This window comes from Betaproteobacteria bacterium (assembly GCA_016720925.1).
In the GTDB taxonomy this organism is placed as follows: domain Bacteria; phylum Pseudomonadota; class Gammaproteobacteria; order Burkholderiales; family Usitatibacteraceae; genus UKL13-2.
The window spans coordinates 1-57,671 of sequence record JADKJR010000023.1 but is presented as its reverse complement, the minus strand read 5'-3'; the positions used below and the strand labels follow the sequence as shown (position 1 = coordinate 57,671).

The 57,671-nt window shown below is 54.9% G+C and carries 41 protein-coding genes, 2 tRNA genes, 3 rRNA genes, 1 other RNA gene and 7 pseudogenes (1 of these 54 running past the window's edge); 34 read left to right on the top strand and 20 right to left on the bottom strand.

Annotated features, from left to right (window positions below; translation table 11 throughout):
- Window positions 1-291: the 3' portion of a TlpA family protein disulfide reductase gene (locus tag IPP88_20945; GenBank protein ID MBL0125062.1), read on the top strand. The gene continues 252 nt to the left of window position 1, outside the view; only the last 291 of its 543 coding nucleotides appear in the window; its start codon lies beyond the left edge, outside the window; it ends in the stop codon at window positions 289-291.
- The gene (gene egtD, locus IPP88_20940; GenBank protein ID MBL0125061.1) at window positions 288-1,235 is read left to right on the top strand and encodes an L-histidine N(alpha)-methyltransferase; all 948 of its coding nucleotides are present in this window, start codon (window positions 288-290) and stop codon (window positions 1,233-1,235) included. The genes IPP88_20945 and egtD overlap by 4 nt, the downstream gene beginning before the upstream one ends.
- Here the strand turns inward: egtD and IPP88_20935 are convergent.
- The 4 genes from IPP88_20935 to IPP88_20920 all read right to left on the bottom strand — a co-directional run bounded on the left by IPP88_20935 (window position 1,232) and on the right by IPP88_20920 (window position 5,555).
- Window positions 1,232-1,852, bottom strand: a complete 621-nt coding sequence (locus IPP88_20935; GenBank protein MBL0125060.1) for a methyltransferase domain-containing protein — start codon at window positions 1,850-1,852, stop codon at window positions 1,232-1,234. The genes egtD and IPP88_20935 overlap by 4 nt on opposite strands.
- Complete coding sequence (locus IPP88_20930; protein MBL0125059.1) at window positions 1,849-3,168, bottom strand: ergothioneine biosynthesis protein EgtB; 1,320 nt, start codon at window positions 3,166-3,168, stop codon at window positions 1,849-1,851. The genes IPP88_20935 and IPP88_20930 overlap by 4 nt, the downstream gene beginning before the upstream one ends.
- Before the next feature lie 261 nt (window positions 3,169-3,429).
- Window positions 3,430-4,494, bottom strand: coding sequence for a selenide, water dikinase SelD (gene selD / locus IPP88_20925; protein ID MBL0125058.1), 1,065 nt, complete (start codon window positions 4,492-4,494; stop codon window positions 3,430-3,432).
- A 77-nt stretch (window positions 4,495-4,571) separates the two neighbouring features.
- The gene (locus tag IPP88_20920) at window positions 4,572-5,555 is read right to left on the bottom strand and encodes a TIGR04348 family glycosyltransferase (GenBank protein ID MBL0125057.1); all 984 of its coding nucleotides are present in this window, start codon (window positions 5,553-5,555) and stop codon (window positions 4,572-4,574) included.
- Between the two features lie 2 nt (window positions 5,556-5,557).
- On the opposite strand from IPP88_20920, the gene IPP88_20915 reads away from it, so the two are divergent.
- The 5 genes and pseudogenes from IPP88_20915 (at window position 5,558) to recR (ending at window position 9,661) form a co-directional block, all read left to right on the top strand.
- Window positions 5,558-6,718 carry an SUMF1/EgtB/PvdO family nonheme iron enzyme gene (locus IPP88_20915; GenBank protein MBL0125056.1) on the top strand — a complete coding sequence of 387 codons (1,161 nt, stop codon included), beginning with the start codon at window positions 5,558-5,560 and terminating at the stop codon, window positions 6,716-6,718.
- 31 nt (window positions 6,719-6,749) lie between these two features.
- Window positions 6,750-6,848: signal recognition particle sRNA small type (gene ffs, locus IPP88_20910), an RNA gene on the top strand.
- Between the two features lie 134 nt (window positions 6,849-6,982).
- Window positions 6,983-8,671, top strand: a complete 1,689-nt coding sequence (dnaX, locus tag IPP88_20905; protein ID MBL0125055.1) for a DNA polymerase III subunit gamma/tau — start codon at window positions 6,983-6,985, stop codon at window positions 8,669-8,671.
- 27 nt (window positions 8,672-8,698) lie between these two features.
- Window positions 8,699-9,021: pseudogene (locus tag IPP88_20900) on the top strand (YbaB/EbfC family nucleoid-associated protein).
- Between the two features lie 43 nt (window positions 9,022-9,064).
- Window positions 9,065-9,661, top strand: a complete 597-nt coding sequence (recR, locus tag IPP88_20895; protein ID MBL0125054.1) for a recombination protein RecR — start codon at window positions 9,065-9,067, stop codon at window positions 9,659-9,661.
- On the opposite strand, the gene IPP88_20890 is transcribed toward recR, so the two are convergent.
- Complete coding sequence (locus IPP88_20890) at window positions 9,658-10,284, bottom strand: DUF4126 domain-containing protein (GenBank protein MBL0125053.1); 627 nt, start codon at window positions 10,282-10,284, stop codon at window positions 9,658-9,660. The genes recR and IPP88_20890 overlap by 4 nt on opposite strands.
- A 189-nt stretch (window positions 10,285-10,473) precedes the next feature.
- Here IPP88_20890 and IPP88_20885 point away from each other — a divergent pair.
- The 5 genes from IPP88_20885 to rrf all read left to right on the top strand — a co-directional run bounded on the left by IPP88_20885 (window position 10,474) and on the right by rrf (window position 16,438).
- Window positions 10,474-10,550, top strand: a tRNA-Met gene (locus tag IPP88_20885).
- 278 nt (window positions 10,551-10,828) lie between these two features.
- A 16S ribosomal RNA gene (locus IPP88_20880) occupies window positions 10,829-12,360 on the top strand.
- 243 nt (window positions 12,361-12,603) lie between these two features.
- Window positions 12,604-12,680 (top strand) — tRNA-Ile (locus IPP88_20875).
- 331 nt (window positions 12,681-13,011) lie between these two features.
- A 23S ribosomal RNA gene (locus IPP88_20870) occupies window positions 13,012-16,197 on the top strand.
- Window positions 16,198-16,323: 126 nt separating this feature from the next.
- Window positions 16,324-16,438, top strand: a 5S ribosomal RNA gene (rrf, locus tag IPP88_20865).
- Together the 16S, 23S and 5S rRNA genes with 2 tRNA genes alongside form the textbook arrangement of a ribosomal RNA operon.
- 78 nt (window positions 16,439-16,516) lie before the next feature.
- Here the strand turns inward: rrf and asnB (IPP88_20860) are convergent.
- Complete coding sequence (asnB, locus tag IPP88_20860) at window positions 16,517-18,391, bottom strand: asparagine synthase (glutamine-hydrolyzing) (protein MBL0125052.1); 1,875 nt, start codon at window positions 18,389-18,391, stop codon at window positions 16,517-16,519.
- Window positions 18,392-19,145: 754 nt separating this feature from the next.
- Between asnB (IPP88_20860) and IPP88_20855 the strand changes: the two genes are divergently transcribed.
- The 9 genes from IPP88_20855 (at window position 19,146) to IPP88_20815 (ending at window position 32,106) form a co-directional block, all read left to right on the top strand.
- Complete coding sequence (locus tag IPP88_20855) at window positions 19,146-20,528, top strand: TIGR03013 family PEP-CTERM/XrtA system glycosyltransferase (GenBank protein ID MBL0125051.1); 1,383 nt, start codon at window positions 19,146-19,148, stop codon at window positions 20,526-20,528.
- A 311-nt stretch (window positions 20,529-20,839) separates the two neighbouring features.
- Window positions 20,840-24,115 (top strand): hypothetical protein, encoded by a 3,276-nt coding sequence (locus IPP88_20850; GenBank protein ID MBL0125050.1) that lies wholly within the window; start codon window positions 20,840-20,842, stop codon window positions 24,113-24,115.
- Window positions 24,116-24,381: 266 nt separating this feature from the next.
- Entirely contained in the window at window positions 24,382-25,263 is an 882-nt protein-coding gene (locus tag IPP88_20845; protein ID MBL0125049.1) for a hypothetical protein, read from the top strand.
- 307 nt (window positions 25,264-25,570) lie between these two features.
- Window positions 25,571-26,014 (top strand): hypothetical protein, encoded by a 444-nt coding sequence (locus IPP88_20840; protein MBL0125048.1) that lies wholly within the window; start codon window positions 25,571-25,573, stop codon window positions 26,012-26,014.
- 115 nt (window positions 26,015-26,129) lie between these two features.
- Window positions 26,130-27,368, top strand: a complete 1,239-nt coding sequence (locus tag IPP88_20835) for a sulfatase-like hydrolase/transferase (protein ID MBL0125047.1) — start codon at window positions 26,130-26,132, stop codon at window positions 27,366-27,368.
- Window positions 27,365-27,835 carry a hypothetical protein gene (locus tag IPP88_20830; GenBank protein ID MBL0125046.1) on the top strand — a complete coding sequence of 157 codons (471 nt, stop codon included), beginning with the start codon at window positions 27,365-27,367 and terminating at the stop codon, window positions 27,833-27,835. Before IPP88_20835 ends, IPP88_20830 begins: the two co-directional genes overlap by 4 nt.
- Before the next feature lie 358 nt (window positions 27,836-28,193).
- A complete protein-coding gene (locus IPP88_20825; GenBank protein MBL0125045.1) occupies window positions 28,194-28,691 on the top strand; it encodes a polysaccharide deacetylase family protein in 498 nt (165 codons plus the stop codon).
- 303 nt (window positions 28,692-28,994) lie between these two features.
- Entirely contained in the window at window positions 28,995-30,857 is a 1,863-nt protein-coding gene (gene asnB, locus IPP88_20820; protein MBL0125044.1) for an asparagine synthase (glutamine-hydrolyzing), read from the top strand.
- A 259-nt stretch (window positions 30,858-31,116) separates the two neighbouring features.
- Window positions 31,117-32,106, top strand: a complete 990-nt coding sequence (locus IPP88_20815; protein MBL0125043.1) for a glycosyltransferase — start codon at window positions 31,117-31,119, stop codon at window positions 32,104-32,106.
- 239 nt (window positions 32,107-32,345) lie between these two features.
- On the opposite strand, the gene IPP88_20810 is transcribed toward IPP88_20815, so the two are convergent.
- The 5 genes from IPP88_20810 to IPP88_20790 form a co-directional block, all read right to left on the bottom strand.
- Window positions 32,346-33,602 (bottom strand): O-antigen ligase family protein, encoded by a 1,257-nt coding sequence (locus IPP88_20810; protein MBL0125042.1) that lies wholly within the window; start codon window positions 33,600-33,602, stop codon window positions 32,346-32,348.
- Window positions 33,603-33,793: 191 nt separating this feature from the next.
- Window positions 33,794-34,489, bottom strand: a complete 696-nt coding sequence (locus IPP88_20805; GenBank protein MBL0125041.1) for a hypothetical protein — start codon at window positions 34,487-34,489, stop codon at window positions 33,794-33,796.
- A gap of 8 nt (window positions 34,490-34,497) precedes the next feature.
- Complete coding sequence (locus IPP88_20800; protein MBL0125040.1) at window positions 34,498-35,283, bottom strand: hypothetical protein; 786 nt, start codon at window positions 35,281-35,283, stop codon at window positions 34,498-34,500.
- A gap of 252 nt (window positions 35,284-35,535) precedes the next feature.
- Window positions 35,536-36,444 (bottom strand): hypothetical protein, encoded by a 909-nt coding sequence (locus IPP88_20795; protein ID MBL0125039.1) that lies wholly within the window; start codon window positions 36,442-36,444, stop codon window positions 35,536-35,538.
- A gap of 10 nt (window positions 36,445-36,454) precedes the next feature.
- The gene (locus tag IPP88_20790) at window positions 36,455-37,804 is read right to left on the bottom strand and encodes an MBOAT family protein (GenBank protein MBL0125038.1); all 1,350 of its coding nucleotides are present in this window, start codon (window positions 37,802-37,804) and stop codon (window positions 36,455-36,457) included.
- A gap of 545 nt (window positions 37,805-38,349) precedes the next feature.
- On the opposite strand from IPP88_20790, the pseudogene IPP88_20785 reads away from it, so the two are divergent.
- The 13 genes and pseudogenes from IPP88_20785 (at window position 38,350) to IPP88_20725 (ending at window position 49,581) form a co-directional block, all read left to right on the top strand.
- Window positions 38,350-39,004, top strand: a pseudogene (locus IPP88_20785) (PIG-L family deacetylase).
- 189 nt (window positions 39,005-39,193) lie between these two features.
- Window positions 39,194-40,164 (top strand): annotated as a pseudogene (gene rfbG / locus IPP88_20780) (CDP-glucose 4,6-dehydratase).
- A gap of 191 nt (window positions 40,165-40,355) precedes the next feature.
- Window positions 40,356-40,903: pseudogene (locus IPP88_20775) on the top strand (dTDP-4-dehydrorhamnose 3,5-epimerase family protein).
- Window positions 40,900-42,190 (top strand): annotated as a pseudogene (locus IPP88_20770) (Gfo/Idh/MocA family oxidoreductase). Before IPP88_20775 ends, IPP88_20770 begins: the two co-directional pseudogenes overlap by 4 nt.
- Window positions 42,191-42,225: 35 nt before the next feature.
- A pseudogene (locus IPP88_20765) lies at window positions 42,226-43,519 on the top strand (glutamate-1-semialdehyde 2,1-aminomutase).
- 86 nt (window positions 43,520-43,605) lie between these two features.
- Window positions 43,606-44,028, top strand: a complete 423-nt coding sequence (locus tag IPP88_20760; GenBank protein MBL0125037.1) for a hypothetical protein — start codon at window positions 43,606-43,608, stop codon at window positions 44,026-44,028.
- 58 nt (window positions 44,029-44,086) lie between these two features.
- Window positions 44,087-44,848, top strand: a complete 762-nt coding sequence (locus IPP88_20755; protein MBL0125036.1) for a polysaccharide pyruvyl transferase family protein — start codon at window positions 44,087-44,089, stop codon at window positions 44,846-44,848.
- Between the two features lie 81 nt (window positions 44,849-44,929).
- Window positions 44,930-45,702, top strand: a pseudogene (locus IPP88_20750) (glucose-1-phosphate cytidylyltransferase).
- A gap of 46 nt (window positions 45,703-45,748) precedes the next feature.
- Window positions 45,749-45,943: a glycosyltransferase gene (locus IPP88_20745; GenBank protein ID MBL0125035.1), complete on the top strand. Its 195-nt coding sequence runs from the start codon at window positions 45,749-45,751 to the stop codon at window positions 45,941-45,943.
- Window positions 45,936-46,637: a glycosyltransferase gene (locus IPP88_20740; GenBank protein ID MBL0125034.1), complete on the top strand. Its 702-nt coding sequence runs from the start codon at window positions 45,936-45,938 to the stop codon at window positions 46,635-46,637. The genes IPP88_20745 and IPP88_20740 overlap by 8 nt, the downstream gene beginning before the upstream one ends.
- 22 nt (window positions 46,638-46,659) lie before the next feature.
- The gene (locus IPP88_20735; GenBank protein MBL0125033.1) at window positions 46,660-47,988 is read left to right on the top strand and encodes a DUF4038 domain-containing protein; all 1,329 of its coding nucleotides are present in this window, start codon (window positions 46,660-46,662) and stop codon (window positions 47,986-47,988) included.
- 421 nt (window positions 47,989-48,409) lie between these two features.
- Window positions 48,410-49,117, top strand: a complete 708-nt coding sequence (locus IPP88_20730; protein MBL0125032.1) for an oligosaccharide flippase family protein — start codon at window positions 48,410-48,412, stop codon at window positions 49,115-49,117.
- On the top strand, window positions 49,018-49,581 hold the full coding sequence (locus IPP88_20725) for an oligosaccharide flippase family protein (GenBank protein ID MBL0125031.1): 564 nt from the start codon (window positions 49,018-49,020) through the stop codon (window positions 49,579-49,581). The genes IPP88_20730 and IPP88_20725 overlap by 100 nt, the downstream gene beginning before the upstream one ends.
- Window positions 49,582-50,290: 709 nt before the next feature.
- Here IPP88_20725 and IPP88_20720 read toward each other — a convergent pair.
- From IPP88_20720 to IPP88_20680, 9 genes are all read right to left on the bottom strand, one after another.
- Entirely contained in the window at window positions 50,291-50,770 is a 480-nt protein-coding gene (locus IPP88_20720; GenBank protein MBL0125030.1) for a hypothetical protein, read from the bottom strand.
- Window positions 50,771-51,473: 703 nt separating this feature from the next.
- Window positions 51,474-52,211 carry a glycosyltransferase family 2 protein gene (locus tag IPP88_20715; GenBank protein MBL0125029.1) on the bottom strand — a complete coding sequence of 246 codons (738 nt, stop codon included), beginning with the start codon at window positions 52,209-52,211 and terminating at the stop codon, window positions 51,474-51,476.
- A 138-nt stretch (window positions 52,212-52,349) separates the two neighbouring features.
- A complete protein-coding gene (locus IPP88_20710) occupies window positions 52,350-53,330 on the bottom strand; it encodes a glycosyltransferase family 2 protein (protein MBL0125028.1) in 981 nt (326 codons plus the stop codon).
- A gap of 253 nt (window positions 53,331-53,583) precedes the next feature.
- Complete coding sequence (locus IPP88_20705; protein MBL0125027.1) at window positions 53,584-54,786, bottom strand: glycosyltransferase; 1,203 nt, start codon at window positions 54,784-54,786, stop codon at window positions 53,584-53,586.
- On the bottom strand, window positions 54,783-55,304 hold the full coding sequence (locus IPP88_20700) for a glycosyltransferase (GenBank protein ID MBL0125026.1): 522 nt from the start codon (window positions 55,302-55,304) through the stop codon (window positions 54,783-54,785). Before IPP88_20700 ends, IPP88_20705 begins: the two co-directional genes overlap by 4 nt.
- Complete coding sequence (locus IPP88_20695) at window positions 55,280-55,789, bottom strand: glycosyltransferase (GenBank protein MBL0125025.1); 510 nt, start codon at window positions 55,787-55,789, stop codon at window positions 55,280-55,282. The genes IPP88_20700 and IPP88_20695 overlap by 25 nt, the downstream gene beginning before the upstream one ends.
- A 1-nt stretch (window position 55,790) precedes the next feature.
- Window positions 55,791-57,002 (bottom strand): hypothetical protein, encoded by a 1,212-nt coding sequence (locus IPP88_20690; protein ID MBL0125024.1) that lies wholly within the window; start codon window positions 57,000-57,002, stop codon window positions 55,791-55,793.
- Window positions 56,999-57,274, bottom strand: coding sequence for a hypothetical protein (locus IPP88_20685; protein ID MBL0125023.1), 276 nt, complete (start codon window positions 57,272-57,274; stop codon window positions 56,999-57,001). Before IPP88_20685 ends, IPP88_20690 begins: the two co-directional genes overlap by 4 nt.
- A partial coding sequence (locus tag IPP88_20680; protein ID MBL0125022.1) for a hypothetical protein occupies window positions 57,271-57,671 on the bottom strand: 401 nt, incomplete at its 5' end. The genes IPP88_20685 and IPP88_20680, both read right to left, overlap by 4 nt.

The window sequence follows — 57,671 nt, the reverse complement described above, 5'->3', positions numbered from 1 at the left end:
GATCGCTTTGCCGGAGAAAAAGTTGCGGTGATCGGTGTGAACCTGGGTGAAGGAGAAGCGCGCATCCAGTCATTCATGGATAAAACCGGTACCACATTTCCCATCCTGCTCGACCGCGACGGGATTGCGAAAAAGAGCTGGAAAGTGAATGGCGTGCCGGCTACATTCGTGCTGGATGCCAAGGGCCGCATTCGTTACACGTATATCGGGGTGCTGGATTTTTCAGACGAAGTCATCACACGCCAGATCCTGCGTTTGCTGCCACGCAAAATGGACAGGAAAAAGGCATGAGCAACTACCGCATCATCAATCGACTGCATGTCGATCAAGCCGTTGAACTTGGTAGGCTCAAGGACGGGCTTCGCGCCCGGTCGGCGCACATCGAGCCCAAGTATTTCTACGACGAACTTGGTTGTGCGCTTTACGCGGCGATTTGCCAGCTCGATGAGTACTATCCGACGCGAACCGAGCGCGGGATCTTTCAGCAGTACCGGCAGGAAATCGCCGACGCGCTTGGCGAGGTCGGTACGTTCGTCGATTTGGGCGCGGGTGATTGTTGCAAGGCACTTGGCTGGCTGCCATTCATTGCGCCGCAGCGCTATCTCGCCGTGGATATCGCCGGCCCCATACTCGAGACATCGCTGTCCAAATTGGTGGCCGAATTTCCGGAAACCGAAATGATTGGCCTGGTCACCGATTTTGCGCAATCGTTGGAAATTCCCGGTGAGTTGTTGACCGGGCGCGTGACGATGTTCTACCCCGGGTCCAGCATTGGCAATTTCACGCCGGACGCGGCGACGCGATTCCTCGGGGATATGCGCCGCATGGTGCGTGGTGGCGGGTTGCTGATCGGCGTGGACGCAAAAAAAGATAAATCCCGCTTGGACGCGGCGTATGCGGACGAGCTCGGCGTGACGGCCGCATTCAACCTGAATGCGCTGCGCCATATCAATCGTCTCATCGGCAGTGACTTCCAGGAACAGCACTGGCGTCATGTGGGCATGTATAACGAATCGCTTGGCCGCGTGGAGATGTATCTGGAAGCGGCGGCAGAACAAACCGTCACAATCGACGGTATGCCGCGCGTTTTTGACGCGGGCGAGCGCATCCATTCGGAGAATTCGTACAAATATGGCAGCGAAGAATTTGTAGCAATGCTGAAAGCCGCGGGCTTTGACGACGTGCAGGTCTGGACAAGCGACGACCGTGCCTTCTGGGTGATGTACGCCAGCTAACCGATTATTCCGCTAAAAATATAGCGGCTGCCGGGGATTGTGACTTTCACGCTGTGTTGTTTGCAGAATTGCGCTAGCACCGTCCAGGGCCGGTCAAACCCGTCGAAGTTGGTAATGGTGGCGCGGTGCGTATATCGCAGGTACCAGTTACCCATGAAAAACCAAGCAGGAAATAATTTGGTGCTGGCGGCGACCACGCGCGTGCCGGGCCGTGCAAGGCTGAAAATATGTTCAAGCGCGGAACGCGAACGAATGAGATCGTGTGTATAGCTGAACAGAATTGCGTCGGGCGCCGCATGCAGCATCACGCTGTTGCCGCTGGCGTGCAGCAATTGCGTATTGCCCAGCCGTTGTTGCATCGCCCGTGATTCGGCAAAGGCCAACATGTCGGCCGACGGCTCGAAGCCAATCACCTTGCCGCTCTGCCCGACTCGTTCCGCCAGCAAAGGAAGACACCAGCCGGTTCCACACCCCGCGTCCAGAACGGTTTCACCCGGCTGCAGGTTGAGCGCATCGATGGCCTGCTTGCGAATGCCGGTGATGTAGCGGGTTTCATTGTCATAGTTGGGCGCCAGCGCCGCGTACAAGCGCTGCGCGGCCTCAACCTGATTGTTCAAGTCACCTCCCGCGCCAGGCGCAGGCCTGAGAACTGCCAACGCGCATCGGGTGGAAAGAAGTTCCGGTACGTTGCGCGAATGTGCTCGCGCGGGGTTACGCAGGAGCCGCCGCGCAGTACGAACTGGTTGCACATGAACTTGCCGTTGTATTCGCCCACCGCGCCTTCCGCAACCTTGAACCCGGGGTAGGGCAGATAGGCGCTCTGCGTCCATTCCCAGACATCGCCGAACATCTGCGCGGGGACATCCACGGCGGTCTCTTCGCGCAATGCCAGCGGATGCAGTGCATGGCTGTCGAGAAAATTGCCGGATGCGGGAAGGGGCGCCGCGGCGAATTCCCATTCCGTCTCTCGCGGCAGGCGTGCGCCTGCCCAACGTGCGTAGGCGTCCGCCTCAAAATAACTGACGTGGCAGATTGGCGTATGCGAATCGATTTCCATCATGCCGCGCAAGGTAAAGGTACTCCAGATGTCTCCATTGCGTTGCCAGTAAAGCGGTGCCACGATGCGCTGCGTTTGCACCCAATCCCAGCCGAGCGACAACCACAACTCGGGCCGGCGGTAGCCGCCATCTGCAATGAACGCCGCAAAATCGCCGTGTGTCACCGGATGGGAGGCAAGTTCGAACGGTTGCAGGAATACCCGGTGCCGCGGCGACTCATTGTCGAACGCAAAACCATCGCCGTCATGACCGATTTCGATCACGCCGCCTGAATAGCGGATCCAACGTGGTTGCCGTGCCTCGATCGCAGTGAGCGGCCAGCGCTTTTCATAGGCAGGCCTGAGCGGGTTCTTTGACAAAAGGTGTTTCAGGTCTGTGAGGATCAATTCCTGGTGCTGTTCCTCATGATGGCATCCCAGCCACATCAGCGTGGCGAACTCCGCGTGCGTGGACATGCGCGGCAGAAGTACGTTGATCTGCTCGGTTACGTGATGGCGATAGTTCAGCAGGGTGGCGAGGCTTGGCCGTGAAATCAATCCACGTTCAGCTCGAGGGTGTTTGTCACCGACGCCGTTGTAGTAAGAGTTGAACAGCACCCTAAACGCAGGGTCGAACGCCTTGAAATCGGGCGCAAATTTTTCAAGCAGGAAGGTTTCAAAAAACCAGCTTGTGTGCGCAAGGTGCCACTTGGTCGGGCTCGCGTCGGGCATGGATTGCAGCGCGCAGTCTTCCGAAGACAGGGGTGCGGCGAGGCTCTCGGTGACACGTCGCACGCGCAGGAAACGATCGCGCAGGGCGTCCGCGCCGGCGGTATTTGGCGTATGCGATTCCGGCTTGGCGCCAAGTGATACAAGTGGTGAGGGGTGGGAAATCATGTCTTCTCCTCTCGACAGGGTATTTTCATACTTGGCATGGATTCGTCGCGCAGCTTGTTCAATCCTGACAATCGCTTGACTCCGCTGCCGATGGAGTGGGGCGAAAAAATATCTAAACTCTAGCATCCATGCGGTGTTCCGGGCATTTTGTGCTGAAAGCGCTCGCCAGTGCTTGAGGTTGATGGTGAATATCCCGCAGCCCGCATGCTCGTGAAACGGCTGCCGGATGCAGCGGGCATTCCGAATCGCTTGTTTAAGTGGTTAGTTGACTTTGACTGTGGACGCACCCGCCGTCATTTCGCCAATGACCGCTGCATCGTCAAATCCCTCTGCCTTGAATATGGCCAGTACCTCATCGACCGCGGACGGATCGCACGCGACCAGCAAGCCGCCTGAAGTTTGCGGATCAGTCAGCAGGTTGCGTGCAACATCGCCGTGTCGCGCGGAGAGAATGATATCTTCTCCATATCCGGACCAGTTTCGACCCGATGCGCCGGTGACATGGCCTTGCATGGCCATGTCAATGACACCAGGGATAAACGGCAGCTTCGCGAATTCGATCGACGAACCCAAGCCCGAACCGCGGCAGAGTTCCAGCAGATGGCCGCCGAGACCAAATCCGGTGACATCGGTCAACGCGTGGACGCCGGACAGTTGTCCAAGCTTGATGCCGGGCGTATTCAGTTTGGTGGTAGTGGCGATCATGGCGGCGTATCCGATCGCATCGAGCTTTTCCTTTTTCAGTGCCGCGGAAAGAATACCGATGCCCAACGGCTTGCTCAGTACGAGCTTGTCGCCCGCTTTCGCGCCCGCATTGCGCTTCAGGTTTTTCGGATTAACCAAACCGATAGCGACGAGGCCATATATCGGTTCGACTGAATCGATGGTGTGCCCGCCGGCGATTGGAATGCCGGCCTCTTTGCATACTGATTCGCCGCCATCGAGAATTTTTCGGATCGTATCAAGCGGCAGCGTGTTGATTGGCATGCCGACCAGTGCAAGCGCAAAAAGCGGTGTCCCGCCCATGGCGTAAACATCCGAAATGGCGTTGGTCGCCGCGATGCGGCCAAAGTCATACGGGTCATCGACGATCGGCATGAAAAAATCGGTGGTGGCGACGATTGCCTGGGTCTCGTTGATCTGATACACGGCGGCATCGTCGGATGTTTCTACACCGACCAGTAGCGCCTTGGGAAGGAACGGGTTGCCCGATTTGGAAATGATCTGCTGCAAAATGGCGGGCGCAATCTTGCATCCGCAGCCCCCGCCATGGGAAAGCGAGGTCAGGCGCGGATAAATGCTCTTGGCTTGGCCCGGTGCGTTCATTTAGTGTTCCGTGGTTGGTACGTTGCGGGATTCTACGCTGCCCAGTCATGCGTGGATTCACGCCGAATGACGGGAAATCAACTCGACCCGGCAATCAGCTTATCAATCATCTGACACAGGCTGGCCCGTTCGGTTTCCGGCGAGAACAACTTTGCCCGTGCCGCACATGCGGTGTTGAGCCGTGAAAGCAGATTGCTGTCGCTGACGCATCGGGATAATAGTGACCATAGTGCTTCGGCATCGCCGACCGGAAAATAGCCGGGATAGTCATGTCCGAGCATGCCGACATTGCCCGACACGCGCGACGCGATGACCGGCGTTCCGGATGATATCGCTTCGACAATCACGTTTGCGCCGCCTTCCATGATTGAGGGATGAATCAGCACATGGGCACGTTTGATGGCGGCGCGCGTGAGTCCATGCGGTAGCGCGCCAGCCCAGTGGTAGTGGCGATTGCACGCGGAAAGTTCACGGGCGCGTGACGCGAATTTTTCGTCAAGTGGCGCGCCAATATGCAGGATGCGCAATGGGCAATCATCCGGAATCAACTCGGCCAGGCGGAAAATTGTCTCCGGATCTTTCTCGCCTCTCAGATGCCCGACCACAATACAATCCAGTCTGCCCTTGGCCTTTTTTTTCGCGGGTCGCAACGCCTTGGCGGATTGGTAGATCACGTGCGTTTTATGCCGGTACTCGCGCGGAATGTGTGAAATGGCGTCGTCCTGAAGGACAACGAGCGCGTTCGCCGTCGCGATGCTGGCTTGTGCATCGGCGTTTGCGTGCAGGTCGCGATAGAGGTCGGTGCCGGTAAGCGTGACGATAAGCGGCTTGTCCGGATACTGCGTACGAAATTGCCGGATCGCGTCGGCGCCGCGGCGGGCATGCAATGCGATCATCGCATCGACCTCCTGGGGCGGCTTTAGCGGCCACGCATTCTGTACAATTGTCTTGAAATTGTCCTGAAGCAAAGTCTGCCAACGATGCGCCGTGCGCCAGTTGCCGTTATTGGCATCAGCCAGGTAGGGCGTAACAATTGCGATAACCGGTAAGGAGTGGGACATTGATGTCGGCTGTGGCTGAGTCGGGAGTAGGACAGGAAGATGACGTGGACTTCGCGCAAGGCATTCCGGCGTTGCGCGAGACGCTGATCCGCCAGCGAAAGTATACGCTTGCGCTCTACGCTGAACTGCCCCCGGCGTACTGGCAGCCGGCACAATTTCCTTATTTGCCGATCGTCAATCCGCCGCTTTGGGAGCTTGCGCATATCGCGTGGTTCGCGGAATTCTTTTGCCTGCGTTGGCGCTGCGACGACATCCTGGGACTCAACACGCCGTCCGTTCTTGCGGTGGCAGACAGTCTGTTCAACTCGAAGACCGTCCCGCACGGCGCGCGCTGGAGCAGTAGTTATCCAGACCGGCAGGTTTGTCTTGATTATATGCAGCGATCGCTTGATGCGGTTCTCGCTTCACTGGATGCGAGTGCCCCGGACGATCGCGACAGATTTCGCCTCGCGATTGCTCATGAGGATATGCACGCCGAGGCGCTGACCATGACGCTCGTGACGCTTGGGCTGCCGTTGCCCGTCGGCGTGCCGGCTCGGTGCATGGCAGTCTATGCGTGTCGCGATCTGGGTTTTGATGGCGGATCCATTGAGCTTGGTGCCAGCGCAAGGCGGCTTCGCTTCGACAATGAAGCGCCCGCCTGGCAGCAGGAGGTGGCGCCATTCTCGATTGCGTCTCGACCAGTTTCTGCATTGGAGTTCGCGGCTTTTGTTGAGTCGCCTGATTACGTTGACGACCGGATTTGGTCTGCGCCGGGCAGGCAATGGCGGCTTTCCAGGCAACAATTGCGTGATCGCCCAGGTGAGCCCTTGGGATTTGCGGCGATGCACGTCAATTATTTCGAAGCGGAAGCGTGGTGCCGCTGGGCGTCACGCCGGTTGCCAACGGAAGCGGAATGGGAATTTGCAGCGAGTCGTTCGCCGGAATTGCGCGCATCCACCGGCCAGGTCTGGGAGTGGACGTCATCGATCTTTGCGCCTTATCCTGGATTTTCACCCGGCCGCTATCGCGACTATTCCGAGCCCTGGTTCCATACGCATCAGGTGCTGAAGGGCGGATCATTCGCGACGCACCCGCGATTGAAGTATCCGCAATACCGCAATTTCTATACGCCGGAGCGAAGCGACATGTTCTGCGGTTTCCGCACCTGCGCCATTGCGTAATTGCGGTCTGAACTGGGATAAAATTCGTCTTGGCGGGTCTCCCCGCATTCAATCTTTGTGAATCTGGTCAGGTCGGGAACGAAGCAGCCACAGCGAAGTAATTGAAGTGCCGGGGGTCGGGCTCGCCAAGATTACAGGCAGTTGAGCGACGCAGTCGGTCAACTCACGCACCTCTCACCTCTCCTCTCCCTTGGGAGGGGAAGACGGCGGTGAGAAGATTGGGCTGACTATTCAGCAGCACACCTCGCATCATTTTCCGGATCCATGGCCCACCAAGTCCTAGCCCGCAAATGGCGCCCGCGTAATTTTGCTGATGTGATCGGACAAGATCACGTTGTGCGCGCGTTGACGAATGCACTCGACACGGGTCGTATTCACCACGCGTACCTTTTCACCGGTACCCGAGGCGTCGGCAAGACTACCCTGGCGCGGATACTCGCGAAGGCACTCAATTGCGAGACGGGTGTCACGTCCAAACCTTGCGGCGTATGCACGGCCTGTATGGATATCGACGCTGGCCGTTTTGTCGATTTGATGGAAGTTGATGCGGCCACCAATACCAAGGTTGACGAGATGCGCGAACTGCTGGAAACAGCCCAGTACGCGCCGGTGTCGGGTCGCTACAAGGTTTACATTATCGATGAAGTTCACATGCTGTCGAAATCGGCTTTCAATGCGATGCTGAAAACGCTGGAAGAGCCGCCAGGACATGTGGAATTCATACTCGCCACGACCGATCCGCAAAAGCTGCCTATTACGGTGCTTTCGCGCTGCCTGCAGTTCAATCTCAAGAATCTGTCACCGCCGCTGATTGTTGAACACCTGTCAAAGATTCTCGGCGCGGAAAAAATCAGCTTCGAGAAGCCTGCGCTGGAAATGCTGAGCCGTGCGGCAGAAGGCAGTGTGCGGGACTCTCTGTCATTGCTCGATCAGGCAATTGCTTATGGTGCGGGCGAAGTCAAGGCCGATCACGTTGCCGCCATGCTTGGCGCGCTGGATCAGACATATCTGTTTTCAATGCTCGATTGCCTGGTCAACCGCGATGCAAAGGGACTGGTGGCAGAAATCGAACAGCTCGCCGCGCGCAGTGTTTCATTTGACATCACGCTGAAGGACCTCGGCAGTTTGTTGTCGCGGGTCGCGTTGGTGCAAAGCGTTGGCGACGGGGCGGACGATGGGCCGGATGCCACGAATATTCAACGGCTCGCCACGGCCTTGAAGCCGGACAAGGTGCAGCTTTTTTATCAGATTGCGTTGCTTGGTCGCCGTGATTTGTCGTTGGCACCTGACGAACAGTCTGGCTTTACGATGACGCTGCTACGCATGCTGGCGTTTGCCGGTGGTGCCGCGGACGCGGTGACGACTGGCGGCGATACAGCGCCGGACACCGAGCGCTCCTCCGAGCGTAAAGTGGCTGCCTCCGGCGAGGCGAAATACGGTGTTGAAAGGCAAAACACCAGTGCTGGCGCGCTTTCCAGGGCAAAAGTGTCCCAAGAGCCAGTATCCACGAGGACTTTGTCTGAGAAATATGTAAACGTCGAAGCGCCAGAGGTAGGCAAGGCGAAGCCCTCAATCGGTGATTGGCCGACATTCGTGGCGGGACTGAATTTGAGCGGCCTGGCAGGCATGCTGGCGAAGCAATGCGAATTCAAATCGTTTGTGGATGGTGTGTTGGAGCTGATACTGCCTGGCGCGCAAAAGCACTTGGCGGACAAGGCGTATCAGGAAAAGCTCAAGTCCGAGCTGCTGCCGCATTTGGGGGCCAATTTACGGCTCAATATTCGCGTCGGTGATGTGTCGGGAGTCAGCCTCGCCGCGCATGAAGATCGCGAGCGTGCGCAGCAGCAGAAGGCCGCCGAAATCGCCATCGACGAAGATCCATTTATCAAGCATCTGAAGCAGGATTTCGGCGCGGACGTGGTCCGCTCGTCGATTCGTCCGGCAAATTCATAATTACTTTATAGAGTTGAGGTAAAGAGCATGATGAAAGGTGGTTTGGGCGGCCTCATGAAGCAGGCCCAGCAGATGCAGGAAAACATGAAGCGCATGCAGGAGCAGCTGGCGACGGTGGAAGTCGAGGGCCAATCCGGCGGCGGGATGGTGAAAGTGGTAATAACCTGCCGTAACGACGTAAAAGAATTTTGATCGATCCCAGCGTGATGGATGACAAAGAGATGCTGGAAGATCTGATAGCGGCGGCCGTGAACGATGCTGTGCGCAAGGCCGAATCCACTACACAGGAAAGGATGGGCGGGTTTACCGCGGGACTCAATCTGCCGCCCGGAATGAAATTGCCATTTTGAGTTCACCGGCTGCACACCAACATTGGTCTTGTCGAGCGGTTGAATGAACGCTCCTTCTTCGCTCGATGCACTGATACAGGCTCTCCGCTGTCTGCCCGGCGTCGGGCCGAAATCCGCGCAACGCATGGCCTATCACCTGTTGCAGCGTGATCAACAGGGCGCGGCGCGTTTGGCTGACGCCATGAAGCGGGCAATCGAGCGTATCCGGCATTGCGCTATGTGCAATACCTTTGCTGAAGCGGAAACATGCGAGATCTGTTCCTCCTCCAAGCGCGACAAATCTTTGCTTTGTGTCGTCGAGACGCCGGGTGATTTGCTGATGATGGAACAGACCCAAACCTATCGCGGACTCTATTTTGTTTTGATGGGTCGGCTATCGCCGCTTGATGGCATTGGCCCGCGCGAGATTCACCTCGATCGGTTGCAGCGAAGGGCTGCCGATGGCCTCGTGAAAGAAGTCATTCTCGCCACAAATTTCACGGTGGAAGGTGAAGCCACCGCGCACTATGTGGGTGAGATGCTGGGTGAAATTGGCTTGAAAGTGACGCGCATTGCGCGAGGCTTGCCGGTCGGCGGTGAGCTTGAGCATGTCGATAGCGGTACCCTCGCGCAGGCGCTCATCGAACGGCGCTCCGTCTAACTGGCGGGGGCGGAGCTATTCTGCGTGACCCAGCCTGCAATGCGCCGCAGCATCATTCGCAGGAACCGGAATAGTTTGGGTAGCAGCCAGATCATCACCAGAACGAATAGTGCCAGCAACATGAGGAAAACCGCCGGGTGCTGAAACGCGACCCACAGGCCTCCTAGCACGGCCGCTTCTTCAGAGAACGAAGCCAGCCAATTGCTGACAGGTTCAGGCGACGTATTGATCGCAAGGCGTCCGCCCGCTTTCGTAAAGTGCGTGCCCGCAGTGATGGTTCCACCGATCAATCCGGCCGCGAGCGCCCATGCCTGACCGTCCTCGGCGCCAATGACTCCGGCGGCCAATAACGCTCCAGCGGGAATGCGAATGAAAGTGTGTGCGGCATCCCAGATTGAATCGAGGCCAGGGATCTTGTCAGCAAAGAACTCCACAAACAGCAGCAGGCCATTCGCCCCCAACACAATCGGGTGCGAAAGAATCGCGAGACTTTGCGGACCTTGCCATCCAAACCAGTGAAACTGTCCGGCGAGGCCAACGAGAAACAGCACCGCATAGAGTCGAATGCCGCTTGCCCAGGCGAGTGCCAGCGCAATGGCGATGGTGGTGAGTTGATGATCCAATCGAGCCTCTTGATAGTCGCGAAAGTAATTTGATGCTAACGCAGCCAAGCCGACTTTGCTGACATCGCGCTTGAAGGAAAAAGTTTGATTGATGTTGACCGGGTCGGTGGAATATGGCTATAATTGCGGTTCTTCGGAATTCATACGAAGCGGACACGAAAGTGGCGCCAAGCAACATGCAGTATCGGGCGCGGGGTGGAGCAGTCTGGCAGCTCGTCGGGCTCATAACCCGAAGGTCGCAGGTTCAAATCCTGCCCCCGCAACCAAAATGAATTCTCGAAATTGTTCTTTAAAAATTTGACAACCGATAAAGGTGGGCACGGGATGTGGAGGTGCCCTGGGTTGACGGGTGGTTACCTGAAAGGGTGATTGCGGAAGGCTGGATTGATAATCTGGCTGGAGGTTGATTTAGGGTTTGAACTCAACATATCGAAGTGCTCACAAGAAGTAAATATTGATAGGTAAATGGAAACATATACCTGTTGATGACTTTGAGTGATTAGGCGTTTGGCCTCAGGGCTAAACGTTGAAACAAACAGGTATTAAACTGAAGAGTTTGATCCTGGCTCAGATTGAACGCTGGCGGAATGCTTTACACATGCAAGTCGAGCGGCAGCGCGGGGCAACCTGGCGGCGAGCGGCGAACGGGTGAGTAACATATCGGAACGTATCCATAAGTGGGGGACAACCTAGCGAAAGTTAGGCTAATACCGCATACGCAGGAGACTGGAAAGTGGGGGATCGCAAGACCTCACGCTTTAGGAGCGGCCGATATCAGATTAGCTAGATGGTGAGGTAAAGGCTTACCATGGCGACGATCTGTAGCTGGTCTGAGAGGATGATCAGCCACACTGGGACTGAGACACGGCCCAGACTCCTACGGGAGGCAGCAGTGGGGAATTTTGGACAATGGGGGCAACCCTGATCCAGCCATTCCGCGTGAGTGAAGAAGGCCTTCGGGTTGTAAAGCTCTTTTGTTCGGGACGAAACGGTTTCACCTAATACGTGAGACTACTGACGGTACCGGAAGAATAAGCACCGGCTAACTACGTGCCAGCAGCCGCGGTAATACGTAGGGTGCGAGCGTTAATCGGAATTACTGGGCGTAAAGCGTGCGCAGGCGGTTTTATAAGCCAGATGTGAAAGCCCCGGGCTCAACCTGGGAATGGCATTTGGGACTGTAAGGCTGGAGTATGGCAGAGGAGACTAGAATTCCTGGTGTAGCAGTGAAATGCGTAGATATCAGGAGGAATACCGATGGCGAAGGCAGGTCTCTGGGTCAATACTGACGCTCATGCACGAAAGCGTGGGGAGCAAACAGGATTAGATACCCTGGTAGTCCACGCCCTAAACGATGTCAACTGGTTGTTGGGGTTTTTTAACCTTGGTAACGAAGCTAACGCGTGAAGTAGACCGCCTGGGAGTACGGTCGCAAGATTAAAACTCAAAGGAATTGACGGGGGCCCGCACAAGCGGTGGATGATGTGGATTAATTCGATGCAACGCGAAAAACCTTACCTACGCTTGACATGTCCGAGATCCCGAAGAGATTTGGGAGTGCTCGAAAGAGAATCGGAACACAGGTGCTGCATGGCTGTCGTCAGCTCGTGTCGTGAGATGTTGGGTTAAGTCCCGCAACGAGCGCAACCCTTGTCATTAGTTGCTACATTTAGTTGGGCACTCTAATGAGACTGCCGGTGACAAACCGGAGGAAGGTGGGGATGACGTCAAGTCCTCATGGCCCTTATGCGTAGGGCTTCACACGTCATACAATGGTCGGTACAGAGGGTCGCCAACCCGCGAGGGGGAGCCAATCTCAGAAAGCCGATCGTAGTCCGGATCGTAGTCTGCAACTCGACTACGTGAAGTCGGAATCGCTAGTAATCGCGGATCAGCATGTCGCGGTGAATACGTTCCCGGGCCTTGTACACACCGCCCGTCACACCATGGGAGCGGGTTTTACCAGAAGTAGCTAGGCTAACCGCAAGGGGGCCGGTTACCACGGTAGGATTCGTGACTGGGGTGAAGTCGTAACAAGGTAGCCGTATCGGAAGGTGCGGCTGGATCACCTCCTTTCTAGAGTGAACTGAAGCGTTTGGTGTCCACCTTTATCGGTTGTTAATGAGTAGAAACCGGAAACAAGGTCTGCACGGTTGCGCGACGCTGGTTTGTCATGACAAAATCCCCCGGCTCTGCCAGTGATTTTTAACGCCCAACAAAAGTAGGGTACTGTTTGGGACGGGGATTAGCTCAGCTGGGAGAGCACCTGCTTTGCAAGCAGGGGGTCGTCGGTTCGATCCCGTCATCCTCCACCAGATTGGGTCTGTAGCTCAGTTGGTTAGAGCACCGTCTTGATAAGGCGGGGGTCGTTGGTTCGAGACCAACCAGACCCACCATCACCACCTGCGGTGGGGCATCACAAGCACCTGCGGTGAGGCGGATTGAAAACCCCTGGAGTATTTAGCAGTGGATGTTCAACGGACAGATGTTGAATGTTTAGTGCTCAATGCTTATAGCGTTGAAGGTTTCTTGTTCTTTAAAAAAGTGGAGAAGTAAAGAAAACGCATTAGGCATGCACGGTCGAGTTGGGCTTGTGGATGAAAAATGCGGGGTTAGATTGTATCGACCGTCATCCTTTAAAGAAGTGAGTTCTCGAGGGGTGGGGGTAACAAGCGCGATTGTATGGCGTGGTTCTTCAGGTAATGTCAGGAGAGCTTAACGTTATAGAGTCAAGTGAATAAGTGCATGTGGTGGATGCCTTGGCGATTACAGGCGATGAAAGACGCGATAGCCTGCGAAAAGCTTCGGGGAGCTGGCAAATGAGCTTTGATCCGAAGATGTCTGAATGGGGAAACCCAGCCCGCAAGGGTACCTGGACCTGAATACATAGGGTCCAAGGAGCGAACGTGGTGAACTGGAAACATCTAAGTAGCCATAGGAATAGAAATCAACCGAGATTCCCAGAGTAGTGGCGAGCGAAATGGGACCAGCCTGCAACCTTTAACTTCAGATTTAGCGGAACGGTTTGGAAAAGCCGGCCATAGTGGGTGATAGCCCCGTACGTAAAAAATCAGGAGCAGAACTAGGATTGAGATAAGTAGGGCGGGACACGTGAAATCCTGTCTGAAGATGGGGGGACCATCCTCCAAGGCTAAATACTCGTAATCGACCGATAGTGAACCAGTACCGTGAGGGAAAGGCGAAAAGAACCCCGGGGAGGGGAGTGAAATAGATCCTGAAACCGCATGCATACAAACAGTCGGAGCCCTGCTTTATTAGTCTTTACCTAGGGGTTCTTTGTCGTCCGAGCGCGTAGCGCGAGACACGACAAAAGATTTATGAGGGGAGTGAAATGTGTTCGAACGAAGACAATTTCTTTGTTTGGATGCATAACTCGATCGAGTTAGTTGAGTGGTGACGGCATTGCGCGTGGCGCCTGTTGATTAGCCCGCAGGGCTAATCAAGCAGGGTGACGGCGTACCTTTTGTATAATGGGTCAGCGACTTACGTTTTGTAGCGAGCTTAACCGCATAGGGAAGGCGTAGCGAAAGCGAGTCTGATAAGGGCGACTAGTTGCAAAGCGTAGACCCGAAACCGGATGATCTATCCATGGCCAGGATGAAGGTGCCGTAACAGGTACTGGAGGTCCGAACCCACTAACGTTGAAAAGTTAGGGGATGAGCTGTGGATAGGGGTGAAAGGCTAAACAAATCCGGAAATAGCTGGTTCTCTCCGAAAACTATTGAGGTAGTGCCTCAAGTATCACCATCGGGGTAGAGCGCTGTTTTGGCTAGGGGGGCCGTTTAGGTCTACCAAACCAAGGCAAACTCCGAATACCGATGAGTGCGAGCTAGGGAGACAGACGCCGGGTGCTAACGTCCGACGTCAAGAGGGAAACAACCCAGACCACCAGCTAAGGTCCCCAAACACAGTTAAGTGGAAAACGAAGTGGGAAGGCTAAAACAGTCAGGATGTTGGCTTAGAAGCAGCCATCATTTAAAGAAAGCGTAATAGCTCACTGATCGAGTCGTCCTGCGCGGAAGATGTAACGGGGCTAAACTGTACCGAAGCTGTGGATTTGTACACTCCACTTTAGTTTATTGGCACAAGCTGTCGGCGGATCGCGAAGCGATTCACCCGACAAAGCGCGCAACACTGATCGAAATGGTGTTCAAAGCGAGACTAGTGAATTAAAGGGAGTGTACAGATGGTAGGAGAGCGTTCCGTAGGTCTGTGAAGATGCATCGAGAGGTGTGTTGGAGATATCGGAAGTGCGAATGCTGACATGAGTAGCGATAAAGGGTGTGAAAAGCACCCTCGCCGAAAGCCCGAGGTTTCCTGCGCAACGTTCATCGGCGCAGGGTGAGTCGGCCCCTAAGGAGAGGGCGAAAGCCGTATCTGATGGGAAGCTGGTTAATATTCCAGCACCACTGTTCAATGCGATGTGGGGACGGAGAAGGTTATGCAAGCCGGGTGTTGGACGTCCCGGTTCAAGCGTGTAGTCGTGCTGCTTAGGCAAATCCGGCGGCTTAGATGAGGCGTGATAACGAGTTCTCTTAGAGAGCGAAGTTGCAGATACCAAGCTTCCAGGAAAAGCCACTAAGCTTCAGTTGAACAGGACCGTACCGCAAACCGACACAGGTGGGCAGGATGAAAATTCTAAGGCGCTTGAGAGAACTCAGGAGAAGGAACTCGGCAAATTAACACCGTAACTTCGGAAGAAGGTGTGCCTCGATAAGGTGAAGTCCCTCGCGGATGGAGCCATAAGAGGTTGCAGAGAATCGGTGGCTGCGACTGTTTAACAAAACACAGCACTCTGCTAAGACGATGAGTCGACGTATAGGGTGTGACGCCTGCCCGGTGCCGGAAGGTTAAATGATGGGGTGCAAGCTCTTGATTGAAGCCCCGGTAAACGGCGGCCGTAACTATAACGGTCCTAAGGTAGCGAAATTCCTTGTCGGGTAAGTTCCGACCCGCACGAATGGCGTAACGATGGCCACACTGTCTCCTCCTGAGACTCAGCGAAGTTGAAATGTTTGTGAAGATGCAATCTCCCCGCGGCTAGACGGAAAGACCCCATGCACCTTTACTGTAGCTTTACATTGGACTGTGACACGGTCTGTGTAGGATAGCTGGGAGCCTTTGAAGCAGTGCCGCTAGGTGCTGTGGAGGCGTCGTTGAAATACCAGCCTGATAGTGTTGCGGTTCTAACCTGGGTCCCTTATCGGGATCGGGGACCGTGTATGGCAGGCAGTTTGACTGGGGCGGTCTCCTCCCAAAGAGTAACGGAGGAGCTCGAAGGTATCCTAGGTACGGTCGGACATCGTACTGATAGTGCAATGGCATAAGGATGCTTGACTGCGAGACTGACAAGTCGAGCAGGTGCGAAAGCAGGTCATAGTGATCCGGTGGTTCTGAATGGAAGGGCCATCGCTCAACGGATAAAAGGTACGCTGGGGATAACAGGCTGATACCGCCCAAGAGTTCATATCGACGGGGAGTTTGGCACCTCGATGTCGGCTCATCACATCCTGGGGCTGTAACCGGTCCCAAGGGTATGGCTGTTCGCCATTTAAAGTGGTACGTGAGCTGGGTTCAAAACGTCGTGAGACAGTTTGGTCCCTATCTGCCGTGGGCGTTGGAAATTTGACGGGGGCTGCTCCTGGTACGAGAGGACCGGAGTGGACGTACCGCTGGTGTACCTGTTGTCTCGCCAGAGGCATCGCAGGGTAGCTATGTACGGAAGAGATAACCGCTGAAAGCATCTAAGCGGGAAACTCGCCTGAAGATAAGATTTCCCGGGGTTTAACCCCCTTGAAGGGTCGTTCGAGACCAGGACGTTGATAGGTCGGGTGTGGAAGCGTGGTAACACGTTAAGCTAACCGATACTAATTGCCCGTAAGGCTTGACTCTATAACCTTAAGCAAAGCGTTATAGACAAGGCGCGCAACAATCTAATCAGTTCTTTACTTCTCCCACCCCATGCGGTTGGACGTTCACTCAGGCGCAACACGCGCCGAACGGACAACACACAGAATTCTTGGCGACCATAGCGCGTTGGACCCACCCCTTCCCATCCCGAACAGGACCGTGAAACGACGTTGCGCCGATGATAGTGCGGTCATACCCGTGCGAAAGTAGGTCATCGCCAAGACCCAATCCCCAAAAAGCCCATCACCTCTCAGGTGCTGGGCTTTTTGCTTTCGCGTCAAAGTGGTGTCGCGCACAGGACTCAAAGCGAGAAGTCAGGCGCGTAACGACTAAACCATAACTCCAGAACGGTCAGCGCCCACAATCGCCCTGCATGATTACTGCGTCCAGCGCGGTGCTCGTTTAACACGCGCATTAGCGCACCCCTTCGGAACAAGCCGCGTTTTTCCAATCCGCCCGCAGAGAGCGCGTGCTCCATGCGTGACTTCAATCCACCGTCAAGCCACTGCGTAAGCGGCATGACGAAACCTTGTTTGGGTCGGTAGACGATGTCGTGCGGCAGGTAATTCTCAGCGAGTTTTTTGAGCAAATACTTGGTGGTTTTGCCACGCTGTTTCAGATCGGGATTCAGCTGCGCGACGAACTCAACGAACTTGTGGTCGAGATACGGCACCCGTGCTTCTAGCGAATAAGCCATCGTCGCGCGATCGACTTTGGTCAGCAGGTCATCAGGAAGCCAGAGCCGCATATCGACATTCATGATCTTTTCCAGGTAACTCGCAGAATTGCACTGGTCAAACAAGGCCGCTGCATAGTCAGCAATGTGGCTTGCTTGATGAGTGAGCAAGGCATCCGAAAAGAGCACCGGCTGGGTAGATCGGTCGAATAGATTTGGAATGGTCGCGTAACGTCGCGATAGTGCAACGCCAAGTGCTTTGATGATGCGATCTTTTTGCCAAAGCACTGGCATGTGCGGCACCAGTGCGCGCAACGGTGACAACGGATGGCCGAATACGCTTGTAATGCGCTCTTCGCTTACCCGCTTGCGATAATTGCCGTAACCGGAAAAAAGTTCGTCCGCACCTTCGCCCGTCAATACCACAGTCACGTCCTGGCGCGAAATTTTTGACAGCAGCATGGTTGGCAGTGCCGCTTGATCGCCAAAGGGTTCATCGAACACATCGACCCAGCTATCGAACGCGGATAACACATCGTCCGGCGTCACCATGGCAACGTGATGGCGGCTGCCGATATGCTTCGCCACTGCCGCAGCCTCTTCGTGCTCACTCTGGCTCGTGTCATTTGCGAAACCAAGATTGAATGTGTCGATCGGTTTGCCGGTTATGTCAGTCATCAATGCGGCGATCAGGCTGGAATCGATTCCGCCGCTGATGAAGGCACCCAATGGGACATCGGCGACAAGCATTGATTTAATGGATAGCCTGAGTTCCGCGTCGAGCCGATCGAGCGATTCGCTTTCGTCCCACATGGGTTTGCGCTGGTAATCCGGATTCCAGTATTGCCAAATCCTCAGGGCACCCTCACGAAGTGTCAGTGCGTGGCCGGCCGGCAGTTTTCGGATGTTTTTGTATATTGTCAGTGGCGTGGGGATGTACTGGCACTCAAGATACAAGCCCAATGCGTCCAGATCGATATCTTTCGAGATGCCGGGATGCTCCAACAGGGCCTTCAATTCCGATGCAAACGCGAAGAGTCTGCCATCCCAGAAATAGTAGAATGGCTTGACCCCCAAGTGGTCACGCGCCGCAAAGAGCGCTTTTTTGCTCGCGTCCCAAACGGCAAAAGCAAACATTCCCTGCAACTTGTCCAAGGACATATCCTGCCATTCAGCGATGGCCTGTAGGATGACTTCGGTATCACCTGCGGTTCCAAATATCCGACCGCGACCTTCAAGTTCGTGTCGTAGGGCGCGAAAGTTATAGATTTCGCCATTAAAAACAATTGTGTGGCGTCTATCAGCGGTCGTCATCGGTTGCTGGCTGGAAGCGAGGTCGATTACGGACAGGCGTCGATGGCCAAGATGTGTTACGCCGTTTTCGTAGTAGCCCTCGGCGTCCGGTCCCCGATGCGCTAGACGGCGATTCATGCGGCGCAGTACCGCACCCGAATTGAGGGTGGCAGAGGTGAAATCAATAAATCCGCTTAGCCCGCACATGACAGGTGAATTGAAGCACGACGATGATCGTCGGAGATAGCGGCGAAAACGGGTCGTGAATTCAAAATGAATATGCCGTGAATGACGAAACCCCGAGTTTACTTGAGGCAATGATTGGCGCGGGTATTGATTCTTGCGTAGTGCCTAATTGTTGGAAAAGGGATGGTCAATCCCGCCATGGCGTAAACGGATCATATTGTAAATTGACGGATGATTTTCTTTCGTTATTGGGGCAGCGGGAAAGCGGAAGCTCTTGGTGTTTAGGGAGAAAATCATTCTGAATCATTGCGTTAGGCCTTGTGCATTTCGTTCAAGTATTGAAGTCAAGCGACTCGCTAGAGGTGTATCTCACCAGACTGGTTCCTTTAAGCAATCTTGTGAGACCAAGTATGGTCAGGATTTGGCAACCCGCATCGCATCATTTGCGCAAAGTGGGCCCAAAAACCCCCTTTTGTTGCAGTTTGTGAACTAGTTCATATTTTGTGCATTTCAAAGGCCGTATCTTTCATAAATCGGAGTTGAGCGTCTTGAGAAGTCAGTAAAAAAGTTCAATGCAAGTGCCGATTCCACGAACGAAAAATATTCTGTCAACAGACAAATTGAAAATATGAAGCAAGGCGCGCGGTAGGAAAAAGGTAGTTCGGAAAAATGTTACGCGAGTAAACATCGCGGTTTCGCATCGAAGCAGGATGCGGAAATAAATCGAGATTCCGGACACGAGCTGCAACTGAGAATGGCAGGTTGGGAGATTTGCATGGTTGGTTTTATTCGGCACTACTTTCCGCTGAGCACCCTGTTTCTGGTTGCGTTGGACGCGGTATGCCTGTTCTTTGCGATTCTTTTCGGCTACATGGCGTTATATCCGGGTGGAAGCGAAGCGCTCATTGGCTCAGTGCCGGGAGCCATTTCTATCGTGTTGGCGATGGTTATCCTAACTGGCGCACTTGGGCTCTACCGTAACAACCCTCCCGATCGATTCTGGCCCATCGTTTCCCGCGTCACTCTCGCGTTTCTGGTGGTTTTGCCCGGCTTACACTGGATTTTTTACAGGTTGCCTGATGGCAGCGTCTGCTTTCCTTGCTTGGCGGCAACATTGCTTTTGGGGTTTGGCGGAAAAATTGCCATTTTCCTGTTTAGCCGCGTGTCGCCATTGACGCATCGCCGGGTGATGATACTTGGCGTTGGCAGCGATGCCGTCGCTGTGAAGGAAACCTTGGACAAATCGCGTATTCGCGGTCTTTCGATTGTTGGGTTTTATTCTCCCTACGCTGATCAAGCTGTTGACGCTTCGTTGCCGGCGAGCAAGATCCTCCCATCTTCAAAGTCGATTGGTGAGACGACCGGGCAACACAACGTTAGCGAGATCGTCATTGCGATGCGCGAGCGCCGCGGTGGCGCACTGCCTTTGACTGAGTTACTCAATTGCAAATTACGCGGTGTCAAGGTTACGGATCTGTCGTCATTCTTTGAACAGCACCGGAGCAAAGTCCAGATTGATTTGTTGCGTGAAAGCTGGTTCATTTTTGGTGACGGCTTTCGACAAGGCAAATTCCGCATGATTGTCAAGCGTACGTTTGATATTGTTGCGAGTGGTGTTTTGCTTGTTCTGAGCTTGCCGGTGATGCTATTCGCCGCATTAGCCATCAAGCTGGATAGCCCCGGCCCGATCATCTATCGTCAGGAAAGAGTTGGCCTCGGCGGACGGACTTTCAACATACTTAAATTCCGGAGTATGCGGACAGATGCAGAAATGAATGGGAAACCACAGTGGGCACAGACGGGCGATTCACGTGTGACCAAGGTAGGTCGTTTCATGCGTTTGACCAGAATTGACGAATTGCCCCAGTTGTTGACTGTTTTGGCGGGCCAGATGAGTTTGGTAGGTCCGCGTCCGGAGCGCCCATACTTTGTAGAGCAGCTTGTGACACAGGTTCCGTTCTATGCGGCGCGGCATAGTGTCAAGCCTGGCCTTACTGGATGGGCTCAGGTTCGTCACAAATATGGTGCCTCCATTGATGATGCGGCCGACAAGCTGGAATATGATTTGTACTACGTGAAAAACCATCGATTGCTTTTTGATATTTTGATTCTGTTTTACTCCGTACGCGTGGTGTTACTCGCGCAGGGATCGCGCTGATCGTTCGCTGAAATTGATCTTAGAGCCCATGAGTCAGAAGATTCATGGGCTTTCATGTTTGGGGGCGTTCTGGATAGGAGCGAGAGCAGGTTCAGGCTGGAATGTTCCCATTGATTTCAGTCGCGTTTCACTGCTGAGATAGCAAATCCGCCGACTGACGCTAACCGCATTTTTCTGACCGTCCATACACTGTTTCAAGACATCTATCGCCAAGACCGTTCCATTTCCAAGTGAAAAGGCTACAATACACTTTAGAAACTTGTTCTATGTATTTGTCCGGACTCAAACTCTTCGTTTGGAACGCATAAACAGTGCACGTATTCATCATTCGGGTCATTGTCTGCATTGCCTGTGGATTGGGAGCTTTTTTTGCGTTCGAATCCAGTGCGCAGGCACTTATCGCCGTTCAGTCGCGGAAGGTTCACGCTGCTGTCGGCACGTATGACATCAAGGTTGATACGACAAAGTCCATAAGTGGCGCGATTACGGTTGATCCACGCGCCATTGGTAGCGGACACAGGATTGTCTTCCAGTTTGATGGGCCCGCAATAACCCCAGCGAGTGTGACGGTGGTCGATCCGCAGGGTGCAACGATCGGCGCCAATACTATCTCGGTGCTGGGTACTGAGGTATCGGTTGACTTGACTGGTATTCCCGACAATTCGCGGGTAACAGTATCGCTGCGCGATGGCGCGGCGTCGGTATATGCCTCTGCGTCGCTTGGTTTCTTGCGTGGAGATGTAAATAACAACCGCGCCGTGGATTCGAATGATGTTAGCGCAGTAAAGGTCCGATCGGGGTTGGCCGCAAGTACGACGAACGTCAGATTCGACGTAGGCACTTCCGGTGCAATCAATGCATCCGACATCGCAGCCGTCAAGTCCCGAATTGGCAACGCGTTGGCGGTGGCCGGGCAACAGGCCAAGCTGACTTTAGTGAAAGCGGGGACCGGTTCAGGCACCTTGTCCGGTTCAGGGATCCTGTTCACTGCATCAGCGGGAATTGCGTGCCCACCTGCTGCCCCGGGTGTCTGCTCGTCAAGTTCAGCATACTTTGATGTCGGCTCAACCGTAACATTGACGGCCACGCCCGCAAGCGGATCCGCTTTTTCGGGATGGTCTGGCCTTTGCGCAAGTGGCACGATTGTCATTGCAGCAGATTCGAGTTGTACAGCAACGTTTGCTGGACCAGTAACGTATGCGGTTACGCCCAGCACAGGTGCCAATGGGACCATTAGCCCTGCAAGCGTACAGAACATTGTCCAAGGCGCTACAACAACATTTACGGTCACGCCAGGTATTGGATATACCGCCTCCGTTGCCGGTACGTGTGGCGGGGCGCTGGTTGGCACAACTTACACGACCAATGCAATCTCCGCAGCGTGTACGGTGGTTGCAAGCTTTTCGTCAGTGAACTTCTCCGTTACGCCAAGCGCAGGAACGAATGGCGTCATTAATCCATCGACAGTGCAGACGGTCCCGCAGGGTACGACCAAGACCTTTACCGTGTCACCCAACGCCAACTACACTCCGTCGGTTGCAGGTACCTGTGGCGGTACGCTAACGGGCCTTTCGTATACCACCAACCCTGTTACCGCGAACTGCACGGTCTCGGCCACCTTCGTACGACTTAGTTACACGGTTACGCCGTCAGCCGGCGCGAACGGTACCATCAGTCCCGCAACTGCACAGACCGTTCTCAACGGCGCCACAAGGGCGTTTGTCGTCACGCCATCGGCGGGCTACGCTGCCATTGTGGGTGGCACGTGCGGCGGCACTTTGGTCGGCACGACCTACACGACGAATTCAATCACTGGCCTGTGTTCGGTGGTGGCGACGTTTGTATCGAATACCCCAAAATATGTTTCGACAACCGGCAACGATTCGACCGGCGACGGCACCATCGGTAATCCGTGGAAGACGATCGGCAAGGGCATCAGCATGCTCGTGGGAGGTGAGTCGCTGATTGTCAGGAACGGCATCTACTCGGGCACGTCAAACTTCATCACGGCGGTACCCAGTGGTATCTCAACACGCTACACCACGATCACTGCGGAAACACCGATGCAGGTTCGAATTCAAAGCACGTCGGCACTAGGCGTTGGGAATAATCAGCTGCAATTGACGGGTAGTTACATCAAGGTTGATGGATTTATTTTTGATATGACAGGCACTACCAATCCTGCGTTCACTGGCTTGATTAGCGGTAGTTTCAATACGCTTTCTCGTTCCATTTTCAAGCGAGGCGGTGATATTGATGCGTTCGGCGGCCTTCTGGAAGTAACAGGCAGTGACAATCTGCTTGAGGACATGGCGGGAACCGGTGCCTGCGCGATTTGTTTCAAGCAGGGTGGCGCGACGGTAACCACGCAACGAAATATCTGGCGCCGGGTGATAGGACGATTTGACTATTCGAACTCGAGCCAGCCGAAGGCGACATTTGCGACCTTTGGCGGTGCAACGGTAGGCAACGTACGCGACCATCTCTACCAGAACGTCATTGCCATTGACGGTCAGAATCCGGGGACGCTGGGTGGTGCCGAGAAAATGGGTGGGTTCTATGCGGCGCAGAACACAGCAAACATCACGTTGCAAGGCAGCATGGTACTCAACGAGGGTGCGGGTAGTGCGGGCATGTTCTTGCGCGAGTTGGGCAGCATCAACAATACTAGCCATTCTGTGGTGTGGGATTTGCGAAACGGGTTGTCGGGAGCAACGGGTATGGTGGGCGGGAATGCAGACCATTTGACTATTGGCGGAATAATTCCGGGTGCGGCGGTTGACTTGATCACATCGGCAACGGCTTCCTTGCTGAAACCTGGCACCAATCCAGCGAACCTACTAAATAATACGCCCGGAGCAGTAATGCTCAAGCAATATGGCCTCTCTGGGACGCGCTGGGGACAGACCGGCTATGACCAAATTACATCGGTGGATCTCTGGCCATGGCCCTATCAGGATACTATCAAGTCCGTATTTCGTGAGGCGAATAATGTACCGGCGGGCAATGGTCCTGCTCAAAATGACACTTTGCGCGGATTTGCGGCGAATGGGACTGCGCTTTATGGGGGCGCGAAGACGTTCACTTCCTATATTTGGGAGTACTTGGGAGCACCATGCCCGCCTACGGCTTGCGTCACGTACACCGTGACGCCATCGGCAGGTGCCAATGGGACGATCAGTCCTACAACGCCCCAGACAGTTCTTCCCGGGTCAACTCTGATTTTCACGTTAACACCGAATGCGGGTTACACGTCGTCGGTTGGCGGCACATGCGGTGGTACGTTGGTTGGGTCAACTTATACGACTAACTTGATCAGTGCATCTTGTACTATCGTAGCATCATTCAATACGTTCAAGACTTACTACGTTTCTAACAGCGGGAACAACGCAAATACTTGCGCGGCCGCTCTGTCGAGCGGCACACCCAAGCAGACCATACAGGCGGGACTTGCATGTCTTGCCGCTGGTGACTCCCTGGTAATTCGCGATGGCATCTACTCAGGCGCAGCCAACGCGCTGACTAGTCTGCCGAATGGAACGGCCGGCAACTACATCACCATCAAGGCTGAAAACGAAGGGGCGTGATCCTTACATCCGGATTAGAGATGGATCATTTAGACGCATACTTGATATTCGAAGGCTACGCTTCCATGATGCCACTGGTAAGACCATACTAGGCAATCATTAAGTTCTTTCGCAATGAATTCAAAGGCGGGTGCCCGTCAGGGAATTGTACAAATACGACGATTGGCACGAATGACTTCAATGACACTGCCGATATTCTGCTTGAGGACAACTGGTGGCATGGAAATGGCGGTCGATATACCGTACTGGTCTACAACTCCAATCGTGTGGTGATTAGACGAGCGGTCGTCCGCCACGACGGCGGTTGGACCGATACCAAGGGTGACCCCGAAGCCGGCTTTACGTTCTACAACTCGACCCTCTGTTCAGCACAGAACGTTATTATTCTCGATTCCACACTTTCCTATTGGAATTGGCAATCGGCTTTCTACAATGTACTGAACAATGCATCGCCAAACACGAACGCCAATAACAGTTGGCTCGGTGTCATTGCATTGAATAATGTTTCTCCCGGCGCTAATGACGGCGCGAGTTTGCGTTTTGACGGAAATGCGCCGCAAGTTGGTCACGTTGTTAGAGATGCCGTCTTTTGGGATAGCAATTGGGGCATAAATACAAGTTATCAGGCGAATATTGGCCTTGACGCACGTGGCCTTACGATCGGACAAACAGTATCGAGCAGTATCGGCTACGGCATAGGGGGAGGGTCAGGAGGGACGAAGACTTTCACAAACTTAATTGTTGCCAACATGAGCAATGCCGATATGTCGGGTGAGTCGGCCACCTACTTCGACACATTCAACAATGGTTCGACCTCATCGGGTACCGGCAAAGTTACCTACAACCCGCGGACGAATGGTCTGCTATATCTGCCGCGGATTGAAACCGGAACGCCCCTGAAGACTGCGGGCTCCACTGCCGGCCAGATTGGAGCAGAGATCGTGAATCGTATCGGGACTGCAAGCACGTTTCAGGGGGAGGCCGGCTGGAATGCCATGACGGGGACGGCGCTGTGGCCATTCCCCAACGAAACGCGCATCAAGAAGGAAATGTGTGTAGACGCCGGGATAGCGCGCGGCTTCTGTATCAACACTTCCCTAACGAACTACATCTTGAATTATCTGGGCAACGGTAATCCGTATCCGTGAACGGTCAACCTTTTGCCGCTATTTTTTTCTTGCGGATGGAATTATCGAAACAGGGTAGGCTGAATGGCACACATTCAGGAAAACACTGCTTACGTGGATGAATAGTCAATCTACGGCTCAGAGTGAAAAACAAGCGAAAAGGGTTCTCGGTAATGGAGAAAGGGCTAGGATTTCGAAGCATGAACTGGTTCATTTTTGGCGGTTCCTACGTGCCACTATTCTGGGCGGGCATGGTCGGGATTTATCTTAAGTTCTCGCTTATGGATGGTTATTGGCTTGGAATTGCCAGATTGTTTGGCCAAAGGAAGTGCCAAAATCATTGGCACTGGGGTATTTTTCACTCGACATTTTCTTAAACCTCTTAGTCGTTCCTTGTTTGGTTTTGGCGATAGCTGTCCTGTTGTTTAGAAAACGGATTCTCATTTTCGCTACTGCTGTCTCATGTTTTTTGATAGTTTTTTATTTTATCCAACTTAGGGCGCAGCAAGATGTTGGTCAATATTTGTCGCTTGCATTGATATATGAAGCCGCCCAATTTGCGTTGACGGAATCGGAGTTGGCGTCGAGTTATGTTCCTGCAAGTGCGGTCGCGAAACTTATACTTGCTCTTTGTAACCGTGTCAAGCGCGATCCTCGTCTCGGTAGCGGCAAGATCTTCGCAAGTTGCAATAGTAAAGGTCGGCGCGCGCGCGTTGGCTGGGCTGCTGGCGATGCTATTTTTCGGGGCGGCCCTTGCATATCCGACGAATAGTGTTGGATTGCATAGAAGTGCTGTGCAAAAGATTCTAACGTCAATTTCCTCCTGACATCTTCGAATCGGAAGACAGCGAAAAAATATTAGTGCGAATCTTTCGGCTTTTCGAAAAATGACTGACACGTCAGCCAAATCACAAATGCAGTTCCTTTGGGAATGGAAGCCAATTCAAACATCTTGTACTTCATTATGGAGACGGGACCTGCCGAAGTTTTCCCCCAATGAAAACTTTTCAGAATTAATTCCCCAAGAGTTGGCCAACAATGCACTTGTAGCGTATATGCACCACACGACTTATCCGTATACAAGTGATGCGGTTTTCTCAATCCTCTCGGGACTCTATCCGGCTGGAAGGCGTGAACTGATCACAAAGGGCGGCTTCAAGCAGCATAAAGTTCTGCTTGCAAAACTAAGCGAGAAGGGGTATCAAACAGGAGCTTACGTTCCAAATGTATCGAGCTATGAAGCCGACGAAAAGATGTTGCGGCAGTTAGGTGTGCGTACGACTTTTGTTGCGGGTCAGCAAGCTTCAATTTCCACTGAACTTCGGCATGCTGCGGAGGCCGCAGAGTCATTGCACGAAAGCATACTCAAGGACAGTCCCTATTTTGAAATGCACCGCAATAATGGGCTACTTAACGCCCTGCGTAACGACATACATGCACTTGAGCAAATGAAATTAGACATGCGATCTACTTTACGTGCTGGTAAGAAATTTGCTTTCATTTATATGCCGCAAATTGGGCACGGACCCTGGTTTCAAATTGGCAGGTCGCAAAGTCGAAAGGCATATGGACGCGCCCTGATGAATTTGCAGAGCGTGTGGCTAAGGGGGCTGGTAAAAGAGCTTCAAGATCATGACGCACTTAAGAATACTGTGATTGTGCTGACGTCTGATCATGGAGTACGGACAAAAATTGAAGATCCAGAGTTAAAGGTTGGAACGATTAGCGGTTATTCATTTCATGTTCCGCTAATTGTCTTTGCACCATCTACATTCAGAGAACCGCTAATGGTGCGAACGTTGACTTCGCATATTGATATTGAGTCAAGCATGTCACTGCTTCTTGGATTGCAGACGGACATGGGGGTATCAGAAGGCGTTCCATTGTGGGATGTGCCAGTGCACAGACGACTATATTTCTTCGCTGGCGCTTATGGGGGGGCTGATGGATTTCATCAAGACGATTATTTTATGAATAACGTGATAACTGAAGCGCAGTTTAAGAGCTCAACAATGGACTTCTCGACTTTAGGCAAAAATCTAACCGATCCGATTAAGCAAGAATTTGTAACAAAGGCATTTTCGGATTTTAAGAAACACCATCATCGCATCATTTTTGGATTGTGATCCTGTCCACCATCGTCGGCAAATCGATCCGCGAGGCGCATGGCAAGATGGCGGCGGTCGCCACGCCAAAAGCCATCGGCAATCCTCAGTTAGTGGATGGCCTAAACGCTGATGACATCAACGAACATCGCCGCTACTTCAAGTTTCTCAATCTGGCATTCAACGATCTTCGTAGCCCAGACCTGGTTGCCGTAATGGAAACTTTCTACAAGAAACGCGACTGCACGGTAGAGCGACTTTATGTCAACGGTGCGGCGCGGAAGACGAAAAACCAAGCATCTTTGAAGTACAGATATTCATGTCCGCATTCAATCGGAACTTCCTGGCGGAAACTTTGCCAGACGATCCGAGTATGCAATCCTCGCTGGCATTCCTTCTGCTGTTGCTTAGCCATGCGCGCTACGTGTGGAATTCCCTCGGAGCAGTTTCAACAATTTTTAGTAACAAGTTGGAAACCCGCGTCCTAAGGACGTGGTCATTGCCTAACTGGCTTTGCCTGTTAGAGCGAGCTGCTCATGCAGGTACCTTTCTTCTCTGTCGCCGCAGCCGCGAAATGGGGATACGACCAAGAAGCAAAAGTTACAGTAGGCTTCTGTTGGTGGGAATTGCGGAAATCTGGAAACAGGAAATTTGTGGAACTTGGAGCGACAGTTAAACGGACGGCATCGTGGTTTGCGCCTTGGGCCGCAGTCGTCAGTGGGCGCACATGCGCCCTGCCGGCGGTGGCAGTCACGTTTGATGACGGACCTCACCCGGAGAATACCCTCGAATCCTTGACGTCCTTGATTGTCACGCCGCAAAGGCGACGTTTTTCTGCAGGGCGATATGGCAGTGCGACACCCTGCGCTGGTTCGTGCCATTGTCAATCGAGGCCATCAGATTGGCAATCACGGTCACTCGCATTTTGATGCCAAGGTCGTATCTACGCAAACGTACGTTGCGGATGTGACAAGATGTCAAGCCGAACTCGAAGACATCGTCGGGCGGGAGCTGCCCCGCAATTTCAGGCCCCCATTTGGCCATGTCGCGGTTGGTTCGACGATTGCCCTCTTGTGTAGAAGATTTCGCTTTGTGTTCTGGTCGCTGGACAGTCTTGATTCCTTTTTGCCTGACGCAGGTGCGCTCGTGGAACATATCAAGCTGCAACGTATTCCTGTGGGCAGCATCTTGCTTTTTCACGACGACTACGCACATACCACGGACGCACTGCCACAAATCGTTGCAAATCTGGAATATCGGGCGCTCAAGATGGTTTCAATTGACGACTTGGTCTCCGACGAGGGAAGGCTGCACGCAAGACGTGGTTCCTCCGCTGGATTTTGAGAAACGCTTGTTGCAGACTATCTTGTGATTCACGAGAAATTATTCGACAGACCACGAAAAGTTGGGAAATGAATGGAGTTATCTTGAATATGTATCGCAATTGATTACTGTTGAGATAGCATAGTCACAAACCGAACATTGAGCAAATGAGGTCCGATGTTAGTTTCCGCCAATGTAAAATGCAATCAATGGAAAGGTTTCAGTTGAGGCATGTAGTGTTTTCTGTCTCGGTCCGGAAAGCAGTTTTCTCAGTTTCTTCCATTCAAATTCTGTTTCTTTTGTGATTGCCTAACCCCTCTCCTTATGTGCGGAATCGCTGGAATCGTCAATCGCGCGCGAGCGCGAGTTGCTCCCAAACTCATTGAAGCCATGACTGGCGCGATGGCGCACCGCGGCCCGGACGGCGACGGCTTCTTTGTCCGCGATCATGTGGCATTGGGCCATCGGCGCCTGAGCATTATCGACATTGGCGGCGGCGACCAGCCGATCTTCAACGAAGACAACTCCGTGGTGATTGTGTACAACGGAGAAATCTTCAACTACAAGGAAGTCCAGGCGGATCTTGAAGCGAAGGGCCACAAGTTTCGCACCCATTGCGATACCGAGGTGGTCGTTCACGCGTACGAGGAATACGGTGAACAGTGCCCCGAATATTTTCGTGGCATGTTCACCTTTGCCGTTTATGACATTACCCGCGATCGCCTGCTGTTGGCACGTGACCGCCTAGGCATCAAACCACTTTACTATCACTTCGACGGTGAACGCCTGACCTTCGCTTCTGAAATCAAGCCAATTCTGCTGGCGTTGCATGAACGACCAAAGGTGGACACGGGGCTGATCGATTTCTACATGTCGCTTGGCTATGTGCCGGGCGAGCGGACGCTTTTCCACGGCATCAATCGGTTGTTGCCCGGGCACACCATGCTGTTCGAGAATGGAAAGCCCTCGATCCGCCAGTTTTGGGACATTGCCAAAGTCCCCATGCTGGATATTTCATTCAACGAAGCGCAGGAGCGGCTAGAGCACTTGCTGCTTGAGAGCGTCCGGCTGCGGCTGATGAGCGAGGTGCCGCTGGGCGCATTCTTGAGCGGCGGTGTCGATTCCAGCGCCATCGTCGCGTGCATGAGCCGCATGATGTCGGAACCAGTGAAGACATTCTCAGTCGGCTACAGCGACGACCCGGCTTCCAGCGAACTCGAGTACGCGCGTATCGTGGCCAAGGCATTCAAGACTGACCATCACGAATTTATCCTGCAATCGGGGGACTTCTTCGATTCGCTTGATTTGCTGCTCGCGCACATGGAGGAGCCGGTGGTGGAAAGCGCCGCGGTCGCACTTTTCCAGCTGTCCAAGCTGGCGCGCGAACATGTCACCGTTATTTTGTCGGGGGAGGGCGGCGATGAAATCCTGGCCGGATATCCGCTTTACAAGATCATGCCCAAGGTTGATCGCTTGCACGCGTTTGCGCAGTTCCTGCCCAAGCCCATTCATAACTTGCTCAGCCATGCGATGCGCTCGGAGAAATCTGCTAAGTATTGGGACTGGATCGGTACGCCGCTCTCCAAGCGATACTGGGGCATTTCCAATGACGTCACCGCCTCGCTCAAGACAAGGATGTACCGCCCCGAGTTTCACACGACGGTTGGAAGCACCGTCGGTGACTATTTTGAAAAGCTGTTCGGTACGCTGGAACAGGGCACCGACTTGCGCCGCATGTCGTATGTTGACCTGAAAACATGGCTGCCCGATGACCTTCTGCTCAAGGCCGACAAGATGACCATGGCCAGTTCGCTGGAACTGCGCGTGCCGATGCTGGATCATCATCTGCTGGAGTTCTCGACGGCGCTGCCGGACCACCTGCGGCGCAACGGCGATGAGGGAAAGTACTTGCTGAAGAAACTCATGGAGAAATACCTGCCGCGCGAGATCATCTACCGGCCGAAAAAAGGCTTCCCTGTGCCGATCGCTGTTTGGTTCCGCGGGCCCTTGTTTGAACGGGTGCGCGATATCCTGTTGGACAGCCGCACGCTGGCGCGCGGCTATTTCCAGCCGGAATACATAGCGCACGTACTCGAACGGCACCGAAGCGGCGCCGAAGACCTGAGCCGGCGAATATTCTCTTTGCTTGCGCTTGAACTCTGGCACCGGAAGTATATCGACCCGTGATCGCGGCAGCCATGGAGCCGAAGAAAATGCGCGTATTGCTATTTACGAACCTGTTTCCGACGCCGACAGACCGAACGCGTGGTATCTTTACCGAGCAGCTTGCGCGAGAACTCGCGAATTTCTGTGATGTGACGGTGCTCTGTCCGCTGCCGTGGTTTCCAGCTTGGTCTTTCCTGCGCCGTTTCCCCCGCTGGTATGAGTTTGCGACTGTGCCTCGCGAGTACGACATTGATCGCGTGAAGGTGTACTCCCAAAGTATGTGGTTCTGCCGCGTATTTCCGAGCCATTGCTGGCCGTGCTGATGTTCTTGGGTTCGCTGATGACGGTGCGCAGACTGCACCGCAACGCACCTTTCGACGTCATCAACTCGATGTGGCTTTATCCCGACTCAGTGGCAGCGGGATGGATCGCGAAGTGGTTGCGCATTCCCATGGTACCCACTGCGCTCGGTTGTGACGTCAACCGCATGTTGAATGAAGGTGGAAAACGCCAGCAGATTCTGTCGATGTTGCTTGGATCCAAGTCCATCACGGCGGTCTCGGAAGACTTGCGCGGAGGGATGGTCACCAATGGAATCCCGGCGACACGCATTGCGACCATACCCAACGGCGTGAACAATTCGCTGTTTTTCTTGCGCGACAAGTCAGAGGCTCGCATCGGCCTTGGCCTGCCACGCGAATGCAAAATAATCGTCTATGTCGGCCGGTTGAGTGAAGAGAAGGGCATTTCCACACTGATTGACGCGGCAGGCGAACTGCGCCGACGCCGCGACGATTTCCTGCTTTGCTTGGTTGGTGATGGCCCGCTAATGGGCGTATTGCAGTCACGCGTACAGACGCTCGAAATCGAAAGCAGTGTTCGATTCGTCGGGCACCAGAACCATGCAGCGGTTGCGAATTGGCTGGGCGCCTGTGACGTTTTTTGTCTGCCGAGCCTTCGCGAAGGGTGCCCCAATGTGGTGATCGAAGCACTCTCATCGGGACGCCCAGTTGTCGCCTCCCGCGTAGGGGGGATTCCGGACATGGTGGGGGACGCGACAGGAATCCTGGTCAAGGCACAGCATGTGCAAGGGTTTACGGAAGCGCTCGACACAGCACTGACAAGAAACTGGGATACAAAACTGATTGCCGAGTCGATGGAAGGCGCGACGTGGCGCGCAGCGGCGGAGAATTATTTTCTGGCCTACGGAAACGCTATATCCACTACACGAACTGCAAATCAGGGCAACGATTCAAGCACCAAAACCTAGCGTCAGCGGGAGCCTCCCCGGTTTTGCAGGAGAGGCCGTATAAGTTTGACAGTTCCGGCAGTCGCATTTGCGGTGAACCTGCAACGGGTGCTACTCGTGATTCAAGGGATCAGGATTCGGATGCAAAGACACTTTCAAGATTTGCGAGTTTTTGACCTTAGTCACAGATAAGGCCCCTTTGAGGGGCCCCGCGACGCGAAAGCCCCCGTCTTTGTCGTGGGATGGTTACAGAAAACACCTTAAAAATAAGACATAGAAAACCCCTTCACGACCGCAACCCAGGAGACCGTGATGCCGACAATAATGGCGACGTCTTTCTTAGTCAAGACCACCTGCTCTTTCATATTCTTCACGACCACCACGCACATGCCCAGCAAGACATAGAGCGTTTCATATTCCAGCGTAACGAACATTGCGCTGACCAAGTAGCCGACCAAGATGAGTTGCAGTGCCGTTGCGTAGGCCTTGTTAAGGGACTCGTACGGGCCTGCCTTATACATGTATAGCCCCTTGAATGCCAGATAGGAAAGCGAAATCCACAGAAATAATCCTGGCAGTCCGGTCTCGCCCATAATTTCGATGGCTGAATTGTGAGCGATCAGGCGCGCAGTCCAGACACGGAAATTGGCTTTGCCAATGCCCAACAGCGGATTGGATTGCACCATGTTTACGCCCTGCGCCCACATTTCCACACGATGTTGGGCGGACCGATTCTCATCTTTTACCGCTGTCAGGTGAGACGGTGCGACGACGTATAGGCCGCCCAGCAATACGCCGAAAATTGTCATCTTGAAAATGGAAACCTTGAATCGCATCAGTAAATAAAGTCCGAAAATGGCGATTACGGCGAGGAATCCCCCCCTTGATCCCGTGTAGTAGGTGGCTAACAGCAAGGGGCCTAACATCAAGAGTCCAAAGATTCGCATCGCCATTTTGAATGGTGGACCGAGCAAGACCAGCACGATCGGCAAGCCAATCGTGTAGACCACGCAAAACACGCCTGGCCCGTCAAAAATATTGAGCCAGCGGGTCCGGCCGGTTCCGCCCGCCGCGATCACACTGGGATCGACCCAGCCCAGCGTCTGACCCGCCCAACCGATTCCTGCTGGATGATGTTTTTGCTGGATGCCTTCGACGACCAGAATCACGACGAAAAACAGTAGAAGCCACAGCGCCCGGCGCAAGTGCGGCATGGTCGGGATCGAGACAATGAACAATCGGTAGAGAATGAAGCACCGCACGTAGTAGAAGAGGGTGATGTAGGTGGCCGGGTTTTTGGGATTTGCAGCGGCTGATAAGGTCATCCAGAAGATCATGCCGAGAAACAGCCAATCCATGGTGCGAAATCGAAAAAATTCGACCAGACGCCCGCGCAATGCGACGGCAATCATCCACGCTGGAATAATGATGTAGTCCGTGGGTAGCCCGATGAACGGCTTGATCCACAACTGCGGCGCGATGAAAAGGTTGATGAAATATATCGCGAGGAATGTCATCGGAGCGGTGAGAAATGAAGCCTGACTTCGTGAGTTCAGAGCGTTCGCAGGGCGACGATACGCGCCGTGAGACTGCCCCGTTGATGGGAGCTGGTTTGGTGCGAAGCAGAACGCTTGTCAGACGAAATCGGCACTTGTTCAAATCCTGTAAGTTGAAACCAAACTGTCGAACATATTCCGCGGCGACCCAACTAGTTTTTCTTGTTGTCCCTGCTATGCTCGGATATGGCGTAGGGTCGCACAATCTGCGCATTCGGCGTGAGGTAGTTCCACACGTAATCGGTGAGACTGAGACTTTTTGCGCAGAAGCCGCGGACAACTCCGTCGGCGCAAAGATCGCTTCTGAGTCTGTCCTCGTAAGGCCATGGCCAGAGATTCTCCGTCGTTTCAGCGTTGAATCCCGAATCGCCAAACATCGAACCATTCCCGCCGATTCTGTTGACAATTTGCGCGCCGACCTGGTGCCCGGCATCGCCCGCCTTCTTCAGCGCGGAGGCCATCTCGATGCGCGGCAAATGTTTCAAGCCACCGGTCAAGGGGTTGAATGAGGTCTCGCCGGTCGCGTAGCAACTGCGGTGATTGTTTGCATGGCAATTATTGTATTGGTGTGTGAGTTTGCCCCGACCCATTTCGCCGCTGAACGCCCGATCCACATTCGCGATGATTGAATTCTGAACATCGAGCGTCGACTCGCGACCGGCATAGAGCGCGAACGCGGGCTTCGATAATTTGCCGATCGTCATCCGGTTGACGGTCAGCGCGTGGTCTCCATTGTTCATGAAAAGACCGCTTGCCGCGTTCCAGATTACAGTGTCTTGGATATGCGCGTCGTCCACTTTGCCGTATCCGTCCAGGCCGATTGCAGCACCTTTTACATTGAGTACCATGGTCCCACTTACGCGCGTGCCCGAATGCACCGGCAAGATCGTCCGATCATTGTTCTTGACGATATAAATGCCAGCGCCCCAACCGGGATAGTCCGGTCGCTGTCGATCACGAGGCTGTTTTGCAGGTATACATCTTTCGCGTTATAAATCGTAATGCCACCTTGCGGATTCCGGCCGTCGTAGGTCCAACCGGCGTCGTGCCGGGCAACGACCCGGCGAAGCACGACAAATTCCGCGTTATAAACCAGAATTTTGTAACGACCGCCCGGCCCGTAGACCCAACTATCCTCGAACAGTATGTGTTGCGCGCCTGGTGTTTGATCGTTCGTGCCAATCACGAGTGTCGCCACATTGCCGATCGCCGGGCCGCCTTTGAATGCACAACGCAGGAATCGCAAGTGATGGCCAGCAACAGCCTTAGTGTACGCGCTATCCCATTTTAGTCCCTCGAACTGGAGATAGCCCGACGTCAGCGGCAACGAAAATTCGCGCGTCAGCGTGACGCTGCCGTCGACTGCCGCTTTGATGACGTTGTAGGCGCCCGGTTTGCCGTTGGGCAGTTGCACGATGCGCGTGATAGCGTCGCCGACTGCGGAATAGCTGCCGGCAGCGAGAGTGACGGTATCGCCGCCCGAAGTAGACATCATCGCCAGGCCACTGATCAAGAATTTCTTGGGGCTCGCCTTAGTGCCCTTGCCGGTGTCGTTCGCCGCCATGGAATCCACATAAATGTCCTTGCCGAATACGGTTTGTGGCGACAGGCAGAGGAGCAATATGAGCGTCAGAAATTTCAAGTGAACACAATTCGTGCAGTGAACAAGCCGCGTGCGCGTGTATCCGATCCAGGAAAGGTCTGATCAAGTCTACTTTGAAGGTGGTTCGACAAGCTCTCCACGAAGGGACTCGACAAGTTCGCGTTCGTCCTGAGCCCGTCAAAGGGCTTGATCAGAGGTGCCCGAAATTGATGTGCGCCGAACATCGGAGTCATGCCGCGGCCGCTGTCGGCACGGCGATCTGTAAACCCGATTGGTAGCGGCGGTCAACCATTATTCAGGAATGACGCGCGCCGAGAAATAGTCGCTATAGACCTTTTGGCCATCGAAATTCATATGAACCAAATCCGAAAATCCATCATAGCTGGTGACCACGCCTGTCGAATGATCCATGAGGGGTACATTGTATGGGGCGAGTTCGCGTTCAAATTGTTTCACGTATTCGGCGAAGCCAAAACGGTTCGCGACATAGACCGGGTGAAAGGGAGGAACCACGACGATCAGTTCAGTGCGATTTTCCCGAGTGACCTCGATCATCCGCGCCAATCGCGGAAAGTCGATCATTACTTTCTTCTGCGTGCCGCCGAGCCGATTGGGCGCGACCTTTGGGAGGCGGAATTTGTAGGCGTTTCCGTGTCCCTGATCGTCCCGGCGCAATAGCCAATAATAAAAGCTGCGGTGAAAGACTTCATTGTTGAAATGCAATAGCGGTAACGCCGCCAGAGACCAACGGAGCGCGGGCTGATCGCCCAGAAACTGTGGTAGCAACTCGCGATTGAACGCCGACATGAAAATTTGCACATCGAGTGTTCCGTCTTTCTCGTCTTCGAGCGAGCCGGCATTGATATAAAGTCGCTCGACCGTGCAACCACAGCCCCGGTAAAACGTTTCCATGATCGCGAGCAGATCCGTACTGCGCAGGTCGTTGAATGCCAGATTAAGAAACTTAATGTCGCGCCGTTTTTTGTTGATCAGGTCCGCGCTCAAGCCATCCATAAACTGAGAATTGCCGATTGCAATATGCAGCTTCTTGCCGGCAAATGAACTTGCGCCATTGGCGGCCAGCGCTAGTCGAAAGCCGGAGTGGCCAACAATTTGGCGTGCAAGGTTGCCGAGGTATGAGACACCGAGAAAAATGGCGGCAATGGCGGCAATCCATTTGGCGAAAACCCAGATATGCACCGTGGCTTCCTTAGAATTGAAAGTAGATGAAGGGATGAGCGGAAAAATTCCCCAACAACAGGAATAGTGCAGTGGCGACCACGGCCAGTGAAACCTTGCGCGGTACGCTCCTCAGCCGCACAAATGTTCTGGGTACGCTCATTTTCTCAATCATCACCGCCAGAAAGATCAGGCCCATGCACTTGATCGCGGAAAATTTTGTCGTGAGATCGAGAATTGAGTTCCAGTCGAGCATGCCGGAAAGGTACTTTGCCGCAGTATTAAAATCCGGCGACCGAAAGAACACCCATGAGATACAAACCAAATTGAAGGTGACAAACGTGCCGACGAGGCGCTGCATCCCGGGCTTCGGCTGGTAATTTGTCAACCGCTCGATGGCCAGCATCAAACCGTGGATTGCGCCCCAGACAACGAACGTCCATGCTGCACCGTGCCAAAGCCCGCCGAGCAGCATCACAAGTGCCAGATTTATATAGGTGCGGACCGCGCCCTTGCGGTTGCCACCGAGCGAAAAGTACAAGTAATCGCGCAGCCAGCTCGAAAGCGAGATGTGCCAGCGTCGCCAGAATTCCGTGATCGATGCCGACAAATAGGGCCGATTGAAGTTCTTAGGGAACTTGAATCCCAGCGTTCGGGAAATGCCGATCGCCATTTCAGAATAACCGCAAAAATCATAGTAAATCTGGAATGCATACAGGTAGAAACCCAGCCAATGATTTGCGGCAGTCGTCTGACCCGCCCCCATATAGACTTGGTCTACAAAGACGCCCAGGTTGTCGGCGATCACCAGCTTCTTGAACATGCCCATGCAAAACAACGCCATGCCGGTAGAGAATTGGAATTTGTTGAATATCCTCGGGCTTTTCAACTGAGGTAGGAATACTGACGCCCGAATAATCGGGCCGGCCACCAACTGCGGAAAAAACACAATATACGCAAGCAAGCGCGGCATCGAGATGGTGCCGAAGTCGTAATGTTTCCGATCCACCACGTAGCTGATTGCGTGGAACACGTAAAACGAGATCCCAACCGGCAACAGAAGCGTGGTCATGCCAAACGCGAATCCGAAGGCCGACATTTGCTGGGCGAAGAAATTGTAGTACTTGAAGACGAACAGAATAGCCAGCAGCGCGGCCACTGTCACAAAGGTGATGTATTTGCGATCCGACCACACTTGGGCCGCGTAGGCAATCGCGGTCACTACTAGAACCAGCAGCACGTACTCCGGCTTCCAGACCGAATAGAAATACAGGCTGCCGCAGACGATCAAGGCGACTTGCGCCTTGACATTGCGGAGCGCAAAAAAAGTCAGAAAAAAGAGCGCGAAGAAAATGACAAACTGATAGGAGTTGAATAGCATCTCTCGTTATTTTTCCTATTATTCTTGCGTGGCCGCGCGCCAGTAGAATGGCTAATTCTACCTGCACTCAAATGGTCTACTGCCGTTCCAACATTGGTCATTTTCGCACTATTCTTTGCAGGGGGAAAGGAATAGCCGTTCAGGTAATTGGGTCCGGAAGACCGACGCTTCACGGCAGGGCTGGAAATCGGAGATCGTGTCGCGGCTCGCATCATCAAGGAAATCCCCGCGGTAATGTCATCCAATCGCTGCAGACCCAACCACAGAAACCAGCACGCCTTGATCATAGAACCAAAGTTCTCCGTGTCCAGCGAAAATGTCAGACATGATCAGGGCAAAGCAGGGGTTATTTACATGATTTTCATTCTGAGTCTGACCCAATGTTGTGGCAGTGGCCGTGCAGAAAGCCCAAGCAAGGACATAATCCAACTTATGGTAAAACGCATTCAGGAAAAGGGGCCGCCGTTGTGATTTGTCGACCTAAAAGCAAGCGTATAGTCTCGCATTAAAGTGCTTTTTCAGACATCGGTGATCGGCGCGACTCTATGTTAGACCTCACATTCAAAGGTTCGGAAAGTCCATCGTGCGTCCTGCTTTTGGGTGCCCATTGTGATGATCTGGAAATTGGCTGCGGCGGTACCATACTTCTAATGGCCGAGCGGTGGCCAAAAACGAAATTTGTGTGGATTACACTCAGTTCCGATGCAAAACGGGCGCGGGAAACTCATGCTGCCGCCAGGAGGCTGCTTCGCGGCGCCGATGATGCAATAATTCGCGTAGAGCAATTCAGGGGTAGTTACTTCCCTTACGATGGCGCAACGCTAAAAGAGTACATCGAGACGCTCAAAGCGTACGAGCCGGATCTGATATTGACTCACTACCGGCTGGACCTGCACCAGGATCACCGGGTCACGAATGAACTCACATGGAATACCTTCCGAAATCACTTGGATACTAGAATACGAAATCCCAAAATTTGACGGGGATCTTGGCATTCCCAACACCTACGTTCCCCTGTCAGTAGAGCATCTACAGAGAAAAATTCAGATTCTCCTCGAGTGTTTTCCTAGCCAGTTGCATCGCAAGTGGTACACGCAAAGCACATTTGAGGCAATTGCCCGACTACGCGGTATTGAATGCAATGCGCCAGAAGGCTATGCTGAAGCGTTTTATGGACGAAAGAACCGTTTGCTTTGGTAGGCCTGCGTTTCGATGCGCCAGCATGACCAGGTTATGGGCCGACCAGTTGACGCCTGATCGAAAAAGTGATCGCTAACCGAGCGCCTGAAAGGATATGAATTGAACCGAAGCTTCTGGCAGGGCAAACGTGTTTTTGTTACGGGCCACACGGGTTTCAAAGGGAGCTGGCTGGTGTTGTGGCTAGCTGACATGGGCGCGGAAGTACACGGCTATGCGCTGGCTGCCCCGACGCAGCCCGATTTTTTACGATTTGCGATCTCAACTCCCGTTTGCGTTCGAACACGATTGCCGACATTCGCGACGCTGCTGCTTTGACATCGGCGATGCGTGCGGCGAAACCGCAAGTCGTGTTGCACCGGCGGCACAATCACTTGTGCGCCTGTCTTACGAGGAACCTGTCGAAACGTTCTCGGTTAACGTAATGGGAACCGTCAACCTTCTGGAAGCTGCGCGGCAATCCCCGAGATATTCAAGCCGTCGTCAATATTACGACGGACAAGTGTTACGAGAATCGCGAGTGGGTCTGGTCATACAGGGAAATTGAAGCGCTAGGTGGGCATGACCCGTATTCAAGCAGCAAAGGATGTTCCGAACTGGTCACTGCTTCATACCGGCGCTCATTTTTTGAGGGCACGGAAACCCAATTGGCCAGCGCTCGTGCAGGCAACGTAATCGGCGGCGGAGATTGGGCGAAGGATCGCCTCATTCCAGATTTCTTGCGTGCACTAGACGCAGGCGTCGCTCTAACGATACGGTCCCCTAAGGCGACCAGGCCCTGGCAGCACGTGTTAGAGCCACTCTCTGGCTACATGACATTGGCGGAGCGGCTTTGCACAGAAGGCAAGGATTTTGCCGAGGCATGGAATTTCGGGCCTGAGGAAACAGATGCGCGCCCGGTTCAGTGGATTGTTGAGCGCCTTTGCAGCCTAGTGCCAGGATCAAGTTGGCATTGTGATCCCTCGCCGCAGCCGCACGAAGCAAACTACCTCAAACTTGACAGTTCCAAGGCCAAGACAAGATTGGATTGGCATCCGCGATGGAAGCTGGAGTTGGCCCTCAAAAACACATTGTCCTGGCATCGCGCTTGGCGGCGAGGAGAGGATATGTCATCAATCAGTCTCGCCCAAATCCGCGAGTACGAAGCTGCCATCAGCGCTTAATCGATGTCGATCATGGCAAAACGATCAAGGTTTAGCGGATTGCGGGGGCCCGTTCATTAAAAGGGGGGGGCTCATTGGGTTACAATTAGAATGTTATTGGGCGAACAAAAAACAGACACCTATATACGTTCGCGTGATAGGTCACCCACGAACATTTTCGCGGCATGGAAATACACGGAGCGGACCACGCAGTGAAATTCACCGAAACGGAAATCGCCGGGGCTTGGGTGATCGGCATGGAAAAGCGCGAGGATGATCGCGGTTTCTTGCCCGCGTGTGGTGCGACGATGAATTTCGAGCCCATGGCCTTAATCCTGTCCATGTCCAGATCAATACGCAGTTTAGTCCGCGCACAGGCACCCTGCGCGGCATGCATTTCCAGCGGGCACCGCATGCGGAGGTAAAAGTGGCTCGCTGCCTGCGCGGTTCCGCTTACGATGTGTTGATCGATCTTCGCCCCACATCGCCTACCTTCCGCAAGTGGTTTGGCATAGCGCTCACGCCCGAGGCCGGTGACATGCTCTATGTGCCGGAAGGCTGCGCACACGGCTACTTGACGCTGTCAGACAACACCGAAGTTCTTTACTTCACTTCGCACATCTTTGCGCCCAAGTCGGCGACTGGTGTGCGCTTCGACGATTCTACTTTCAACATCCAGTGGCCGCGCAGCATTGATGTAATATCCCAAGCCGACCGCGCGTGGCCAGATTTCGAGCACTCCCAGGAGAAAACCGTATGATCCTCACCGATACCGCACTGGCCAAACGGCTGCAGGAAAACAACCCCGTTAAGGTCGCCATGGTGGGCGCGGGTTATATGTCGCAATGTATCGCCATGCAGATTATCCAGGCTACACCGGGCATGCGCCTGGTCGCCATTTCCAATCGCACACCGTCAAAGGCCGAGCAGGTTTATCGCGATTCCGGTGTTACGGAAACCGTGCGCGCGACCTCCGCTGCGGCACTGGAACTGGCAATTTCGCAGAACAAGTACGTGGTGACCGACGACCCATCCATACTTTGGGACGCGGGCTCAGTTGAATGCGTGATCGAAGTTACCGGCGACCCGGAATTTGGCACGCGCGTTGCATACAACGCACTGCGCAACGGCAAACACGTCATCATGCTGAACGCGGAAGTCGATGCTTCCGTCGGCTGCATACTAAAGACCTATGCAGACACCTCGGGCGTGGTCTATTCTTATACCGACGGCGATGAGCCGGGCGTCATGATGAACCTTTTCCGTTTTGTCGAAAGCATGGGCTGCCAGCCGATGCTTGTCGGCCAGTTGAAAGGCATGCTGGATCGATATCGCACCCCCGCCACGCAACAGGAATTTGCACAGAAGTTCAATGTCAACGCCGCCATCGTTGCCTCATTTGCCGATGGTTCCAAGCTTAATCTCGAGTCAGCGATCATGGGCAACGCAACCGGTTTCTCGCCCGCTATTCGTGGCATGAACGGCTATCCTTGTCCCCATGTGAACGACCTTATGGGCAAGTATGGATTGGCCGATTTCGCCAGCGGCGGCCTGGTCGACTATGTGCTTGGCGCGGCGCCGCATACCGGCGCCTTCGTCATGTGCTACAACGAACAGCCGATGCGCGGCAAACTGCTGGCCTACCTGAAGATGGGAAACGGACCGTTCTACATGTTCTACACGCCGTACCACCTGCCGCCGATGCAACTGCCGCACAGCGTGGCGCGCGCGGTGCTGTTCAATGACCCGACTATTACGCCGAAAGGCGCGCCGACCTGCGACACCATTGCCTACGCCAAGAAGGACCTGAAAGTCGGCGAACGCCTCGACGGCATGGGCGGCTACACCAACTATGGTGTCGTTGACCGTTACGACACGTGCCGCAAAGGCAACTTTGTGCCAATGGCGGTATCGCTCGATTGCGTTATGACCCGGTGACGTCGCCAAAGACCAACCGATTACATACGACATGATCAAGCTGCCACCGGATCGCCTGGTAGACAAGCTGCGCGATGAGCAGACTGCGCGCTTTCCCGTCAAATCGTAACCCACAACCCAAACTGCGAATCAGGATTACTGAACATGAGCGAAACACTGCAGCAACGCGCGCACCGCTTGATCCCGGGCGGCTCACACACGTATGCAAAGGGTGATGACCAGTACCCCGCGGATGCACCGGCGTTCATGGAGCGTGGCAAGGGCTGCAACGTCTGGGATAGCGACGGCAAGAAGTACATTGAGTACGGCATGGGTTTGCGCGCCGTGACTCTGGGGCATGCCCACGAGGGCTGCATCGAGGCCGCTTGCGCGCAGATGCGCCTGGGTGTCAATTTCAATCGGCCATCCTCGATTGAAGTCGAGGCCGCCGAGGCACTGCTGTCGATCCTGCCGCGCGCCGAGCAGGTCAAGTTTGCGAAGGACGGATCGACGGTATTGACCGCCGCGATTACGCTTGCGCGAGCACATACCGGTCGCGTCAAAATCGCGCTTTGTTCGGACCATCCATTTTTTCGTATAACGACTGGTTCATGATCACGACCGGCATTCCTAGCGGCATTCCGGAGGCGCGCAAGCAGGAAACCGTCACATTCAAATACAACGACCTCGCCGGTGCCGAGCGCATCTTTGCCGAAAATCCGGGTCAGATTGCCTGTGTGCTACTGGAGGCTGCGCGTACCGAAGAGCCGAAAGATGGCTTCCTTCACAAGTTGCGCGATCTTGCACATCGCAACGGTGCCTTGTTCATCATCGATGAAATGGTCACCGGATTACGCTGGGACATTGGCGGCGCTCAAGCGGTCTACGATATCGAGCCGGACCTGGCCACCTTCGGCAAAGCATTGGGCAACGGCTTTGCGATTTCTGCATTGGTCGGAAAGCGCGAAGTCATGGACTTGGGCGGGCTCCATCATGAACGTGAGCGTGTGTTCCTGTTGTCCACCACCCATGGCGCCGAATCATCAGCGCTGGCGGTAGTGAAGAAGATCATCGGCATTTATAAAACTGAAGATGTCATCGGCACGCTGTACCGCCAGGGTGAACGCCTCCGCACCGGCATTCGAAAGGCGGTTGAGGAATTGAAACTTCAAGACAACTTCACCATGGACGGCCGGCCTTGTTCAATTTGTATGGCACGCGCGACGCGGACAAGAAGCCGTCGCAGCCTTTCCGCACGCTGTTCCTGCAGCAGACGCTGCGGCGCGGCCTGTTGGCGCCCAATTTCATTATCAGCTATGCGCATGACGACGCCGCAGTCGACCAGACCATCGAGGCCGTATCCGAGGCACTAGTGGTGTATCGAAAAGCGCTGGACGAAGGGGTGGAAAAATACCTTGAAGGCCGCCCCATCAAGCCGGTCTACCGTCGCTTCAACTAGGCTAGCCAGGGGCCAACCGGCGATGCTGCACGAGATGCGACGACGGGCTTCCCGATATTTCGCGCCCGGCGGGCGTTGCTGACCCCATGGCGGTCGGCGGCGAGCCCGCTGCGGGCAGGCCAATCCGCATCGGGCTGATGGGCATGTATGTCAGCCGCAATCTGGGAGACGTGGCCATACAGTTGGCGGTGATGGCAGCCTTGAAAGCCCGCCGGCCAGATATCGAGTTTATCGGGCTCTGCCAGGTCCCCGCCGACACCGTTCGCTCGTTCAAGATCCCGGCAATGGCTTCGTCGGGCGAAACTGAAATGCTGATGCCGGCCGACAACGACAATTCAGTCGTGCCGGTTACAACAGCGGAAGGATCGCGTCTATCACGTCTCGTCGGAAGATTCACTTCGTTGCTTCGCATTCGCCGAGTCATGCGTGACCTCGACATGTTGCTGATCTCGGGAAGTGGCCAGATCGATGATTTCTGGGGCGGACCCTGGCGCAGCCATATAACATGATGGTTTGGAGTCACATTGCGCGCCGGCAGAAAAAGCCAGTGGCTGTCTTCGGCGTGGGGTGGATGAACTGTCCACATTCCTCGGCGCGCGATTCTGCCTGCGCACGTTAAATGCTGCCGAGATTTGTGTGGTGCGCGATCCCGGCTCGCGTGATGTGCTTGAAAGGCTGGGTTATCGACGAATTGTGGATGTATGCGCCGATCCGGCGTTCCATCTCAGTGGTGAAGGCGGGATGCCGGACAATCCGCCATTTGCTGTCATCAGCCCGATTTCCCGCCGCGCGTGGCCAGGCACCGAGGACGAAAGTTACGATCACTACCTGACGGCACTTGCACTGGTGGCTGACCAATTGCAATCCCAGGGAATCGAAGTGCGATACGTCTGCTCGCAGACCAAAATGGATCCACCGGTTGTGGCGCGGGTACGGAAGCGAATGAAAGGCGATATCGATCGCGCCATTGCGGTCGACGTGAATACCGTGGACGACTACCTTGCCGCCGTCGCCGGCGCGCGTGTCGTGGTCGGTTCGCGCCTGCACGCGATGATTCTCGCCATGGTGGCGGGAACGCCGGTGGTGGCCATATCGGCCGTTCGCAAGGTGCGCCAACAGTTTGCCGATATGGGGATGGCAGAACTGGCGTTCGACATGCGTGTGCTTGACGTTGCGCAATTGCTTCGTCGCGTGCAGGATGTCGTCAATGAGCCGGACAGCAACCGGCAGCGTGTGCTGGCGGTTACACGCGAATTTCGCGCGCAACTGGATGGCAGATTTGACCGTCTTGCAGCATTGATTCCGGCGCGTGCGGCAATGGCAAGATGAGTAATTGAAAATGAAAGTAACCATGGCTGAAAAACGGCCGGAACCAACGTAAAAACTGACGAAGCCAGCGGAGGGAAACTTATGAAGGTAGTCCTTTTTTGCGGTGGCCTGGGTACTCGCCTGCGCGAGCATTCCGACACCATTCCGAAACCGCTGGTCAGTATCGGCCACCGGCCCATCCTGTGGCACATGATGCGTTACTACGCGCACTTCGGTCATACCGAGTTCATCCTTTGCCTGGGCTATCGGGGTGACTTGATACGCGAATACTTTCTCAAGTACAACGAGTGCATGTCCAACGATTTCGTGATGTCCGAGGGAGGCAAGAAGATCGAGCTCATGTCGAGCGACATCGACAAGTGGCGCATTACGTTCGTCGATACCGGCCAGAACTCCAACATTGGCCAGCGCCTGCTTCGTGCGCGCAAATACCTGGGCGACGACGAAATGTTCCTTGCCAACTACTCCGATGCGCTTACCGACCTGCCCCTGGATGATCACATCCAGAAATTCAAAAATGGCGACGCGGTCGCGAGTTTTGTCGCCGTGCCAACGCCGCAGAGTTTTCATGGCGTCACGGCCGAGAGCGACGGCATTGTCACGGCATTCGGCGCGATGAGCGATGCGACATTTGCTATCAATGCAGGGTACTTCTGCCTGCGCGAGCAGATTTTCGATTACATCAATGAGGGGAAGAACTGGTCGAAGTGCCTTTCCAGCGATTGATTTCAGCGAAGAAGCTTACGGCGTATCGCTACCGCGGCTTCTGGCAGCAGATGGATACGCTGAAGGACAAGATGACCTATGACCAGATGGCCGGCCGCGGCGATTGCCCATGGATGGTGTGGAAATGATCGATTCCATCGTTCAGCCGGGCCGCATCGACCAGGAGTAAATGCATTGTCAGGTGAACCAGCACAAAAAAAATCCCCGGTTATCTCCATCGGGGTGCCTGTATACAATACCGAGCGCTTCATAGGCGAAGCGCTCGATTCGTTGCTTGCGCAAACCTTTACCGATTTTGAAATTGTCATCTCGGACAATACGTCCACCGATCGCACCGGGAGAGATCTGCCAGGAATACGCCTTGCGTGACAGCCGCATTCGCTATATCCGCCAGCCAGAGAATATCGGCCTGCCGCGAAATTGGAATGCCATGCATGCAGCAAAAGGTGAGCTTTTCAGGTGGGCCTCGGCCAGTGACTACTGCGCGCCGACGATGCTGGAGAAGTGCGTGGCCGCATTGCGCGCCGATCCAGGCGTCGTCCTCTGCTATGGAAAAACCGAATACGTGGACGAGCATGGCAAGCGCATTGAAATCTACGAAGGCGACACGAGTTTCGAGCAGGTGCGTCCCAGTGAACGCTTCGAGGCGGTAAGCCAGAAGTTATCGCGTAACAACCCGCAATGTGGTCTGGTGAGGCTTGGTGTCCTCAAGCGAACCGGGCTCGACCGGACCTATCCCGCCGGAGACATGGTGCTGATGGCCGAACTGGCACTCCACGGAAAATTCAAGCTGCTGCCCGAGGTCATGCTGTTTCGCCGGCAGAGCCCGGCCACTCTGACGTCGATGCTGTCGCCGCGTGACCTGCAACGGGCTTTCAACCCGAAGTCGACGTCATATATCAAGATGCTGCGCCTGCGATGGCACATGGATGCAATGTCCAGCATTTGGCGCTCGCCGGTTTCGCTCGCCGAGAAATTCCGTGCCAGTGCATCGGCTATCCGCTACCTGCGCTGGGAACGCGCCAAGATCTGGCGCGAGTTCCTGACGCTATTTTCGAAATAACCTTTGTCCAACGCCGTAAAAAATGCGGGCACGAAGCCTCGCTATCACGTTCCTGCTACTGGCCGCCTGCGAGCGCGCGCCGGTCCAACCTCAGCCGCAAAAGCTGTCTGCTACGCCCGCTGTTGCCGCCGCCGCCATGTTCCCATTGCAGCGGACGGCTGCGCATCGTTGCCTGGCCGCCCAGGACGGAAATCCGTTCCTGATGCACGGAGACGCCGCATGGTCGCTAATCGTGCAGCTGAAACGCGAAGAGGTTATCCGCTACATGGAGGACCGGCGGCGGCGCGGCTTCAACACATTGCTGGTCAATGTCATCGAACACGAGGTCGCGCGCGATGCACCGCGCAATGCTTACGGTGATGCGCCGTTTATGGCGGCCGGCGATTTCAGCAAGCCCAATGAAAAGTACTTCGCGCATGTCGACTGGGTCCTTGAGCGGGCGGCCGAGCATGGCTTCCTCGTGCTTCTGACGCCAGCGTACCTTGGCTACGACGGGGGCAGCGAAGGCTGGTACAAGGAAGTGCGTAAGGCCGGGCTGGAACGCATGCGCATGTACGGTCGCTATCTTGGCGCGCGCTATCGCAACGCGAAAAATGTGATCTGGGTGCATGGCGGTGACTTTAATCCACCCGACCGCGCGGGCATGTTGGCGCTGCAGGAGGGCATCCACGAAGCCGCGCCAGGCTCACTGCACAGCTTTCACGGCGCGCGGGGGACGACGGCGCGGCCGTTCCTCGACAAGGACGGGATGTGGCTGGACCTGGACACTGTCTATACGACGGAGAAGAATGTGGTGCGTTCCTCGCTTGCCGCGTATCGCGCGTCAACGCTGCCATTCATTTTTATCGAGGGCCAGTACGAGAACGCAGGTGCCAGCGAATTGATTGTGCGTACCCAGGCGTTTCAGGCAATGTTATCTGGCGCATGCGGGCAGATCATGGGCAACAAGCCGGTTTGGGCTTTCGATCCGATCTGGGAAAAATCGTTGGACAGCCATGGCGCCCGCAGCATGATGCGCTTAAGGGCAAAGCTGGAACAATACCGCTGGTTCGATTTCCATCCTGTATCAAATGGCTTTCTGGTCAAAGGCGAGGGCGCCAACAGCGAGCGTGCTGCGGCTGCGTTGTCGATGGATGAAAGACGCGTGCTGGTGTATATCCCGACTCCACGGACCGTTGTGATTGACGCCAAGCAGTTGAAGATGCCGATCAAGACGCAGTGGATCGATCCCGCCGGTGGGCCGCCGGCGGACGGCACGCCGATCCTGTCGCCCAGCGGCGTTGACTTTGCCTCACCAGGCAAGAATTCCAGCGGTTACGGCGACTGGCTGCTGGTTATCGAAGGGAAATAGCCATTTCAGGCTGAAGCAGGAATCAAACTCCAGTATTGGCGGGCTTTTTGGGGCACAAATGGCTGGAAAGGCTCGCCAATGCTTGGGTTTGAAAGCCGAAATTTCGAATTGCGGCCGTGGCGAAGTTCGCGGTGGATTGAGTCAGGTAGCGGTCTGGCGATCAGAACATTCGCGCTCCACCGCCGAAGAAAACCAGCGGAAGTCATGGAGACCGGCTACTCACGGTCGCATTGTGCTGAATGCAATCGTAGCATCAAGAGCGAGAATCGCCACGCCCGCATTTGAATAGGTGCGCACCGTATCTGTCTTGCCAAGCACAAGCATCGTAGTTTCAAGTTAATATTGGTCTACATAGGGAGCAGAGCACACCACAATCCATCACAAAAGATGGTAGTGCCCTGCCAGGGAAGAGTCGAGTCTTATGACTAAATCAAAGAATCCTTCACGTTTTTTTGTTAACGCCATCGCGAACTGGGGCGCATTCCTTTTCGTCGCCATCGTCAGTTTTTTCCTTTCGCCGTTCATTGTCCAGCACCTTGGCGCAACCGCCTACGGTGTGTGGTCCTTGCTGGTGGCGCTGGTCGGATACCTGGGCCTCCTGGACTTCGGGGTTCGGGGTGCCGTGACGCGCTACGTGGCTCACCATTATGCCGTGGACGACAATGAAGCATGTTCATCCATCGTCACTGCCGGCCTCGTGATGTTCGGCATTCTGGGCTTGCTTGCAATATTGCTTTCCGGTGTATTTGCCTACTTTTCACCGACCCTATTCAATATCCCGGAAACACTGGTATTGGAAGCTCGCATCGCGCTCATACTTGGCGGCCTTACAGTAGCAACCACGCTGATCGGTGCGGTCTTTGCAGGAGTGGTCACAGGCCTTGAGCGATTCGACATCAGTAGTGGCGTGGAAGTCGGCGTCACCGCCATTCGAACCATCGCGGTGGTGATCGCATTGAATGCTGGATACGGGCTGGTCGCGCTGGGTTACATTCATCTCGCTGCATCGGTCCTGTATGGAGTAGCGGCGTGGACAACGGTTCGCAGAATCTATCCGGCACTCAGACTGAAGTTGCGTGGTTCTCTTATGCCGCATATCAAGACCATCGTTTCATTCAGTGCTTTTTGAGCCTAATTCATGTATTCGGACTATTGATCTACTACAGTAACGCGCTGATCATTGCAGCGTTCCTGCCGATCGCGGCCGTCACATTTTTTGCTATTGCCGGCAGTCTCATCGATTACGCAAGCAAAGTCGCGAGCGCACTCTCGAAGATGATGACGCCCAGGGTGAGTGCGCTGACATCGGTGGGCAGCAAAGACATTAGCCAGGAAATTGTTAGCGCGGCTCGGATTGCGACGCTCGCCACAGCGCCGATCGCGGTGACTTTCTGGTTTCGAGGCGAGTCATTTGTCAGCTTGTGGATGGGGCAGGAATATGGGCCGATTTCTGGAGAAATCCTGCGTATTCTTTCATTGATGGTATTCCTTGGTGGCGCACGGGGCATCGCTATAGCGTCCATTATTGGGATGAACCGGCACAGGGCACTGATTCCGGATTGGCCTTTGAGGCCATCAGCAACATTGCATTGAGTATCGCGTTGGTTCGACCGTTCGGCGTTTCGGGGTGTCGCCATCGGTGCGCTTATACCCAGCATACTGGTGGGGGGTCGGATTTATTCCTAGGTGCCTCGCAAAAGCCACCGGGATATCGCTCGCACATTCTTTCGTAGCGCATGGCTGTTGCCGTTCCTTGCGTGTGTGCCGTTTGCTGTGACAAGCGCACTTGTCGAGAAATACTATCCGGCTGCCAATCTGGCAGTTTTCTTTACAGGTAGCTGTTCTACTAGCCTTGGTGCCCGCAGCGGCATGGTTTCTGTGTCTTACTCCTGTCGAAAGGCAACAGGTCAGATTCAGTATAGTTAAACGTATCAATTTGCAACGGCGCTTGTCCGCATCCCGGAGGGTCACGCTCAAAGCGGTACGTGCGGTCATCGAGCCTGTGGAAGAGTACTTCTTTGTCGTGCTGTTCTATTACTTTGTTCGGCCGGTAGCGAGATTTCTTCCCGTCCCATTTGGAAAGCGGATCTATGCAGTTGTCTCTCAGGTTCTTGCGTACCTTTCGTTTCATGGGCGCGACATCGCGAGTGACTACGTTTCGGCTTATGGAAGCGCGCCGGCGCAAGGTTGGCGAATTGCGCAGAAGAAACTGTATTGGTCCATTTGGGAGTATGCGGTTCACATCAGGTCAACATACCGGCCACTTTCGTATCGCGGGTGCGAATGCAGCCAGATAAATCGCTCAGCCCTGGAAAAGATTTTGTCGACCAACAAATCGTTCATCGTGGCCATGGGACATTTTGCTCGCGACGAACCAGGCTGCTGGGCGCTGGACTCCACAGTATTGCCACTGAGCGTCGTGCAGCTTCTTGGCCCGATTCCGCCGATCGAGTTGCAGCATCCGCACCTCATGAACAACCGCGTTCATTTGCGCGCCATGGAGGGTCTTCTGCGGGTATTGCATGAGGGCGAAATTGATCTCGCTATGGTTGGGGAGGAGTCCGCGTCCGGGGCCAAGCTCATTAGACGCCTCAAGACCACAAGATGTGCCTTGGTCATGTACGTCGATCCCCCATGGAATCCGGCGAAGCACCGGAGTGCAATCGTCCGTCCGTTTGCAGCGACCGAGCGCTCGCCCTTTGCCGTTGGCGCAGCCCGCATGGCGAGAGCGACCGGATGTCCCATCCTGCTTTGCATACCAGAACGCATTGACGATGACCATTGCAGGCTAGTCTGGCATGATCCGATTTGGGTGGCGGATGATGGCGGGCAGGATGCAGATGTCTCCACGACAAACAGCCTCCTCGATGTCATTGAAAGGTGCATCGGAAGGAGCCCTGAACGGTACATATTGCCCATTGGCGAAGGCCGGCGATGGAACTCGGCACTTGATTGCTGGGAGAAAAAATCAAATTCGCTGCCGGTTCACCCCCCCCCAATTCCGGCTACCTAGCGATGTCTTCGCCAGGTGTACTTGAAAACTACAGGGTCGTCTGAAACGTCCCAATTTGGGTGCCGAAAGTCGACAGCCGTTAAGCGGGCGTGGCCACCACCCGCATCCTGCTCGACAGCATCGCGCTGGTCTTTGGCAGGTGCCCGATCGCTATATCATGCAAAGGGGCCGTTCATCTTGGAGAGTGGTGTGGCGGGCGCTGCATGAAAGCAATTTGGATGACGTGATCGCAGCGGTACTGCCGCTTGGCGGTGTGGCTACGATGTTTTCGGTGCTTCTTGGCGATTCTGCCCCAGTACGCTGCCGAGCAACGAACGCAACACCAGCATCGCGGCGCGGACGGGAGTATCCCGCATAGCCAGGCGAGGCGTAACGGATTGCGTCGCCATAGCGGCCTTGCAGGTAATAGGCCTCGGCGGCTTCGCGGTACATATGCCGAGTCATGCAAGCCCTGGTCGCCGGCCAGTCAATGTCAGCAAACATCGGGTTCGATTTCACAATACCGGCTGCCTGCTCGATGATGCGGTGGCGTGTCGCCAGAAGCAGGTCCGTCTTTTTGGAAATATTGTGCGGATGCACGATGAAACAGTACCACTTCGGCATCATAGTAAAACCGGGCACCCCTGTTGAGCAGACGCAACCACAGTTCCTTGTCAACCAGGCAGGGAAAACTGCCGTCGAAATAGCTCACTTCGGCCAACGCACGGCGACGCGCCACCACGCTGGATGCGTTGACAAAATTGTGGTTCAGCATGCGCAGGAAACACTCGCGCACTGAGAGTTCATTCAGTCCGGCAATCGGCGGATCGGCGCGAAGCGGTTTGCTGTCTGAATCGATGATGCGGCTATGGCCGTGAACCAGCGTAAGAGCCGAATCCCCTTCCAGTCGCGCGACCTGGCTTGCCAGGTGGCCGGGCAGCCAGCAATCGTCGGAATCCAGGAACGCAATGTATGGCGCAGCGCCTTCGACCAGTCCCACGTTGCGCGAACCGGCCGGACCCTTGTGATCGGACGCCAGGTAGACTACACGCGAATCTTTCAGTGCATCCAGCGAGTGTTTAAGATTGTCGGTGTAGTCGTCCGCAGAGCCGTCGTTGATGATCCAGGCCGTCCAGTCCGTGAAACTCTGCGCGCGCAGGCTGGCAAGCGCCTCGTCAAGGAAAAGGAGCGGCGTGTTGTAGACCGGAATGATGACATCGACCTGGGACATGTCGGCTAGCGGCGTGTGAGGTTAATCAACTGAAGATCGGTACGAGGCGCGTGTAACACGGCAGCATGATTTGACCCTCTGGCAATTCTGCGCATCTTCTTCCCGGCCTGATTTCGCTTCTTGTTGGTGCTGGCGGTATCAGCGTTCGAGCAGCTTGACGATGAGCGCCGTGACATCATGTACTGTCGCCGCCAGGAATGCAACGACGACAGCGAAACACGCGCGCACCGCTAGCGAGCACGTACGAAGTGAAAATCCAGCACGCCAAGGCACAGCATATCTTATAGCCTTGCTGAAGTGGCCCAGAGAAAAGTAGACTTCGGCCGCCTCACGGTACATGTGACGAGCCATTTCCCTGCGCATTACCGGCCAATCAATGCTGGAAAATTGCGGGTTGCCGCGCACCAGTGCCTCGGCTTTTTCGATCACGCGGCGGCGCGTGTCGAGCAACAGGCCCGTCTTGTGCGAGACATTGCCCGGATGCACTCGGTAAAGCGCCGAGCATACCGGTTCATACCAGAACTTGGCACCGGCATTTAGCATGCGCATCCACCACTCTTTGTCACCGAGGCTCGGAAAGCTGGGGTCAAAGCCGCCGGTCGCTTCCAGAATTGACCGACGCAACACAACGGTGGACGCTCCCCCGAAGTTTTGCTTCAGTATGCGCGTAAAGGCGCCCTTGAGATCAAGCTCATTGAGTCCCACCAGCGGCGCAGGTGTTGGCATGGTTTGGCTGTCTGCGTCAATAATGGTGAAATAGCTGTGCGCCAGTGAGACATCCGGCCGCGTGTCCAGCACCGCAACCTGCTGCGCGAGATGATGCGGTAGCCACACGTCGTCGGAATCGAGCAAGGCAATGTATATGGCGCTGCCGCGCCCCATGGCGACGTTGCGCGAGCCGGTGGCGCCCTTGTGGCCCGTGTACAGGTAGTTAAGGCGGTTATCATTGTAGGACTCCAGCAGACTCTTAAGTTGCACGCCATAGCTGTCGTCGGAGCCGTCATCGACGATCCACGCGCACCAGTCGCCCATAGTCTGCGCGATCAGACTGGCGAGCGCATCGGCCAGGTACGAAAGCGGGGTGTTGTAGGCCGGGATGATTACGTCAACCTTCGACATTGCGGCTGCTCCAAAAGGTGTGGCCGGAAATTGGCTGAAAACGTGGCGGTAAGGCGGCGCGGCCGGCAGCTTGCTCGCTACGCGATCTGCGGTAACAAATCAATATAAAATTAATTTTGGCACAGTCGTCACGGTTTGGCGAGGGCGCCAGCCCCGATCCTAAGTTGCAGATCGCCATCTGGCGCGCATTTCGAGGAAAAGTGGCTTGAAACCCGCGCCAATGCAGGAGTTTGCTGGTTTGTCCGGAGGGAAGTTACGCCCTGCCAGCCACATCCAGGATCTGCCGCGCGTTCTGCTCCCAGGTGTGCTCACGCACCAGTTGCGCATAGGCGCGGTCGGCGACGGCTTTGCGCAACTCGCTTGAGGAAAGCAACGCGGACAGCTTGTCGGTTAGTTCCTCCAGCTTCAAGGGCGCAAACAGCAGCGCCGTCTCGCCATCGACATGCACATCCTCGATGGGCGCAAGCCTGGGCGCCACCACCGGCACATGGAGACCCATGAATTCGAACATCACCACCGGCGAGCCGAATTCGTTTGAGTGCGGCAAGACCGCAATGTCGGCCAGGCAAAGATAGCCAAGAACCGCTTTGCGCGGTACAGCGCCGGCAAACACCAGGTGCTTATCAAGCCCGAGTGAGGCCGCCTTGGTGCGCGCCTCAGCCAGCACCGGGCCATCACCTACCACCAACAGTTTGACATCGGGAAAGGGGGCGGTCAGTTTTGCCAGCGCGCTCATCAGGAAATCAAGCCGGTCCCACTTGTCGAACCAGCCAGCAACCACCATCACCTTGCTACCGGTGAGGCCAAGTTGCGCTATGAGACCGGGATCGCGCTTGACGAGCGCAAATTTTTCGATATCCACCGCGTTTGGCACGACCCGCACCCGCGCAGGTTCCACGCCGTTGGCAAGGATGCGGTCGCGCAAATGGCTGGAAACCGTCAGGATGCCGGCACAGCGGCTGAACAGCGAACGCTCGAAACGCCGGCACAGCCTCTCGAAATTCTGCTTGCGCGCGCGGTCCTTGATGCCGCTGACTTCGTTGGCTTCCAGCACAAACGGGATGTTGTATTTCGCGGCCTTGCGCGAACCGGCCAGAAGGTAGAAAGCGTACCGCTCATAGATGATGTCGTAGTGCGACGCGGCAAGCACTTCCTCGAGCCTTCGCCCGGCGGGAACGTTATAGGCAATTTCGGCCAGTTCGAACAGCCAGTTGGGCAGGTTGCGGCTGATCCAGCTCCAGACGCGCTGCATACCTTTGGTCTTTACCGGCGACTTGTCGACCGGGGCATCGCCGGCCGCCTTCATCGGGTCGACGCCCGAGGGCGACAATACCATCACGTGGTGACCCATTTTCTCGAGTGCGTGAACGATGCTCACGATATGTACGCCCTCCGCGCCGCGGCCCTGCGTACGGTGGTGGTAGAGGATTCGTAGAGGGCGCTGCGGCTGATTCATGCGGAATTTCCTTTGTAGAGCAACTCGTATTTCGTCAACATGTTGTTGATCGAAAACTCGGTGATAAGGAACTCACGGCCGGCGGCACCCAGTTGCTGCCGCTTTTCGGGCGAGTCAGCCAGCATCCTGATGGCCGCGGCCATGGCAGCGATATCGCCTGCCGGCATCAGCACGCCGGTATCAGGTTTCACTGTTTCCGACATTCCGCCAACCTGCGTGCCGATTACCGGCAACGAAGCGCGCATCGCTTCCAGTACCGCGATTGACACGCCTTCGTAATTGGATGACATCAGGAAAATGTCACTTTGCGACAGCAGGTCGGCGACGTCGTGGCGAAAGCCGATAAACGACACACGATCCTCCAGCGCCAGTTCCGCAGCCAATGCTTCCAATGTCGCGCGTTCCGGACCATCGCCCACCAACCACAATTTTGCATTGGCGCAAGCAGCGGCGTGAAAGGCGCGAATCATCATCGCCTGATTTTTGATTGTAGCTAGTCGGCCGACGGTAATGCAGATAACTTCGCCGCCGTTTTTGGCGCGTGGGCAGTCTCATCCACCTGTATCCCGTTGTGAATGGTGGCGAGGCGTGAGCCCGGAATGCCGATTTCTTCGCGGATATAGGTCTGTACTGAATCGGATACGGTAACGATCTTCGCGAACAACGGTGCCAGCATTCGCTCCAGCGTGTGCCGCACACGCCGTTTCAGCTGTGAACTCCAGCCCGGCGCGTAGTCCATGTAGGGTCCGTGCACGGTTTGGATGCAAACGGGCGTGCGCGCCAGCACGCCGGCAAGCGCCGCTTCCAGGTACACCCCCCAATTGTGCGCGTGCATTACGTCGATATTGCGCTCCCGCAGCAGGCGGGAAAGTCTGAACGGCAAGCGCAGGTCGTTGCCTTCGCCCTTGTCCAGACACACAACGTGAATCCGCGGATCCACACTCGCTGCCAGGTCACCCAACATCTTGACGCAGCAGATGGTGACTTCGTGGGACCTTGCCATTTCATTGGCGAGATCGATCGCGACTTTTCCGCGCCGCCAAACTCTGGGCGATTCGATCAAGTGCAGGATTCGCATGGGCCAGCGGTCGAGCTGCGCCAGCCGGTGCGGCCAGCGCATGAATCTTCCGGTACATATCCCAGGCGCTGAAGTAATGCAGCCGGTAGCCCGGGCGGTCTCGGAAGCGCGCTTCCAGTGCATTCCACAGCGTCTCGAATCCGCCGCCTTCGAACAGCATGTCCATGGTGTCGTCCACCGCGCCGTGTGTATGGATCTTGATGAACAGGTTGCCCGGAGCACCGTCAATGCCGATGGCGCAACTTTCCCACAGTGCCACCCGTTCGGCGGAAGGCGGCGTGTCTTGCGAAATCTCGGCCGACTCAATGCGCGGTATAACGCCGAACTTGCGACTCTTCCAGTTGAAGCAAAGCGGCCCCTGTACAAGCAGCAGCTCACCCGGTTTGGCCCATTCGCCCCGTTTTACATCGCGGCCAGCGTCGTGCGATTTGCACTTTCCGTCGTGGCCGCGGGCGAAATAGATCGAGTTGATTTTAGCTGTCTGCGTATCGCTCGGCGCCGAGGGCATGGTCATATCGTACCTGCAGCCGGTACGCACCAGTACGTCGAGTTCATTGGTGACACCGCACCAGCGGCCATCGGGTCGCGAATTGTCCAGCGCCCAGTTGCCGTGGATAAAGCCGTATATGATTTCGCCGGTCGCAGCATCCTTGCGAAGGAAGCCGTGGCGCTCGAATAGCGTGGTCTTAAATCTGTTTAGCGTAAGCTCGAGATTCTCGGCGGTGTCGTTGTCGTGGTGGAGATGTACTTCTACATCGCCGATTCGCTGGTCACAGATCGTTTTCACCTGGTCCAGGACCCGCGGATCGTACTCTTCGGCCGGGTAAAAAAAGGAGTGCACAGGATAATTGCCGTCACTGTCGCGATGCTGTTTCGCCAATGTAGGAGATTTGTCCGTCCACCGCTTGACCCGAGCGTACGCGAGCCCGCTGTCGGCGCCGTAGCCATAGGGCTCGAAATGATCGGCGAAGCAGAAATACACATCGACGCCCGTGGCGCAAGTTGGCGGCACACGCTTGCCTGCATCGCGAAGGTACGACCCGATCCAGTACTGCATGTTGCGCGACCGGATGATCACCCAGAGCGCCAGCGTTACCAGCAAGGCGCCGGCAACCAGAATTGTCAGGATTGGATTCACGCAGCTTCCCTCATCTTACGGGAGCGCTGTGCCTTGCGCCACTGTACCTGCTGCGTCCGGCGCAGGAACCCGGAACAGCCCGAACACGCTGCCGTGTTCATGGTGCAGAAGTAGAACGGCACATAAACAAACGTGGGCAGGCTGGCGCGCTTGCGCATCAGCCAGCCGGCGATACCCAAGGCATAGAACAGAATCTGCAGCATCAGCAGCAAGCTGTAAAAGCCGCCGAATTGAATAGCCGTCGCGACATTGGCCAGCAGCAGCACGATCAACCAGAGCGGCGACGTCCAGCGCAAAATCTTGTGGGAGAAGAAGGCGAGAGTGAACCAGTTGCGTGGCGGCAGCAAGTAAGCCATATGTCGCGCGATGGTTTGAAGCCACCTGCAACCATCCGCACCTTGACGAAGAAATCGTCGCGGATTTCAATCGAGGCAAACTCATGGGACTCCGCACCTGTCTCATACAAAACCCGAAGCCCCTTTTTCACGATTAGCAGTGTGAGCTCGGCATCATCGTTGATAACTGTCTCGTCCATGGGTTCGTAGAGCGCACGGCGCACAGCAAAGATCTCACCGTCGCCGTTGGTGATTGATCCCAGGCGACTTTCTGCCAATTTGATCGCCGACTCATATTTCCAGTACAGGCTGTCACCTTCACTGGATTCGCGTT

What these genes read in the sequence shown, in the direction of transcription:
- IPP88_20825 (MBL0125045.1), top strand. Translation starts at nt 28,194, where the DNA reads ATGGCAGTGCGACACCCTGCGCTGGTTCGTGCCATTGTCAATCGAGGC.
- IPP88_20920 (MBL0125057.1), bottom strand. Translation starts at nt 5,555, where the DNA reads ATGTCCCACTCCTTACCGGTTATCGCAATTGTTACGCCCTACCTGGCT.
- IPP88_20760 (MBL0125037.1), top strand. Translation starts at nt 43,606, where the DNA reads ATGGCGGTCGGCGGCGAGCCCGCTGCGGGCAGGCCAATCCGCATCGGG.
- IPP88_20705 (MBL0125027.1), bottom strand. Translation starts at nt 54,786, where the DNA reads ATGAATCAGCCGCAGCGCCCTCTACGAATCCTCTACCACCACCGTACG.
- IPP88_20695 (MBL0125025.1), bottom strand. Translation starts at nt 55,789, where the DNA reads ATGGCAAGGTCCCACGAAGTCACCATCTGCTGCGTCAAGATGTTGGGT.
- IPP88_20835 (MBL0125047.1), top strand. Translation starts at nt 26,130, where the DNA reads ATGACTGACACGTCAGCCAAATCACAAATGCAGTTCCTTTGGGAATGG.
- IPP88_20855 (MBL0125051.1), top strand. Translation starts at nt 19,146, where the DNA reads ATGGTTGGTTTTATTCGGCACTACTTTCCGCTGAGCACCCTGTTTCTG.
- IPP88_20720 (MBL0125030.1), bottom strand. Translation starts at nt 50,770, where the DNA reads ATGGTCATCGTCAATGCGTTCTGGTATGCAAAGCAGGATGGGACATCC.
- asnB (MBL0125044.1), top strand. Translation starts at nt 28,995, where the DNA reads ATGTGCGGAATCGCTGGAATCGTCAATCGCGCGCGAGCGCGAGTTGCT.
- dnaX (MBL0125055.1), top strand. Translation starts at nt 6,983, where the DNA reads ATGGCCCACCAAGTCCTAGCCCGCAAATGGCGCCCGCGTAATTTTGCT.
- IPP88_20790 (MBL0125038.1), bottom strand. Translation starts at nt 37,804, where the DNA reads ATGCTATTCAACTCCTATCAGTTTGTCATTTTCTTCGCGCTCTTTTTT.
- IPP88_20915 (MBL0125056.1), top strand. Translation starts at nt 5,558, where the DNA reads ATGTCGGCTGTGGCTGAGTCGGGAGTAGGACAGGAAGATGACGTGGAC.
- IPP88_20730 (MBL0125032.1), top strand. Translation starts at nt 48,410, where the DNA reads ATGACTAAATCAAAGAATCCTTCACGTTTTTTTGTTAACGCCATCGCG.
- recR (MBL0125054.1), top strand. Translation starts at nt 9,065, where the DNA reads ATGAACGCTCCTTCTTCGCTCGATGCACTGATACAGGCTCTCCGCTGT.
- IPP88_20715 (MBL0125029.1), bottom strand. Translation starts at nt 52,211, where the DNA reads ATGTCCCAGGTCGATGTCATCATTCCGGTCTACAACACGCCGCTCCTT.
- IPP88_20930 (MBL0125059.1), bottom strand. Translation starts at nt 3,168, where the DNA reads ATGATTTCCCACCCCTCACCACTTGTATCACTTGGCGCCAAGCCGGAA.
- selD (MBL0125058.1), bottom strand. Translation starts at nt 4,494, where the DNA reads ATGAACGCACCGGGCCAAGCCAAGAGCATTTATCCGCGCCTGACCTCG.
- egtD (MBL0125061.1), top strand. Translation starts at nt 288, where the DNA reads ATGAGCAACTACCGCATCATCAATCGACTGCATGTCGATCAAGCCGTT.
- IPP88_20805 (MBL0125041.1), bottom strand. Translation starts at nt 34,489, where the DNA reads ATGGTACTCAATGTAAAAGGTGCTGCAATCGGCCTGGACGGATACGGC.
- IPP88_20710 (MBL0125028.1), bottom strand. Translation starts at nt 53,330, where the DNA reads ATGTCGAAGGTTGACGTAATCATCCCGGCCTACAACACCCCGCTTTCG.
- IPP88_20735 (MBL0125033.1), top strand. Translation starts at nt 46,660, where the DNA reads ATGCGGGCACGAAGCCTCGCTATCACGTTCCTGCTACTGGCCGCCTGC.
- IPP88_20810 (MBL0125042.1), bottom strand. Translation starts at nt 33,602, where the DNA reads ATGACATTCCTCGCGATATATTTCATCAACCTTTTCATCGCGCCGCAG.
- asnB (MBL0125052.1), bottom strand. Translation starts at nt 18,391, where the DNA reads ATGTGCGGGCTAAGCGGATTTATTGATTTCACCTCTGCCACCCTCAAT.